This is a genomic window from Embleya hyalina, from assembly GCF_003967355.1.
Classification (GTDB): domain Bacteria; phylum Actinomycetota; class Actinomycetes; order Streptomycetales; family Streptomycetaceae; genus Embleya; species Embleya hyalina.
The window spans coordinates 1-57,254 of sequence record NZ_BIFH01000054.1 but is presented as its reverse complement, the minus strand read 5'-3'; the positions used below and the strand labels follow the sequence as shown (position 1 = coordinate 57,254).

The window sequence follows — 57,254 nt, the reverse complement described above, 5'->3', positions numbered from 1 at the left end:
GGGTGAACGGCCGGCTCTCGGAGCGCTGGAGCGGGGCCGACGGCGAGGCGCGGCTGACCACCGGGCGGGTCGAGACGCTCGACCCCTGTCGGCTGTTGCGCTTCACCTGGGCCGACGACGACTGGGCCGTGTCCACGACGGTGACCATCGAGCTGACCAGGGCCCGCCCCGGCACCCAGCTCCGGGTCCGCGAGACCGGCTGGAGCCGCCTGCCCGACGGGGCGAACCTGGCCGCCGCCCACCGCGACGGCTGGGGTGCGCACGTCGAGGACCTGCGCCGCTTCGCCGAGGCCACCGGCGGCCCCCGCTGACCCCGTCGACTCACCCCACGCGTACGTCCACGCTCCGCCCGTCGGGGTCGGTCAACAGATGGCGCCCCCTCGGGAGCGGCGAGTCGGCGGCCAATACGAGGCCGAGCCGCAGATAGCCGGTCAACCGGTCCGGGCGCGCCGGATACAGCTCCACCACGGTGCCGTCGGCGAGGGTCGCGGCGTAGTGCTCGGGACCGCTGCCGTGCCGCTCGCGGACCAGGGTCAGGCCGAGCGACGCGTAGAACTCGTGGCACGCGTCGAGCCGCGACGTGTAGACAACGATGAGGTCGAGCGACACGCCGGCGAGTCAATCACGATCGTGGCCCGCCCGGTAGCCGCGGCCCGAGCGCCGGACCGGGTCCTCCGTCCGAGGTACACGGTCGCCGGTGGTTGACGCGGGGGCGGGCGGTAGGGTTGTCCCGCCGCTCGGACGACGAACGGCGGAGCGAGCCGTCTCCGGTTCGTGCCCTCGGTACTGCCGAGGGCGCGGTCGGCCGGCTGCACCACCCTTGGGAGTCATCGTGTTGGACGCACTCGGCGCTTTCGCCGAACTCACCCCTTTCCTCGCGGTCGCGGTCGGCTTCACGTTCGTGATCCGGGGCATCCTGCGCGCGGATCGGCGCGAGCGCGAGCACTACGCGAAGAAGGACGCCGAGACCCGCGCGCACTCCTCCTGACCTTCGGCGAGGACCGGCCGTAGGGGCCGCCGTGTCGGCCCCTACGCATCGGGCCCGGGCACGCCCCGCCGGATAATCCGCGCGCCGAACCGCCCTCGCGCGCTACGGTTTCGCCCGACCCCCGGTGCGCAGGTCGCGGATACTCCATGGAGCCCGCAAGGGCGGTGAAATGTACGGGGCCTCGAGTCCCGGTCTCCGCTGCCGCCTCGATCTCGGCGGGTCACCCACTCTTGCGGTATCGGCCCCAGGCCGAAACCCGCCGCGGCCGCCGGGTCACCCGACCCGACGGCCACGCTCGTCCGCTACGACACCCGGTCCCGGGTCAGGCCGCCTCGGCCCCGCCCCGCTCCTTGTCGACGAGTTCCCGGAAGTCCACCGTCGCGCTCGCCGGGGGCGGCGTCACGTCGACCCTGGTTCCCCAGTCCCGGTAGTCCACCGTGCTGCCCACCTCGCCGACCTTGGTCGGCGTGCGCACCGACTGCCGGACCGGGAGGTCGGTCTTGGCGTCGATCCACACCTCGATGGTCGACGACGTGGCTCCGATCGCCTCGTTCGCGGCGCGCAGGCTTTCCAGGGTCTTGGCGCTCAACCCGAGTGCTTCCGCGCCGAGTTGGCCGGCCTTGGCCATGTCGACCGTGCCCTTGTAGTGCACGGTCGGCCGACCGGCCAGGTCCTCCCTGCCGACCTCGGCGATGTCGCCGGACCCCTTGAGCAACGAGAGTTGACTGGTGGGGTCCTGCTGGCCGAGGCCCTTGTTCAGCAGTTCGCCCACCGCCGCGAGGGCACCGGTCTTGTCCATCGAGCCCAGGGCGGTGAAGTCCATCTTGAGCCAGGACTTGCCGCCGGTGTCGGCGGCGAGCGCCTGGCCCATGTTCATGTACATCGCCGTCGGCGTCACCAGCGTCTCGATCTTCGCCGGCATGCCCGGGACGACGCCCTGCGGCATCGACATGGTCATCCGCAGCCCGCCCGCGTCACCGAACTTGATCGCGCCCTGCGCGTTCGAGCCCTGGCCGCCGGGCAACTTCTGCTGCACCGTGATCGCGACCGATTCGGTGCCGTGCACCTTGTCCACCGCGGCGAAGACCGCCGCCGCGGCTCCGGCGTAGGCCTTGCCGCCGCCCCCGCCCCCGCTCGGCGCCTCCTCGCCCAGGCCCCGATCGCCGAAGCCCGACCCGTTCCCGCATGCGGCGGTCACCAGCAGCAGCACCGCGCCGCCGACCGCCGTACCCAGCCCCCGCCGCAAACGTGGTCGCACGCGTCCGGTCATGTCTCATCCCCCTGATGATCGACTACACCGATCAACCTACCAACGTGTTCACCGGACGGTACGGGAGAGGCGTCCGAGGTCACGGGCCGGTGCCGCCGGACCGACGCCCGCATGGCGACCCGCACCCATCGCGGCCGGCCGTCGACCCCCTACCCCGGTATCACTCCCGGGTTGGCGCCGCAGTGTGATGCCCACCGGCGGCCCGCCTCCTAGCGTGGAGTCCACGGCGCCGACCGAGCGCCCACCGGCGACGAACCGGTACGCCCCGGCCCGCCGAACTCCTCGTGCCCGGCTCCCGGTACCCACCCCAAGGACCCGCCATGGCATCCACCGCCAGCCGCCCCGCCTCCGGCACCCCGCCGGCCGCCTCGACCCCGACCCGGGCCCGTCGCCCGCCGCGCCGGTTCGCGCCGGCGTCGGTGTCCGAGGCCGCCCGGCGCTCCGCGTACGCGTTCCTCGCGTTGCCGCTCGGCCTGATCGGCATCGTCCTGACGCTCGGCGGCCGTTCGTCCCGCGCCGGGCGCCTGCAACTCGCCGCGGCCCGCCGATTCCTGGCCCCGCGCACCGGCGGCGACCACCACATCGGCGCCACGAACGATCGGGCCGCCGCCCCGGGCGCCGTCCGGATCCTCCGCCACGCCATCCTCGACACGGCGCTCGGCGTACCGACGCTGGTCCTGGCCGCGTACGCCTACGGCAACACGATCCGCAACCTGACCTACCCGATCTGGTACGGCCACACCGATTATCACGACGCGTGGGGCGGCCCGACCCTGGCCGGCGTCTGGGCCGTGCACACGATCGGCGCCCTCGCCTTCTTCGCCGTCTGCCTGTGCCTGATCCAGGGCCTGACCAACCTCCGGGCAGCCGGTGCACGTCGCACCTTCCGCAGCGAAGACGGAGCCTGACCCCACCGAAACCCGACCCGGACCCACGCCACCCCCCACCCGGCCGCATCCCCGCGCCGACCCCCGGACGCCACCATGCACAAGACCCTCGAAGCCGGCTCGACCCCCGCTCCGTCCCACCGACCACCAGTTCCCGGCATACCATCACCAACCGTGAAGATCGTTCGGCCGGCGACGATCCGGTCCGCGCTGCGCGAGGCGGTGTCGCCCTCCTCGGTGGCCCCGCTCCCGCCCACGCGCCGTACCGTGCGGGTGCTGACCCTGGCCGCCCTCGTGATCACGGTCGTGGGGTGGCTCGACCTCCACCAGCACTACGACCTGGGCGCCGCCGGGACGACGATCGCCGCGATCGCCCGCGCCGTCCCGGTCCTGCTGTGCCTGTATCGCCCGCTGCCGGCCTGGTGGTTGGCCCTGGCCGCGGCGATCGCCACCGCCGTACCCGCCCACCCGGTGTCCTCCGCCGAGCCGTGGCCGTGGCCGGTGACGTCGGTGTTCTCCCTGGTCGTGGTGCTCACCGTGGTCGCCCTGCGGGCCCCGCGCCGGGTGCTCCTCGTACTGTGGCTGGCCCTGCTCGCGTCGGGCGTCCTGCTCGCCGCGACGCGCGGCCCGATCCGCGCCGAGGAACTGCTGCCGATCTCGATCCTGTCCGCCCTGGCCCCGCTCACCGCCGAGGCGATCGGCAGTCGCGGCGACGCGCAGCGCCGACTGGTCCTGGTCGAGGAGATCGGCCGGGCCGAACACGCCCGACGCGCCCTCCTGGAGGAACGCGCCCGCATCGCCCGCGAGTTGCACGACGTGGTCGCCCACCACATGTCGGTGATCACCGTGCAGGCGGACAGCGCGCCCTACCGGATCGCCGACCTGCCACCCGCCGCCGTCGACGAGTTCGGCACGATCGCCGCCGAGGCGCGTCGCTCGCTCACCGAGATGCGCCGACTGCTGCACGTCCTGCGCCAGGACGCGGACACCGGCACGGGAGACGGCGCCGCCGGAGCGGAGCACAGCCCGCAACCCGGCCTGGCCGACCTGCCCGTGCTGATCGAGACCGCGCACCGTGCCGGCCTGGACGCGCACCTGTCCATCACGGACACCGTGCCCGCGCCGGACCGGGTCCCGGTGGGCGTACAACTGTCCGCGTACCGCCTGGTCCAGGAATCGCTGAGCAACGTGGTCCGGCACGCGCCCGGCGCCGCGGTACGGGTGACCCTGTCCGGCGACGCCTCGGCGCTGCGCATCGACGTCCGCAACTCCGCGCCCACACACGGCGGTCGGCCCGTCGAACCCGCCTCCGCCGAGACCGACTCGGGCCGGGGGCCGGGGGTCGGCGGCCAGGGTCTGATCGGCATGCGCGAGCGAGTCGCCATGCTGGCCGGGGAGTTGCGTACCGAGTCGCTACCCGACGGCGGCTTCCGCGTCGCCGCCGTACTTCCCCTGCCGCCGGCCGCCGCCGGCTCGGCCCCGTCAACCCCTGGAGTGGCATGACCACCGTATTGATCGCCGACGACCAGTCGATGATCCGCGCCGGCTTCGCCGCGTTGCTCGCGGCGCAGCCGGACCTGGAGGTGGTCGGCGAGGCGGCCGACGGGCGCGAGGCGATCCGGCTGACCCGCGAGACGCGGCCCGACGTGGTGTTGATGGACGTGCGCATGCCGGTCCTGGACGGTCTGGCCGCGACCCGCGAACTCCTGGGCGCGCCGGGCGGGTCCGACCCGCTGCCGAGGGTGCTCATGCTGACCACGTTCGACATCGACGACTACGTGTACGAGGCGCTGCGCGCGGGCGCCAGCGGTTTTCTGCTCAAGGACGCGTCCCCGGCCGACCTGATCGCGGCGGTGCGCATCGTCGCCGCCGGCGACGCGCTCCTGGCGCCCTCGATCACCCGTCGGCTGATCGAGGACTTCGCCCGCAACCGCCCGATCACCCGGCCGAGTTCGACCCGCCTGGGCAAGCTCACGCCGCGCGAGACCGAGGTGCTGGGACTGGTCGCGCAGGGGCGTTCCAACGGCGAGATCGCGGCCCACCTCTTTCTCGCCGAGCAGACCGTCAAAACGCATGTCAGCCGCATCCTCGACAAACTGGACCTCCGCGATCGGGCCCAGGCGGTCGTCTTCGCCTACGAGAGCGGCCTGATCGCCCCGGGCGGCACGGGCCTGTCCCGCCCACCACGACAGGGATAGACGGCCGGATCCCGCAGCCGGCCCGGACGCCGAACGCGGGACGGCGCCCCGAAGCGCACCGCGTCGACCCCGGGCGCCCCGTTCGCTCACCCGGGATCGACCCACCCCCCGCTCCGGCGACTACTCCGACGGCGACCCCAGGTCCCGAAGCTCCGGACGCTCCAGGCGCCGCGGGTCCGCGAGGATGTTGATCTCGACGATCCTGTCGCCCACGATCGTGAAGTCCATGACCCCCATCGGCCGGCCCTTCGGCGCGGTGAAGAGCCCCGGGGCGCCGTTGACCAGCACCGGCCGCGCGTACTGCGCCATCCGGGCGAAGGAGAGCGCCTGGGCGACCACCGCGCGGGCGCCGCGGACGAGTTGCGACACTCCGAGCGCGCCGTCCCCGGTGTCGGCGCGCAGCAGCACGTCGGGGTCGAGCAGATCGAGCAGGGCCTGGAAGTCGCCGCCGCGCGACGCCGCGAGAAACGCGTCCACCACCCGGCGCTGGCGCGGCAGATCGGGCTTGGGCGCCGCGCCTTGGACCCGACGGCGGGCCCGGCTGGCGAGCTGGCGCGTCGCGGCGGCGGACCTGTCCACGATCGGCGCGATGTCGTCGAACGGCATCGCGAACATGTCGTGCAACACGAACGCGAGCCGCTCGGCGGGCGGCAACGTGTCCAGTACGACCAGCATGGCCAACCCGACCGAGTCGGCGAGCACCGCCGACCGCTCGGGGTCGGCCCCGTCCGCATCGGTCACGATCGGGTCCGGGACGTGCGTGTCCCACTCGTCCTCGCGTCGGGACTTGCGCGAGCGCAGCATGTCGAGACACACCCGGCCGACCACCGTGGTCAGCCAACCCGCCAGGTTCTCCACGCCGGAGACGTCGGAACGATCCAGCCGCAGCCACGTCTCCTGCACGGCGTCCTCGGCCTCGCTGAGCGAACCGAGCATGCGATAGGCCACCGCCCGCAGATGCGCCCGGTTCTCCTCGAACCGTTCGGCCACCAATCCCTGCTCCGTGATCATCCGCTGTCTCCCGTCCGGTCCCACCGCCATCACGATCACCGTTTTCCAGACGATATGACACCAGCCCCCACGTCCCGAACAGCCCTCCCAACCCTCCACGAATGCCTCGTCGACGCCGTCCCCGACCCGGGCGTACCAACCCGCGCCGGCCGAACCCCGCCGCCTCAGCCGATCCACACCAGGTTGATCACGCTCACCATCACCCGGTTCTCCTGCACGATGTACGTCGCGAACCCGTGTGCCGCGAAGGCCGCCTCCAGGGTGTCGCGCAACCCGCCGCTCATCCGCGCGCCCGCGGTCCACGGGTCGTGCCGCAGCCGCCGCTCCAACTCCGCCCAGGCCCGCCGCGCGGCGGCCGGGAGCGTACGCCGGATCGCCTCCGCCTCGACGTGGTACTCCACGCCGTAGCTCACCCCCGCACCCGCGACCACCGGCCGTCGGGGTGGATCGTGCGGCCGGCGGCGCACGGATCGGCGGAAACGCTCATACACCCAAGCGTCGCACCACCCACACGGTCGCCCACCCGAGACCGGGAATCCCATACGGGACGCCTCCGCACCGCCGCGAAAAATGGATGTCGCCCACCCGTACCGCGCCCCTAGGCTTCGAACACGAAGCAACGCACCTCCCGGTGCGCGGACGAGCGGCTACTTCCTTCCCAGAAGTGGGACCTGGTCCCACCGCCGCGCGTCATCTCGATCTCGGGAGGATCAACGTCGGGGTGCCCGGTGCGCAGACCGGGAATTCTTCCTTTTGTTGGGGTGGTCCCGGGTTCGAGTCCCGGTCGCCGGTTCGCCGGCGGTAGCTCAGCGGTAGAGCGCCTTGAAGCCCGATCGCCTCGATCTCGGGCACCTCGACGTTGCCACCTCCCCCACGTTCCACGGGGGATCACCATGTCTCGATTCAACCTGCCCCGAAGCCGTCCGGCCCTCGTCTCGCCGGTGCGCAGCACGGGCCCGAAGACCGTCACCCACCAGGGCGGCACCGGCTACACCCGCGACGCGCGCAGTGAGTTGTTCCTGCTCGCGGTGGCGAACTTCGTCGGCACCGACACGTTCTACGAGAGCGGCGGCACCCGCGACGACCGGTTCACCCAGCTCGTCCACGAACTGGCGGTGTACGACGGCGAATGGCTGCTCGGCCTGCTCACCTGGCTGCGCCGGGACGCCTACATGCGTACCGCCGCCATCGTCGGTGCCGCCGAAATGACGCGCGCCCGCCTGGAGTTCGGGCTGCCGGGGCTGTCCCGCCGGGCGGTGGACGCGGTGTTGCGCCGCGCCGACGAGCCCGGCGAGCTGCTGGGCTACTGGACTTCGCGGTACGGGCGGGCCATTCCCAAGCCGATCAAGCGCGGCATCGAGGACGCCGTGCGCCGGCTGTACACCTCACCCGCGCTGCTCAAGTACGACACCGCGAGCAAGGGCTACCGCTTCGCCGACGTGCTCAACCTGACCCACCCGCGCCCGGCGGCGGACAAGCCGTGGCAGGGCGCGCTGTTCGGCTACGCGCTCGATCGCCGGCACCACCCCGACACGGCGACACCGCCCGCGTCGGACCCGGTGCTCACCGCGCGCGCCGAGCTGATGGCCGTGCCCGCGGCCGAGCGCGCGGCGCTGCTGCGCGCTCCCGACGCGGCCGAGCGGCTGCGGGCCGCCGGCATCACCTGGGAGGCGCTGGCGGGTTGGCTCCAGGGGCCGATGGACGCGGCGGCGTGGTCGGCGGTGATTCCGTCGATGGGCTACATGGCGCTGCTGCGCAACCTGCGCAACTTCGACGAGGCCGGTGTCGACGACGTCCTCGCCGCGCGGGTCGCGGCCAGGCTGGCGGATCCCGAAGAGGTGGCGCGTTCGCGGCAGTTGCCGTTCCGGTTCCTGTCCGCGCACCGTGCCGCGCCGTCGCTGCGCTGGGCGTACCCGCTGGAGCGGGCGCTCGGTCACGCGCTGGCGAACGTGCCGAAGTTGCCCGGGCGGACGCTGATCCTGGTGGACACCAGTTCCAGCATGGAGTCGGGCTTCTCCCGGGACGGCACGCTGATGCGCTGGGACGCGGCGGCACTGTTCGGCATCGCGATCGGTCAGCGATGCGGGTACGCCGACGTGGTGTCCTTCTCGAGCACCCGGCGGTACTGGGAGGACAAGCCCGGCGCACACACGAAGACCTACCCGATGCGTCGCGGCGAGTCGTTGCTGCGCTCGCTGGACCGTTGGAAGCAGGACGGCTACTTCCTGGGCGGCGGTACCGACACCGCTCTGGCGCTGCGTCGGGAGTATCGGGCGCACGACCGGGTGCTGATCGTCACCGACGAGCAGGCCGGGCACGACACCCGGGAGGTGACCGGGTCCGTCCCGGCGAACATTCCGCTGTACACCTGGAACCTGGCCGGCTACCAGGCCGGGCACGCCCCGTCGGGCAGCCGCAACCGGCACACCTTCGGCGGCCTGACCGACGCCGCGTTCACCATGGTCTCGCTCCTGGAGGCGGGCCGGGACGCACGCTGGCCGTGGGAGGCGACGGCCGGCACCGCGGCCTGAACCGTGCCGGGCGTCGCACGACGCGCCGCCCGGCACGGCCCGATCCACCGCACGTCCGCGCGCCCACCCGGGCGCGCGGACGTGCGTTCACGCGCGCGACTTCTCCCGCGCCCGGCGCAGTTGCTCCAGTTCCCGACGCGGGAAAGGCCGTTTCCAGTCCGCGTACCACCCGTCCTCGCCACGATCGGCGTCCACCCGATCGAAGCCGCGCAGCACGCAGCGGGCCACCACCTCGATCGGGTGCCGCGCCTCCCAGAGCACCGCGCCGGGTCGCGAGCGCCGCGAGGTGTCGGGGTATTCGACGATCCGGATCTCGACCGCGTCCCCGTCCGGACTCAGGTGCCACAGAAAGCCGTTCGGCTCGGCCTCGAACATCACCTTGTGGTCACCCGATTCGCCGAGTGCGAGCCGGGTCACCGCGCCGATCAACTCCTCGGGCGCGGGGGTGACGTACGAGACGAGCATCTGCGCCTCCGCGTTCGCGTCCGCGATGACGCAGTCGGCCCAACCGGCACCCGACAGGGTCCACGTGAACGACAGCGATGCCTTCATTCCGGACATGTTGCCGGCCACCGCGGGATCGGCGCACGAATCGCCCGAATCCGACCCGCGCCATCGGTCTCGCCGCGGATCCGTACGTCGAGCACCGCCGCCGCGCCCACGCGCGCGTCCCGCACCGCCTCGGCCCGCACCGCCGCGTAGTACAGCCCGGACGCCGCGTCGGCGGCCCCACCCGGCCCCGCCGCGGCCGGCCCGGCGGCCAACGGGCCCGGGTCGCGCGGGACCCGATACCGAACCGTCCACACCACCTCGGCCCCCGGCCCGATCGGCGCGCCCGGCTCCGGCTCGGTGACCGCGACCCGTTCCGTGTCGAACACCCGGATCCGGAAGCGCTCGGCCCGCCGGCCCCGATTGCGCACCAACAGTCGTGCCTCGACCACCTCCCCGGGCCGAGCCGCCACCCGGGCGCGCTCGAACCCGACCTGCACGGCGACCCCCGGATCGCCCACCCGCTGGCCGGCCAGATCGGCTCCGCACAGCGGCCCTTCGCAGTACCCGTGACGCTCGTCCGGAACCTCGGTCCCGCACAGTCGGCAGTGCCCCGTTGCACTCATCGCTGCCCCCGAAAGTCGATCCCCCCGTCCGCAGAGACGGCCGATCGACCATCTCCGTTCCGCATCCACCCCCGGATAAGGGAAGGCCCTCGTTCCCTCGGCCGTTCCCGCACGGTTCCGGACCCGTTCCCCACCGGTTCCCTTCCCACCCGCCGGGCCCTTCCCGCTCCCCTTTCCCCGCTTCCTCTCCCTTCCACCTGATCGCAACCTGCACTAACGTGCCGCCACGCCCGCCCCGACCGCCCCCACGGCCCCGGCCGGACCGGGTTTCCCGGCCGTACGGCGCTCGGCGAGCGGCCGGCCGCGGGACACGAAACACCAGACACGACAACGGAGTCCCCATGGCAACCCCCCTCAGCGGCGCCAAGATCGTCGTCACCGGCGTCACCGGCCAGGTCGCCGAACCCGTCGCCGGGATCCTCGCGCGCGACAACGAGGTCTACGGCGCCGCCCGCTTCCAGGACGACGAGGCCCGAGCCCGCCTGGAGGCCGCGGGCGTCACCTGCGTGCGGATCGACCTGGCCGCCGGCGACGTCGCCGCCCTGCCCGCCGACGCCGACTACGTGGTCAACTTCGCGGTGGCCAAGAACGGCGACTGGAATCTGGACCTGGACGCGAACGCCGGCGGCGTACTGTCGCTGATGGAGCATCACCGGGCGGCCCGTGCCTTCCTGCACTGCTCGTCCACCGCCGTCTACCAGCCCGCCGGCCACAAGGAGTTGGCCGAGCACGCGGCGCTCGGCGACAACCACCGGGTCTGGTCGTTCCTGGAGACGTACAGCATCTGCAAGATCGCCGCCGAGGGGGCCGCGCGCTGGGGCGCCCGCCGATTCGCGCTGCCGACCACGATCGCGCGCCTGTCCGTGCCGTACGGGGACAACGGCGGCTGGCCCGGTATCCACCTGGAGATGATGCTCGGCGGCGTGCCGGTCGACGTGCACTCGAACACGCCCAGCATCTACCACCCGATCCACGTCGACGACATCGCCGGCACCCTGCCCGCGCTGTTCGCGGCGGCGACTCCCGAGGTGACCACCGTCAACTGGGGTGGCAGCGACCCGGTGAGCATCGAGGAGTGGTGCGGTTATCTGGCCGAACTCACCGGCGTGCAGCCCGAGTTCAATGCCACGAGCGAGACGATCGACTCGGTCACCCTCGACCTGACCGCGATGCACGCCATCACCGGCCGCACCACCGTGCACTGGAAGGACGGCATGCGCCGGATGGTCGAGGCACTGCACCCGGAACTGCTCGCGTAGCGCCCGGCGGCGGGAAGCCGTGACCGTGTCGGAGGGCACGGGGCGACCTCCGCCACCGGGTTCGGCCGGCGGTTCACGGCGGCGGAAGCTCCCACCACCGGGGGTTCACGTGACGATCGCATGCTCGGTGACGGGCCCGAGTACCCGAAAGCCCGATTTCCGGTACACGGGCTCGCCTTCCGCCGAGGCCTGGAGCACCGCGACCGAGTGCCCCTCCGCGATCGCCGTGTCGAGCGCGGCCCGGGTCAGCGCCGCGCCGTAGCCGCGCCGGCGCTCGGCGGCCACGGTCGCGATGTTGTACACGCCCGCGACGCCGGCGTGCAGGAACACCTCGGCGGTGGCCACCGGACGATCGTCCACGTAGCCCACCAGGTAGCGCGCGGCGGAGAGCAGGGCCGCGTCGGCGGTCAGCTCGGCGAAGCGCACCACCTCCGGGACGGCCGGCGTCCACAACGACGCGAGCACCGTCGCATAGTCCAGCAACCCCGCACGCGTGCGCACCGGTTCGATCCGCAGCCCCGCCGGCCGCTGCGCCACGCCGGGCGCGCTCGGGGACAACGTCGCCCACATCGCCACCTCGCGCTCGCCGACCGGGAGCCCGTACGCCGGCAACCGCTCGGCCAGGTCCACCGGCCGCGACCCCTGGGTGACCCACCACGAGAACGGCCGCCCGGTCGCGGCGACCCGGCGGACCGTACGTTCGACGACCGCCCCCAGCGTCTCGGCGCTCGCGCGCGTGCCCGCGACGATGTTGTACGTGTCGTGGCCCAGGCCGCTGTCCGCGACGATCACCTCGTCGTCCTCGAACACGCGCATCCCCGGGGTGACCCGGTGCAGGTGGCACGCGTGCTCGGCGAGATTGCGGTCCATGGCTTCGAGGTGTGCGCGCATGCGGACATTCTCGCCGGTGCCGCGGGCCGGGTGATCCGACGCCCGCTATTCATCTCCGGTCGGTTCACATTGTCCGCTTCACACGGGACCATGGAGAGCAACTGCCTCATGGTGGCTGCCCGATGGCAACCGCCCTACGGGTAGGTAGGGAGGAGCACCATGGACGGACTCGTCGTACTCGCCGTGTCCGCGTGTCTGCTCGGCCTGACCGTGCTCCTGGTGGTGCGCTCGCTCGGCCGACGCGACATCGGCACCGCACCCCCGGATCTGCTGCGCGAGAACGCGCTCGCCGACCTCGAAGAGGCCGAGTGGACACCGAGGGACGAACAACCCCGACGGACCGACACCGCCGGCGCCCCGGACCCGCGCACCTGCCGGTGACCGCGGGCCTCGGCGCCACGACCTACGGCACCTCCGGTACCTCCGGTCCCGGAGGTGTCTCGGGTCGGGGCTTCGCCCGCCCGGTCGGGGCGTGCGGCGGCGGATCCGCGTCGGCGGCCACCACCTGGGCCCGGGCCCGGTCGATCCGCCGGTGCCAGCGCGCCACCCCGGGATCGTGGACCGGGTCGGCGGACCGGGACAGCGCCACCCCGAAGCCCAGTTGCGCGCGCTGGAGCCGACTGCGCGCCCGGGCCGCCTTGCGCCCGTGCTCGCGTCGGGCCGCCTCCACCGCGTCCTTCCGGGTCTTGTTCGAGGCCAGCGCGGCCAACTCGCGCAGCGGCAGCAGCTCCGGCTCGTCGCCCACCGCGCGGGCGAACCGCCGGAACTCCTGCCGGGCCGCGAGCCGGTAGACATAGCTCGCGACGGCCAGCGCGACCAGGCCGTTGAGCACGATCTGCACGATGGTCAGATACCAGTCGGTGCGCCGCAGCACGATCTCCGCGAGCGGCGAATTGTTCACGAAGTGCAGGCCCCAGGCGACCACGTACAGCGCGATCGCGGCGGCGAGTCGCACCGGCAACGGCCGACGCACACCGACCAGCACGTACGCCACGCCCGCGCCGGTCATCGCGGTGAACGCGGCGTGGCTCCACAGCCCGTTGACGACGGCCCGGACGAAGAAGCTGGCCACGACGCCGCCGGTCCAGATCTCGCCGGACTGGATCGCCGCGTTCAGCCCGTACAGGATGTTCTCCACGACCTGGAAGCCCAGGCCGACCAGCGCGCCGATCACGAAGCCGTCGAGCACGCTCTCGAAGACCCGGCGGTTGATCAGGATCAACGTCACCACGCCGAGCAGTTTCAGCGTCTCCTCGACGATCGGCGCGGAGATCGAGGCGCCCCAGTCGGTGGAGAACTCCGGATCCAGCTTGGCCAGATAGCTGAGCAGGTTGTCGTTGGCCACCAGCGCGAACCCGGTCGCCACCAGGCCGCCCCACAACACCGCCGCCACACAGAACGACAGCGGCTCGCGCTCGAACAGGTCGAGGTGGGTGATCACCGCGAGCGCCGGGATCAGCCACAGCGTGTTGATCACCACACTCAGCACCAGCGCACCCGACGGAGCCGCCGAGGACAGCCGGACGAAGTTGGGCACCACGCTCGCCGCGCCGAGCGCGAGCACGATCGGATAGAGCCAGAACGCCGCGCGCGCGGGCTGCACGATGCCGCCCGCGTCCCGGCGACCGCGACGGTCGGTCAGCGGAGCCACACTCACGAGGCGGCCACCTCCACCGAGTCGAGCATGGTCACCACGTCGTCGGCGATCGCGGCGGTCAGCGGCGCGGTGTGCCGGGCGGTGAGCGACACGCCCAGTCCCTGGCCGCCGGCGACCAGGACGGTCAGCGTGCCGGCCACGGTGTGTCCGGTGATCGGCGCGACCAGGCCGGTGAGGCCGCGCGCGGTGGTCACCGCGGCGGGGTCGCCGCCCACCCGCCCGCGCCCGGTGGCCGCGTAGCGGCGCGCCGCGGCCCGGAACGCGCCCGCCGTCGAGGACTGCCGACCCAGCGGGGTCAGCCGATACGTGGTCGCCCCCTTGACCAGCACGCTGACCAGATCGGCCTGGGACGCGCCCCGGTCGACCTGCCAGCCGAGCGCGGGTTGGTACCGGAACGTACCCAGCGTGACCACCTGCCCGGCCCGCACCGGCGCGGCGCCGACCACGGAGCGGTTGAGCAGGTAGGGAACCGCGATCAGGACCACCATCACGACGGCGACGACCAGCGTGGCCCGCAGCCCGTGCGACCCCCGCGTCGGGCGTGGCCACAACCGGCGATCCGGTTTCGAGGAGTTCGAGGAGTTCGACGAGTTCGAGGAGGGGGGTCGCGGGACCGGTGCGGTGACGGACAAGCGCGGCTCCTGTCGGCGGGAAACTGCGAAGGCAGGATCTCCGCCGGTACCCGCGCCACTTCGGAAAGTCACTCCGACGTCCGCCGAAGGGGTGATCCGGTCACGGTGAAATCACGAAAACACTGTTTACGTCCCGCCGATTGATGGACGGCTGTTACAGAGCAGCCCGATCACCGTTTCGCCGCCCGGTTAAGGTCGTTTTTGTCAACAGCACCCCCCTGACGCCTGTCGGAGCTCTTCCCTTGAACCCCCTTTCCGCACGCCGTCCTCGCGCGACGGCGCTGCTCGGCGCCGTACTGCTCGCGGTGACCGCGGTCGCGTGCGGCTCCTCGTCCGGCGACTCCACGGTCGACCACGCCAAGAGCACCGCCGCGCCCCGACAGTCCGGCGGCCAGTCGTCCGGCCCGCCCGCGAAGCCCGCCGCCCCCGGCAAGGTCGTCATGCCGGCCGGGCCCGCGACGAACTTCACCACGGCGACGACCACCCCCGTCGGGCCGATCATGATGACCAGCTACACCGGCCCCAAGTCGGGCGTCACCGGCAAGGTGTGGGTGTGGCTGCCGCCGGAGTACCACGACCCGGCCTTCGCCAAGCACGGCTTCCCCGTCCTCACGCTCTACGCCGGCGGGCAGAGCAACGGCTACAACACCTGGACCGACAACCAACTGCCGATCCAACAGATGGCCGTGGCCGAGGCCAGGTCGGGCAAGACGCACCCCTTCATCATGGTGATGCCGGTGCAGAACCTGGAGAAGGACGAGAAGCGCAGCCTGGAGTGCAGCGACATCCCCGGCCAACCGAAGATGGGCACGTGGATGTCACAGGACATCCCCGACCTGGTCAAGGCCAACTTCCGCACCCTGCGCGACCCGGCGGGCTGGGGCCTGATGGGCGCCTCCACGGGCGCGTTCTGCAGCGTGAAACTCGCCCTCCAGCACCCCGATCGGTTCAAGGTCGCGGTGCCGATCGACGGCTACTTCAACCCGGACAGCCCGCTGTGGAAGGGCTACGAGGCGGAGCGGCTGGCCAACAGCCCCGATCGGATGATCGCGGAAGGCAAGGCGAACATCGACGTGCTCGCGACCGCGGGCGGCGGGGACGCGGCCGAGGTACGCCTGGTCAAGGCCTTCGTCGCCAAGGCGGCGGCACCCGTTCGCATCGAGTACTACGAGCAGCCCGGTGGCAGGCATCTCACTTCGCACTTCAAGAAGATGATCCCCGACCTCCTCGGCTGGCTCGGCCGGCACATGTCCCCACCCATCGCCGACTGACCGTGTCCGGATCGTCGCTGAATCACCCTGGAAGACGACAGTGAGTCTGACCGGTACCCCCTTCTACATAACGACCATCGTGCTGGCGACAGCGGCCGTGGTGCTGGCGTTGTTCGCGTGGAACCACATCCCCGGCCCCAAGCCGGTGAAAATCGTCGCTCGGCTGTTCATGCTGGTCACCTGCCAGTTCACGGCCATCCTGATGGTGTTCGTGATGGTCAACAACGCGAACAGCCTCTACGACACGTGGGACGACTTCCTCGGCACGGGCGGCAGCCACGTGGTCGAGGCGCGCGAGCCCGCCCCGCCGCCGGCGCCCGAGCAGAAGCTGCTCACCAAGTTCGAACCGGCCGGTGACGGCAAGATGGGCGAGGGCGTCCAGGAAACCAACCTCAAGGGCCCGCAGTCGGGGGTCGAGGCCGAGGTCTACGTGTGGCTGCCGCCGCAGTACAAGGACCCGGCGTTCGCGGACAAGAAGTTCCCGGTCGTCGAACTGCTGCCCGGCTACCCGGGTTCGGCCAAGGCCTGGTTCGGCACGCTGGACGTCAACAAGCAGCTCAAGAGCATGATGGCCAAGGGCGAGGTGGCCCCGTTCATCCTGGTCTCGCCGCGCACCAAGCTGCTCGCGGGCCAGGAGGACACCGGCTGCGCGGACGTCCCGGGCAAGGCCAACGCCGACACCTGGATCTCGGGCGACGTGCGGCGCATGGTGATCGACAACTTCCGCGCCGAGTCCGACCCCAAGCACTGGGCGATCGCGGGCTACTCCGCCGGCGCCCACTGCGCCACCCGGATGGCCCTGCTCCACCCGGACCGCTACGGCGCCGCGGTCAGCCTGTCCGGCTACAACGACCCCAAGGGCGAGTCCGACTCGGTCACGGCCAAGGACCCGGCCCTCCGAGTCTCCGCCAACCCCCTGACCATCCTCAAAAACGCCCAACAGCCCCCGAAGGTCGCCCTCTACATGGCCGGCGAAAAGGGCGACGGCTTCGGCGACGCCCAAGCCCTCAAAGCCGCCACCAAACCCCCCACAGCCATAACAGTCGCCGAAATCTCCGGCGGCGGCCACGGCACGGACGTCTGGCGCCGAATGGTCCCCGACGTCTTCCGCTGGCTGACCAAAACCATGGCCTAAACTCAGCCCGGCCGGCGCTTGAGGCCGAACAGCCCGGCCGGCGCTTGAGGCCGAACAGCCCGGCCGGCGCTTGAGGCCGAACAGCCCGGCCGGCGCTTGAGGCCGAACAGCCCGGCCGGCGCTTGAGGCCGAACAGCCCGGCCGGCGCCTGAGGCCGAACAGCCCGGCCGGCGCCTGAGGCCGAACAGCCCGGCCGGCGCCTGAGGCCGAACAGCCCGGCCGGCGCCTGAGGCCGAACAGCCCGGCCGGCGCCTGAGGCCGAACAGCCCGGCCGGCGCCTGAGGCCGAACAGCCCGGCCGGCGCCTGAGGCCAAGCGCTATACGTCGCGTACGTGAATCCCCGCCCCCTCCGCCAGGAGCGAGTGCAGGGCCAGGAACACCTTCCGCGCCCCCACCGCGTTCCAGTCCGCCGGCAACAACTCGGCCGGCAACCCCGGATCGAGATACGGCAACCGCCGCCACTGGGTGAGCATCGGCACATACGCCCGAAACGCCTCCCCCGGCGAAATCACCGCCCGCCCCCCGAGCTCCGCCGCGACCGGCCCATACGCGTCCGTGAACAGCGCGTACTGCTCCTCGATCGCCTCGAAGTCCCACCACTCCCCGACGGCCTCGCCGAGCCGCACCGCACTGGCCGCATCCCCCGTGAACAGGTGTACGTAGTCCGCCAGTTCGACCCGCTCCAGCGTCCGCCGGGCGTCCTCCAACAAGCGCGCCGGCGCGATCCACACCCCTGGCGACACATTGCCGAACCCCAGCCACGTCAACCGCGACCGCAACTGGTGCCGATGGGCCCGCTCCGACTCCGGCACCGAGAAGATCGCCAGCACCCACCCGTCCGAGAGCCGCGCCGGCTCCAGATTGCCGAAGATCCGCCGATCGCCCTCGTCGAAGATCGACTCCATCGCCGGACTCAGCCGATAGCCGGTCCCCTCCCGCCGCTCCTGGATGAGCGTGCCGCGCTTCTTCAGCCGCGAGATCGCCGACCGCACCGCCGGTGCGTCCACGCCGAGTTCGCCCATCAGCACGATCAGGTCGGCGATCGAGATCCACCCGCCGAGCCCGCGCACGAACGCGCCGTACACGGTGTTGATCAGGGAGCTGGGCCGGGCCGAGGTCTCCGCCATGGTCGCCTTCCTCGCGGAGTCTGGTTCGGCGGTGATCCTATCCGGGCGCCGGCCCCGCCCCGGCGACCGGCGTGCCCTCGGCCGCGCGCCGCCGCAACTCCGCACGCCGCAGCTTGCCGGTGTTCGTACGCGGCAACTCGTCCACGAACTCGACCAGACGCGGGTACTTGTACGGCGCCATCGTCCGCTTCACGAACCCCTGCAACGCCCGCGCCGTCGCCTCGTCCGGACTCACCCCGGGGTGCAGCACCACATACGCCTTGACCACCAGCCCCCGCCGCACATCCGGCGCCCCGACCACCCCGCACTCCGCGACGTCCGGATGCGTACCGAGCACCGCCTCGACCTCGGGACCGGCGATGTTGTACCCGGACGACACGATCATGTCGTCACTACGCGCCTGGTACCAGAAGTAGCCGTCTCCATCCCGCACATACGTATCACCGGTGATGTTCCACCCATCGCACACATAGTCGGCCTGCCGAACGTCATCGAGATAGCGACACCCGGTCGGCCCCTTCACCGCCAGCCGCCCCGGCGTCCCGTCCGGCACCGGCGAGCCGTCCGGCCCGAGCACCACGGCCCGAAAACCCGGTACCGGCAGCCCGGTCGCCCCGGGCCGGATCGCATCGTCCGCGGCCGAGACGAACACGTGCAGCAGTTCGGTGGCGCCGATCCCGTCGATGATCCGCGTCCCGATCGCGTCGTGGTACGCCCGCCAGACCCCGACCGGCAACGCCTCCCCCGCCGACACGCACCGCCGCACGCCCGCGAGCAGGTCGACGAGCCCCGCGCCGAGGATGGCCCGATACGCGGTGGGCGCGGTGAACAACACGGTGACCCGCCGCTCGGCCACCACGGCCGCCAGTTCCTCCGGCGTCGCCCGCTCCAGGAGCAGCGTGGCCGCGCCCACCCGCAGGGGGAACACCACCAGCCCACCGAGCCCGAAGGTGAAGCCGAGCGGCGGCGTCCCGGTGAACAGGTCGGTCGGCTCGGGCCGCAGCACGTACGCGGAGAACGTGTCGGCGATCGCCAGTACGTCCCGATGGAAGTGCATCGTCGCCTTGGGCCGCCCGGTCGTCCCGGACGTGAACGCGATCAGCGCCACGTCGTCGCACGCGGTGTCGACCGCCTCGAACACGGTGCTCTTCGCGGCGCAGCGGGCGGCCAACGTGCCCTCGCCCGCCCCGCCGTAGTCGACCACACGCAGTCCGGGGGTGTCGGCGGCCTCCAGTTCGGCGGTGAAGCGGTGGTCGCACAGGGCGACGACGGGTCGGGCGATCCGGTGGATGGTGTCGAGTTCGTGCGCGCGCAGCAGCGGCATGGTGGTCACCACGACCGCGCCGGCCTTCAACGCGCCGAACCAACTCGCGACCAGCCAGGGGTTGTTGGGGCCACGCAGGAGGATCCGGTGACCGGGCAGCACACCCAGGTCCTCGGTCAGGACATGGGCGATCTGGTTCGCGCGGGTGAGCAGGTCGCCGTACGTCCAGCTCTCCGTCACGGTGACCAGGCACCGCCGCTCGGCCCCGTGTCGGGCGATGGTGTCGTCGAGCAGGGCCACGGCGCAGTTGAGCCGGTCGGGATAGCGCACCTCCGGCACGTCGAAGACCAGTTCGGGCCACTGCTCGACGGGCGGCAGCCGGTCCCGGGAGAACGTGTCGACGTGCGCGGAGGGACGGAGCTGCATGAGGGCACCTCATCCTGTTGTCATCGTGACGACAGTCAACGGTACGCGACACCCACACGGGATGGCATCCCCTCGGCACACCCGCCCTCGACGCCCCGAGGCCGACTCGGCACACCACCCGACCGCCCGACCACGCGGCCACCCGCCCCACCCTCAGGCCGACCCGCCGTTCACCACGAGCACCGTGCCGCGACCGATCGCACAAACCGTCTCGGTACCGTCCTCCGCACACATGATCAGCGTGCAATCGCACACCGCCTGCCGCCGCCCGGCGTGCACGACGTGTGCCTCCGCCCGCAGCGACACCCCCTGCGCCGGCCGCAGGTACTGGACCTGGACGCTGCCGGTCAGCACCGCCGCGCCCAGCGTGCTGCCCGCGGCGAACGTGATCGAGTTGTCCGCCGCATACGCCAGCACGCCGCCGTGCAAGTAGCCGTTCTGCTGCCGGAGTTCGTCCCGCACGTCCACCTCGAGGGTGGCCCGCCCGGCGCCGAACACGGTCACCCGGGCGCCGACGAGCCGGCTGAAGGGCTGGGCCGCGAGCACCGTCTCGGCGAAGTCGAGCCCGAGGGGGCCGGTCGAGGGGCCGTCGGGGGTGTCGGTCATGGCGCTACCACCGTTCGTTCGGAGCCGGATGCCCGACCATCGATATCAGAGTCGGCCCGCCCGCCGACGTGCGCCCTGGGGCACAATCGGGACGTGTTCGAACTACTGCCGGGCGTGGGCGTGGTGTTGCCGCGCGGCGCCGGCGTGTTGCGGTTCGGGACGAGCGAGCAGCGGGCCCAGTGGACGTTGTCCACGGTCCTGGACGTACGCGCCTATTGGTCCTGCGCCGGCACCCGCCACCACGACGACGGACACCGGAGCTTCTGGAGCTTCGGCGGCTCCCTGGGCCCCCTGCGCGTGGACGTGACCGGCTCCGAACACGGCTGCCGCACGATCGCCTTCGAGCGGCTGCCGGGCACGACGACGGACCCGGTGGTGTGGCGGGACGCGGACCTGTTCGGGTATCCGGCCGACGAGATCGAGGCCGCGCTGCCCGGGGCGGCGGAGCGCGAGCGGCTCGGGTTGTCGCTGAGCCCGCCCGCCGCCGGGTCGACCGACGACCGGCCGACCCGGGTACGCCTGACCACCGAGGACGTGTCGGCGTACCGACCCGGCTGATCACCCCCACCCGCCGGATGCGCTTCGTCACACGGCACCACGATGGCGAAGTTGGACAGCTTCCCTTACCGTAGGCCCCCGTTTCGGCCCGACCCACGGCCCGTCGGCATGTCGGCCCGTCGGCCCAGAACAAGGAGAGCGACGTCATGACGCGGGAAAAGCTGGGTGTGGCGATCGTCGGGACCGGATTCGGGTGCCTCACCCACCTGCCGGCCTTCCGGGACGCGGGCTTCGAGGTACGCGCCCTCGTCGGCCGGGACCCCGCCCGCACCGCCGAGCGCGCCGAACGCTTCGGCGTCCCGCACGCCCTCACCGACCTCGACGCGGCGCTCGCCCTCGACGGCGTGGACGCGGTGAGCGTGGCCACGCCCCCGCACACCCACGCCGAGATCGTGCTCGCCGCGATCGCGGCCGGCAAGCACGTGGTCTGCGAGAAGCCGTTCGCGAGCGACGCGGCCGAGGCGGCCCGGATGCTGGCCGCCGCCGAACAGGCGGGCGTGGTGCACCTGTTGGGCACCGAGTTCCGCTGGCAGTCCGCCCAGGCGCTGCTCGCCCGGCTGATCGCCGCCGGCGCGATCGGCGAACCCCGGCTCGGCACCTGGCTGTTGCACATTCCGGTACTGACCGGACCGGCGGCCGAGGTGCCCGCGTGGTGGGGCCGGGCCGAGGACGGCGGCGGCTGGCTCGGCGCGCACGCCTCACACTGGATCGACCAGATCCGGCACACGCTGGGCGAGTTCGAGGGAGTCAGCGCCGGCCTGCCGCTGGTCGCGGATCGGCCGGGGCAGAGTGCGGAGGACACCTTCAACGTGCGCTTTCGCACGGTGACCGGGGTGGAGGGCTCGCTGCAGAGTTCGGCCGGGGTCTACGGTCCGCCGCTGATGACCACGCGCGTGGCGGGCACGCACGGCACGGCCTGGGTCGAGTTCGACGACGTGTGGCTCGGCGACGCGGCCGGCGACCGCCGGGTGGACATCCCCGAGGACCTGGCCAACCCGGACCCGATCGCGCCGCCGTCCGACCTGATACACACCGCGTACGACCTGCTGCACTCGATGGGCATCGACCGCGCGCCCTACGCCCGCCTGGCCGCCACCTTCGCCGCGCTGATCGCCGGCGACCCGATCCCCGACCACCCGCGTCCCGCCGACTTCGCCGACGGCGTGGCCGGCCAACGTGTCCTCGACGCGATCCGCGCCTCCGCCGCGCGGGGCGGCGCGTGGGTGGCCTGCGGCTGAGTACGCCCGCGGCTCAATCGCCCCGGGTGTGCGAGTTCAGCGGAGTCGGGTGGGCGTGATGCAGCGCGGCCAGGCCGTACAGGACCCGTACGTCCGGCCAGTCGACCTCGACCCGGTACCGGTTCTCGAAGTCGTCGTCGAAGAAACGGAACACATCCGCTCCGCCGCGCGTCCACCGGGTCTTGATCGGCATCCGGGGAAACTCGCCGCCGAACAGGATGGCCGCCGCCATCACCGCCCACACCGGTGAGAACAACCACCACCAGCACCAGCCGACGACCTCGCCCTTGACCGCGTACAGCGCTCCCCCGTCCGGCAGTTCGACATGCCACGAGGTCCGCCGCGGGGGCAGCACGCTCCCGCGGCGTCGGCCGACCCGCCCCAACGGCTCGCCCGCCGGGCCGAGGATGCGGTAGACGGCCCCGGTGTCGTCGGCCGACTCGGTCTCGACCGTGATCGCGGCCGACTCGCGCCCGGGGTCGGCCCACAACGTCAGGTGCCGCCAGTCCTTGTGCCGCCGGCCCCCGTCCGGCCGGGTGTCGTCGATGTACAGCAGGTCCTCGAAGGTGTCGTGCCGACCGGGATCCCGCCGCGTCCCCAGCGCCGGGCCCCGCCAGGCGTCGTCCGGCGGCTTGCGCAGCGCCACCGAACCGTGCCGTCCCCGTATCCCGAACACGGCTCCTCGCGCGACACCGACCGCAGACCTCATCCACTCCCCCGAAAAGCCCCGGCGACCCGCGCCGACTCCATGGCGACAGACGGATGGTACGGCCTACGGAATCGTTCGCTCCGGCCGGAGCCGGTGGTCGAACCGTTCGAGCAGCAGGGCGAGATACTCCTCCAGCCGGGCACCCGACAGGTCGGATGTCAGGTCCGCCCGACCCGCCTCCCGCCACGGCACCGCCACCTTCTCCGCGTCCGGGGCGAACGCGAGCGCGTCGAGCAGCCGCCAGTACAGGTGGTCCGCCGGATCGTCGGCGAGCCGACCGCCGGCCGCGACGTAGGCGGTGGGGAAGGACATCCCGACGGCGGGCCCGTGCAGCAGGGCCAGCGCGGTCGAGCAGTGCGCCACGTCCAGATCGGCCGGTCCCCATGAGGTCTCGACCCAGTCGACCACGCCGGAGATCCGCACGTCGGCGCCGTGCCCGACGAACAGCACATTGCCCGGATGGAAGTCGCGGTGCAGGAAACATCCCCGGTACGCGGGCGGTTCCCGCCGGATCAGCTCCACCGCCCGACGCCAGACCTCGGCCCGGCCGGTCGGGGCCGGCACGCCCACCCGCTCCGGCGCGGTCCAGGCCTGATAGTCCCGGGGCCGGGTGTCCTCGGTGACCGGCATCGCGTGGATGGCCACCAACTGCCGGGCGAGCAGCCCGATCCGCACCGCCACGCCGTCCTCGCCCAGCCGAATCCCGCCCGGGAGCAGCGACATCAGCAGGGACGGATGGTCGCAGTACGCGCCGCGCGCGTCCACCGCCAACAGGCGTGCCGCCGGGACGTCCACCCCGGTGTCGCCGTCGGCGAGCAGCGCGAGGATCGCCGCCTCCCGAGCCAACAGCTGCTCGGCGTGCGGGAGATAGAACGGTTTCACGAACGACCGCAGTACCAGGGCCCGTTCCCCGTCGTCGCCGACCACCCGCAGCCGCCGCATCACCGACGACCACCCACCGATCAACCGCTCGGCCGCCACGACCCGCTCGCCGGCCGGCAACACCCGCTCGACCCACGCCCGCGTCGCCCGCCACTGCGCCGCGTCGCCGCCGCCATCGCCATCGCCGATCACGCCAAAAGCCTAGCGTCGTGATCCCGAGCCGATCCTCCGACCGGAACGGCCACGCCCCACGGGCCGTGGACTCACTCCTCCAACGCCTCCGGGCGCAGATCCAACCGGCGCAACAACTGGGCGTTGAGGGCGACCACGACCGTGGACAGACTCATCAGGATTGCCCCGACCTCCATCGGCAGCACCACGCCCGCCCGGGCCAGCACGCCGGCGGCGAGCGGGACGGTGACGATGTTGTAGCCGGCCGCCCAGACCAGGTTCTGCCGCATCTTGCGGTAGACGGCGGTGGACAATCGGCGTACGCCGAGCACCGCGCGGGGGTCGTCGGAGGCCAGCACCACGCCCGCCGACCGCACCGCGACGTCGGTGCCCGCACCGATCGCGATGCCGACGTCGGCCCGGGCCAGCGCCGGGGCGTCGTTGACACCGTCGCCGACCATGGCCACCCGCAGGCCCCGGGACTGGAGTTCGGCCACCTTGGCGTCCTTGTCGCCGGGCAGCACCTCGGCGAAGACCTCGTCCACCGCGAGATCCCGGCCCACCCACGCGGCCACCTGGCGCGCGTCCCCGGTGAGCATCCCCACCCGCACCCCGGCCGCATGCAACTCCCGTACCGCGTCCAGGGATTCGGGCCTGATCTCGTCCTCCAGGGCCAACGCCCCGACGACCTCGTCGTCCGCCGACACGTACAACACCGCCGCGCCGCGCCCGACCCACTCGTCGGTGGTCGCCGTCACCTCGTCGGGCACGCGAACGCCCGTCTCCCGCAGCAGTGCCGGCCCGCCGACCCGCACCCGGACCCCGTCCACGTCCGCCTCGACCCCGCGCCCGGTCATCGACCGGAACCCGCTCGCGGCTTTCGGCCGTTCGTATTCCTCGGCGGCCCGTACGATCGCCCGGGCGAGCGGATGTTCGCTGTCCCGTTCGGCGGCGCCGGCGAGCGGCAGCACCTTCGATTCGTGCCATCCGGGCGCCGCGACGACGCCGGTCACCGCCGGCGCGCCACGCGTGAGGGTGCCGGTCTTGTCGAACAGCACCACGTCGACGTCGCGCATTCGCTCCAGCGCGATCCGGTCCTTGATCAGGATGCCCTGCCGCGCCGAGAGTTCGGTGGAGATCGCGATCACCAGCGGGATGGCCAGGCCGAGCGCGTGCGGACAGGCGATCACCAGGACGGTGACCGTGCGCTCGATCGCCGTTCCGCCCTCGCCGAGCAACGACCAGGCGAGCAGGGTCAGTACGGCCGCCCCCGCCGCGTAGTAGAACAGCAGTGCCGCCGCCCGATCGGCCAACGCCTGGGCGCGGGACCGGGATTGTTGCGCCTCGGCGACCATGCGCCGGATCCCGGCCAGTTGGGTGCCCTCACCGATCGCGGTCACGGTGACCCGTACCGCGCTGTCCATCGCCACCGTGCCCGCGACCACGGCGTCCCGCGTCCCGCGCGACACCGGACGGGACTCGCCGGTGATCATCGACTCGTCGAACTCGGCGGCGCCCTCGGCGATCGTCCCGTCCGCCGGTACGCGCCCGCCGGAACGTACGAGCACGGTGTCGCCGATCTCCAGCTCGACCGCCGGGACACGCTCGAACTCCCCATCCGGGCCCAGCCGTTCCGCTTCGTCGGGGAGCAGTGCGGCCAGCGCGTCCAGGGCTCCGGAAGCGGCGCCGAGGGCCCGCATCTCCAGCCAGTGGCCGAGCAGCATGATGTCGACCAGCAGGACCAGTTCCCACCAGAAGTCCAGGTCGTGCGAGGCGATCTCCAAGGTGGAGGCCCAGGACGCACCGAACGCGACGGTGATCGCCATCGCGATCAGGGTCATCATCCCCGGCTGCCGCGCGGCCAGTTCGTCACGGGCACCGGCAAGGAACGGCCATCCGCCGTAACCGAACACGACGGAGCCGAGCAGCGGCGGAATCCAGGAGGATCCGGCGAACGAGGGCTCGTGGTAGCCGAGTACGTCCGCGAGCATCGGGCTCAACACGAGCACCGGAAGGGAAAGCAGCAGACTCAGCAGAAACTTCCGCCGAAACATCTCGGCGTGACCGGAGTGCCCCGCGTGGCCCGCTCGCCCATCGTGCCCTTCGTGCCCTTCGTGCCCGGCGTGCTCGGCGTGCCCGCCATCCACGCCGTGCCCCAACCGGCTTTCCCCGTCGGCGAGTTCCGCGTCGCTCGGATCCCCGTCTCGTCCCGCACGCTCGTCCCGGTCGATCCGCCCGCGCTCCATCTGTTCCCTTTCCTCGGCTCCTCGTCCGCCGCCCATCCGTCACATATACCACCCAGGGGTATATATGGCGCCGACCGACCCGCGCTGATTCCTTGTGATTCCGACAGAACCGTCCGCATCTCGAGCCCACGGCGGTATAACCAGAGACCAGCCCCTCTCCCCCGGGAGGCCAAAATGGTGCGTCAACCCCGGTCCCGCAGCGTCGACTGGTTGTGGTGGGCGACCTCGTCGGGTGAACTGCAGCCCTTCCTGGACCATCCGGACCACGATCAACAGGAGATAGCCCGGGAAAAGTCGGCGGTCGCCGTACAACTCGCCCGCCTCGGCGACCCACTCGTCGACTGTCTGGCGGCAATCGCCCCCGACGTCCTCGCCGACGCCCTGTGGCGGTTGCCGAACCCCACCCGTACCGACACCCTGCGTGCCCTGCGGGTGCCGCCCGCCCGGCGCCCCACCCCCGCGATCGCGGAACACGCTCTCAAGCGGCTGCGCAAGCAGACCGCGAGCGTACGCGGCTACACCGCCCAGGTCGTCACGCTGCCCGTGCTGCGGGTGTTGCTGCCCGCGACGCTCGACACCGACTCGGGCGCCCTGGACGGCGAGATCCTGGAGAGCCTGAAGACCTCGGGGTTCACCCCCGACCTGGTCCGGCTCACCGCGCTCGCCGACTGGGGCTTCAGCTGCCAGGCCGCCGCGCTGCTGCGTCTCGCCCTCACCGAGGCCGATCTCGCGCTGCCCGGTTGGCCCGCCGACGTGATCACCGACATCGTGGCCGCCTGCCGTCGGTTCGAGGACTTCTGCCGCAACCGTTTGTGCGGCGGCGAGGAACCCCCGTCCCCGCTGCGCTCGCTCGACGACGCGCTCGGCCGGGCCCGGGCCGCCGCCGACTCGATCACCGCCGCCGTCGCGGCCGGCCGGGCCCCGGAGGACGCCGACCTGACGATGCTCACACACGTGGGCCCGGCGGTGACCGAGGCCCGCGAGGCGGTCGGCGCACTGGTCGGCGCCGAGCCGGACACCCTGCCCGAGGATCGACCGGGCCTGGCCGCCACGATCACCGCGCACGAGGCCGCCGTACACGCGCGCGAACTCGCCGACGTGGACCGCTTCCGGCACCTGGCCGGCCCACCCGCGCACGAGCCGGCGATCAACGAACTCCGCGAGCTGGCCGCCGACCTGAGCGAGCGTCACGAGAACTGGACACCGGACGACCGACGCCGCGTGTGCGCCCTGGCCGACCTCGGCGCGCTGATCGACGCGATCGCGGCGGACCGGGACGACGGCGTGGACGAACTGGCCGAAACGGTCCGCCCCCACCTGCCCGACCCGACCATCGTCAACGCCGCGTTGCGCGGCCGGTTGTCCTGGCACCGGACATCGGCCCCCGCCCCGAACACCGAGGCCGAGACCACGACCGAGGCCGCGCCGTCGCACGCTCCCGAACCCCTGGCCGAGCCGGCCGCCGACACCGAAGAGCCGCCGGAAGCCCCGGCGGCGGCCGAAATCGCGTCGCCCGAAACGGAAGGCACCCGCGAGGACCGGGTCGAGCCGGTCGAGCGGGACGAGGACGAGAAGGCCACATCGGGCACCGACGCGAACGACACGACGGCACGGACCGAGCGGGCCGAGCGGGACGGACAGACCGAGCGGACCGGCCGACCGGGAGCCGCCGGCCGGAACGACCCCGCGGACCCACCACCCCCGACCGGCCCGGACCCCGAATCCGTCGCCCTGCTCGGCGAGTTGATCGGTCGCGGCGACTACGCCTCGGCGCACGCCCATGCCGTCGACGATCCGGAACGCCTCTCCGCGCTGCGTGCCCTCGCCCTCGCCGACGGCGCGCGTTCGGACACGGGCGCGCTCGCGATGTCGCTACGCGACGAACTCGACGAGATGGCGATGCGCTCGCCCGGCCACGACCGCGCGACCCAGCTGCTGACCGTGGCCGCCGCCGCCCGCGCCGCCGTGTTGTGTGGGCACAGCACGTACGGCCTGCTCCAGGAGGCCGCCGCCGGCCTGAGCGACCTGCCCGCCGTGGCCACCCTGGCCCGACACATCGCCACCGGCTCCGCCCAGGGCCTGCTCGGCGGCTCGCGCAACCTCGGCGCCCTGGCCGCCCTGGCCGAGGCCGAGGAGGGCGCCGCGACCTGCGCCGCCGACGCCGCCGAGGCCCTGCTGCATCCGCGCCACCTGCGCTTCCCGCGCGCGACCTCGATCGCCCAGCTGTGGTGGCGTCCCGAGGACGGCCTGCTCGGTCGCATGTTGCGGCTCGCGGGCGGCAACGACCGGCGCGATCTGGAGGAGGTCGCCGAGACGTTGCGCCGGCTCACCAAGCATCACGAGCTGGAGAACCGGCTGTCCGCGATCGACGAGGAGTTCCGCAACGGCAAGGGCCATCGCCTGGAGGGCCCGGCCCGCCGACGACTGCTGGAATACGCCCGCGAGTCGCTGGGCACGGTCGGCCGCTGGGTGGACGCGATGCGACGGGTGGTGGAGACCGAGGCGGAGGCCGAGTCCTGGATCGCCGGACCGCTCACCGACCTGCGTCACACCCTGATCGCCGACCGCCCCGAGGCCGAACGCGAACTCGCCGACCTCGCCGCGCACACCGGCGACCCGGTCGCCGCCGGCGCCGCCCGAGCCGCCGCCGCCAGCCTGGCCGCGACCCTGGACCTGCTCGACGGGCGTCCGCTCACCGGCCCCGAACCCGCCCCCGCGTCGATCCTGGGCACCCCTCCGGAGCCCACCCCGGCCGCGGACCACCCCACCGAGCCACCACCCGCGTCCGCGGCCCTCGCCCGAACAACCTTCGACCCCGGACTCGACGAAACCCCACCCACGGCCCTGACCGCGGCGCGAATCCCACCCCGCCCCACCGACCCCCCACCACCCGACCCGACCGCCGCGACCCGCCTACTCCCCCCGGACGCCCACTGACCCACGGGGACGCCCGGGCCGACCACCACACCGAGCAGCACCCGAACCCGAGTCCACACCACGCGATCCCGAGCCCGCGCCACACCGAGCACGCGCGTCCGGGCCCACGCCTCCATCAGGCGCATCCACCCTGGGCCCACACCACACCCGCACCATCCGCGCGCCGCTCCACCATCGGCCCCGGGGGTCCCGCCCACCCGCGGCCCATCGACCGGCTTCCCGCGTGCCCGCCGGCGGCCCTACGGGACCTCTTCCTCCGGGATGATGTGCATCGCCGCCTCCTCGGCCCCGGCCGCGCCGCCGTCGATGCCGACATCGTGGGCGATCGCCTCCGATTCGGTGTCCTCGTGCACGCCCTCGTCCGTCGCGACCAGCCGGCCCGCCCTGGGATCGGGGCCGCCCTCCCACTCGTCCGAGACCGCGTCGTCGTCGGCGACGTCCGGCTCCTCCTCGGCCAGCAACTGGTCGAGCGATTCGCCGCGTCGGGACTCCTCCGGCGTATTGCCGTACCGCTCCGCCGCCGACCAGCGGTCGGGCGGCACGATCCCGGTGTCGAGCGGGTCGTACGACAGGTCGTCGGTGGACAGCGTGTCCTCGGGGCCGAGGACGCCGTCGTCGCCGGGAGTGTCCGGGGAATCCTCGACCGGGTCCCACGTGTCGTCGCTCATGGCCTGCCACCTTCCCTGATGTGCTCGTGCCCGCGTGCCCGGGACACAACCCTGTCCCCGGCGATCCGAGAGACGGTGCCCAGTGCCCGCCGGTTCATTCGGGGCGGTCCGGCGACGCCCCCACCTGGCAGCATGTGCCCGTGCCGACGAGCCGGGTACGCATCGCGGCCGCCCTGGGCTGCCTGCTCCTGTCCGCGACCGGCCGCGACACCGGCGGCGGGACCGGATCCGCGCCCGCGTCCGGTCCCGGGGCCACCGGGAATGCCCGCGATCCGGAGCCCACACGAGTCGCCGACGTCCGGCCCGATCCGCCGGTGACCGTCGACCGCGCGGACCGGATCTCCACCCCGACCGCACCACCCGCCGGCCACACCGTGCTCCTGGGCGACGTCGCCCCGGAGACCGGCCGCCGGCGCGATCCGCGTCCCGAACTGCGCCGACGGCACGGACGAGCCGACCTGGTTCGCCTTCGCCAGCGGTTTCCGCGTCGACCGCCCCGGCTGCGTCACCCTGATCGTGCGCTCGCGCGGTCTCCGGACCAGGGCCCATGTCCCGGTCGGCGCCGACTGCCGAGCCCAACCCGCCCGACCGGTTGGAGACGGGCCGCGAATCCATGGCTCGCGACCCACCCGGGCGCTCGTTCCAACGAAGTAGGCGGCTTCACCCGTCTCATGCCTGAGGCTGATTTTTCCTGACGGATTTGGACGATCTTTGACCGCCGGCGCAGGGTGGTCCAGGGGGTCAGGGATGGAAGGCCCGGTCCTGCACGGCCGGGGAGGGAGCGACACGATGCACGAGACGGCGAACGGGATGCACGAGGCGCAGACACGCGAGACGAACCGCGACGATTGGCGGACCCTGCACACCGGGACCCGGGAGTCGGCGGCCCGAGCGCTGCGCGCCGACCTGCTGCACGCGGGCATCACCGAGGCCGACCTGTCCCGACGGGTGACCGAGGCCTGGGCGGGCTCCGTGGTGACCGTCGCGAGCACCGGCCGGCAGTTCCGCGTCACCCGCACCGTCGCCGCCACGCCGACCGTCTCGCTGAGCGATCACGGACCGGCCTGACCGGGCGGGGCCACCCGAACCCGAGACGATCCGAGACGATCCGAGACGGGGCTTCCACCGCACCCCCCTGCCGTGCTGTGCTGTGCGCCATGGTCGATGAACCCACATACCCCACGGTTCCGCACCGGCACCGAGGCGTCCCCGCTCACGAGGCGGAAGCCCGCAGCCGTGCCTTCCACGACGTGATGGCCGAGCGTCGAACCGTCCGCGACTTCTCGTCCCGACCGATCCCGGACAACGTGATCGAATGGGCGATCCGTACCGCCGGCACCGCGCCCAGCGGCGCGAACGTCCAGCCCTGGCGCTTCGTCGTGCTCACCGATCCCGAGCGCAAGCGTCGGCTGCGCGAGGCCGCCGAGCAGGAGGAGCGCGAGTTCTACGCACATCGCGCGTCCGAGGAGTGGTTGGCGGCGCTCGCCCCGATCGGCACCGACTGGCACAAGCCGTTCCTGGAGGACGCGCCGGCGGTGATCGTGGTGTTCGAGGTGCACAAGGGACCCGACTCCCCGCGCCCTTACTACACGAAGGAGTCGGTCGGCATCGCCGTCGGCCTGCTGCTCGCCTCGCTGCACCAGGCCGGGCTGGCCACGCTGACCCATACGCCGAGCCCGATGCGCTTCCTCAACGAGGTGTGCGACCGCCCGCCGGAGGAGCGCGCCGCGGTGGTCGTCCCGGTCGGCTACCCGGCCGAGGACGCCCGAGTCCCCGACATCCACCGCAAGCCGCTGGACCAGGTCCTGGTCCGCCTCTGACCGCCGGCGCGATCGGGTCCCAACCATCCCCGGGAGCCCTCGGCGCGAGCCGAACACCTGCGCCGAGGGCCGCCCCTCTGCGATCCTGAACCGGCACGTTCGGGTCCGGATCAGCCGTACGAACGGGGGGCGTTGATGAGTGTCGTGGCCGGGAAGATCATCGACGAATCGATCGTCGTGGCCGCCGACTCCCAGGTGACCTGGGGTCAGGCCAAGACCGAGGGCACCAAGCTGTACAAGATCGGCGAGAACCTGATCTTCGGCGGCGCCGGGCTGCTGCGCGACATCAATCTGATGCGCCTGTTCCTGGACACGCACACTCCGGCGTCCGCCGAGGAGCGCGACGTCCTGGAGTTCTACGCCGAGTTCGTCGAGTGGGGCAAGCGCAAGCTCTCCAGCTTCGAGCCCAAGTCGGAGTTCCTGTTCGCCTTCGACGGCAAGCTCTTCGAGACCGGCAGCGATTTCGACGTCTTCTACTACGACTACGGCGCAATCGGCTCGGGGTGGGAGTACGCCCGAGCCGCGCTGCATCTGGGCCACACGCCCACGCAGGCGGTCGGCGTCGCGTGCGACCTGACCATCTTCTGCATGCCGCCGGTGACGGAGTTCCGCATACCGCGCCATCCGCAACAATCCACCGGCCGGGAGCACGAGGCCATCTGAGGACGATCTTCCGTGGGGTCCGCCGCAATCCGGAGCTAACCCTGTGTTTACGTGGACTCTCGTAAGCTCTTGCCATGTCCGAACAGCCCATTCCGGCGGACCTGATCGACCTGCAACGCGCCCGTGACGCCGCCTACGAGGCGATCGCCCGATCCGCGGGGCAGGTGTCCGAACACGAGCTCGCCCGTCTGTGGGCCGCGGCCCACGACGCGGTCGCGGCCCTGCACGCCCATCCGGCGATGATCACCAACGCCGACCGCACCCACCTGATGACCCGCCTGCGCCGCGCCGCCCAGGCCGCCTGACCCACCGGGTCGGGCCTCGGCGCGAGCGCACGGCGGTCCTCGTCCGCCGACAGCCCCCGCCCGGGTCGACCGCTCGGCGAACCCGGCAAGCACCGGCCTGCTCAACGCGGGCCGCTCCCGGTGTACGCGGCGGCGCTCGTCGGCGCGTCCCTCCTGTCGCGCCCGCCCACCGCCGCCGACCGCACGAACGCCGCCGGCCGCGACGCCGACCCCCGGAAGGGTCGGTGTCGCGGCCGGCGGCGTGTGCGAAAACCTCGGGCTCAGAGACCCGCGGCGGCCTTGAGCGCGTCCACGCGGTCGGTCCGCTCCCAGGTGAAGTCCGGGAGGTCGCGGCCGAAGTGGCCGTAGGCCGCGGTCTGGGCGTAGATCGGGCGGAGCAGGTCCAGGTCGCGGATGATCGCGGCCGGGCGCAGGTCGAACACCGTGCCGACGGCGGCCTGAATGGTCTCCACCGGCACCGCCTCGGTGCCGAAGGTCTCCACGAACAGGCCGACCGGTGCGGCCTTGCCGATCGCGTACGCGACCTGCACCTCGCAGCGGCGCGCCAGCCCGGCGGCCACCACGTTCTTGGCCACCCAGCGCATCGCGTACGCGGCGGAACGGTCCACCTTCGACGGGTCCTTGCCGGAGAACGCGCCGCCGCCGTGGCGGGCCATGCCGCCGTAGGTGTCGATGATGATCTTGCGGCCGGTCAGGCCCGCGTCACCCATCGGGCCACCGATCTCGAACCGGCCCGTCGGGTTGACCAGGAGCCGGTAGCCCTCGGTCTCGATGCCCAGGCCGGTCAGCTCCGGCTCGACCACGTATTCGCGGATGTCCGGCGCCAGCAGCGAGTCCAGGTCGATGTCGGCCGCGTGCTGCGAGGAGACCACGACCGTGTCCAGGCGGATCGGACGGTCGCCCTCGTACTCGATGGTGACCTGGGTCTTGCCGTCGGGGCGCAGGTAGGGGATGGTCCCGTTCTTCCGCACCTCGGCCAGGCGCTTGGCCAGCCGGTGGGCGAGCGTGATCGGCAGCGGCATCAGCTCGGGCGTGTCGTCGCACGCGTAGCCGAACATCAGGCCCTGGTCGCCCGCACCCTGGCGGTCCAGCTCGTCCTCGTCGCCGTCGACCCGGTTCTCGTAGGCCGTGTCGACGCCTTGGGCGATGTCGGCCGACTGCGCGCCGATGGACACCGAGACACCACAGGAGGCGCCGTCGAAGCCCTTCTTCGAGCTGTCGTAGCCGATCTCCAGAACGCGCTCGCGCACGATCGTGGGGATGTCGGCGTAGCCCTGGGTCGTGACCTCTCCGGCCACATGCACCTGACCGGTGGTGATCAGCGTCTCGACGGCGACCCGACTCTTGGGGTCTTCCTTGAGGAGAGCGTCCAGGATGGAATCGCTGATCTGGTCGGCGATCTTGTCCGGGTGACCTTCGGTCACGGACTCAGAGGTGAACAGGCGGCGGGACACATCGCTCCCTGGGGTTGCAGCGGCTGCTGGCTCTGACAAGTGGGCCCGACCATCCCGACGAGTCCGCACCGGAACGGCACGGACGGGAAGGAACGGACGGGTCCACCGAAATGCTGGGGTCGAGTTTATCCCCCCGACACCCGCGAGCGGGCGGGGTGCCCCCCGAGAAGATGGGCGTGGCGTTGCTCACTTTGTGTCAAATTGCAGCCATCAAGCGTAGGGATCAACCGACGAATCAGCTGAAACGGGACACCACGAGATCCCAGACGACGTCCGCCAAGTCCTCCTTCGGGCCGTGCGGAACGGGTGTCTCCGTACCGTCCGCGGCCAGGACGACCGCCTCGTTGACATCCGTACCGAAGGTCAACTCCTCGCCCACCCGGTTGACCACGAGCAGATCGCAACCCTTGCGCGCGAGCTTGGCGCGCCCGTTGGCGAGTACGTCGTCGGTCTCCGCGGCGAAGCCGACCACCACCTGGCCGGACCGGGCCCGGTCCCGGGAGATCTCGGCGAGGATGTCTGGATTCTTCACCAGCGCGATCGGCTCCGGCTCCGCGTCGGTCTTCTTGATCTTGCCGCCCACACGGTTCGCCGGGCGGAAGTCGGCGACGGCCGCGGCCATCACCACGCAGTCGGCGTCCTCGGCCGCCTTGACCACGGCCTCGCGCAGATCCACGGCGGTGCCCACGTGCACCACGTCGGCGCCCGCCGGGTCCGGCAGGCCGGTGTTGGCCTCGATCAGGGTGACCCGCGCGCCGCGGGCGATCGCGGTGCGGGCCAGCGCGTACCCCTGCTTGCCGGAGGAGCGGTTGCCGAGGAAGCGGACCGGGTCCAGCGGTTCGCGGGTGCCGCCGGCGCTGACCACCACGTGCCGCCCGACCAGGTCGGGCGCGGTGACGCCGCGGGCCAGGGCGCGCCGGACCACCTGGAAGATCTGTTCCGGGTCGGGCAGCCGGCCCTTGCCGGTGTCCCTGCCGGTCAACCGGCCCACCGCGGGCTCGATCACGATCGCCCCGCGCCGGCGCAGCGTCGCGACGTTGTCGACGGTGGCCGGGTGCTCCCACATCTCGGTGTGCATCGCGGGCGCGAACACCACCGGACATCGCGCGGTGAGCAGCGTGTTGGTGAGCAGGTCGTCGGCCAGCCCGTGGGCGGCCTTGGCGAGCAGGTCGGCGGTGGCGGGCGCGACCACGACGACGTCGGCGCTCTGGCCGATCCGTACGTGCGGGACCTCGTGCACCGCGTCCCAGACCCCGGTGGCCACCGGCTGCCCGGACAGCGCCGACCAGGTGGCCGCGCCGACGAAGTGCAGCGCGGACTCGGTCGGCACGACCCGGACCTCGTGGCCCGACTCGGTCAACCGGCGCAGGAGCTCGCACGCCTTGTAGGCGGCGATGCCGCCGGCGACGCCGAGGACGACGCGGGGTCGGGGTCCGCTACTCATCGCTGCTCCTGCTCCTCCGACGCGGCCGGCCCGGGTGCGACCGGCACCGCGAGCCTACGTCACGGCCCGGGACGGCCCGATCTCGCCTCGCGCGGGCCGGTGTTGCGGCCGAAACGCCGGGCGGGATCTGAGTACGAGTGCGGATGTCCCGCCGGGAATCCGCTGTCAGCATCGGTGGCCACGAACCCATCGGGGGAGACGACGTCGATGCTGAACGAACAGGTCCTGGACGACCCGACACGGTGTCCCGGCTGCGCGTCGCACCTGGACGAGCCGCGCACCGAGCGCTGCCGGCAGTGCGCGATCCTGCTCACCGGACCGGCCGCCGACCACCTGTGGCGGATCAGCGTGTCGGCCGCACGACTCCTGCGCCAACGCGAGGGCCTGCTGACCCGGATGCGCGCGGAGGCACGACGGCCGGCGGACACGTCGGCGCCGTCGAGGTCGACACCGGCGGGCGCGCCGACGGCCTTCGCGCCGACCCCGGCGCTCCCGGCCCCGCGCACTCCGACGCCCGCCCCGGCGCCCGCGTCGCCCGCCGCCGCCCCGGCACCCGCGCCCACGCCCTTCGGCCGGGTCCGGGAGAGTGCCGAGGTCGGGCGTCGTCGGGTCGCCCGGATCGTGCTGGGCTCCGGTGTGCTGCTCGTGGTGCTGGCCGCGCTGGTGTTCGTGGCGGTCACCTGGAACCACACCGGGACGGCGGGCCGCGCGCTGGTGATGGCGCTGGCACTGGTCCTGGCCGCCGCCGGCACCGGGCTCGCCGAACAGCGCGAACTGCCCGCCACCGCCGAGGCGATGGCCGCGCTGACGGTGGCGATGGGACTGCTCGACGGGTACGCGGCGTGGACCGCCGACCTCGCGGGTCTGCGCGGCGGGGACGCGCTGCTCGTCTCGGCCGGCACCCTGCTCGCGGTCGGCGGCGCGGCGGCGCTCGGCTCGCTGGTCGCGCCGCTGCGGGCGTTGCGGATCTCCGCCGCGCTGCTGTTGCAGGGGCCGCTGCCGCTGGTGATCGCCTGGTTCGGGGTGGGACGCGGGTCGCTGCTGCCCCTGGCGCTCGGGCTCGGGGCGCAGGCCGCGGTCGATGTCGCGCTGCTGCGCCGGACCTTCTCCGACGCCGCGCGCGGGTTGCGGATCGTGGCGGAGGTCGGGGTGCTGTGCTACTGGCTGGCCGCGGTCGGGCTGACCCTGGCCGAGGGTCCCGGCGGGGCGCCGGCGGGCACCATGCTGGCACTGGCCGCGCTCGCTGGCGGGATCGCGTACGTGCTGCGCGAGGCGCCCGTGGTGCGGCACCTGGCGTCGGGGAGCGCGATGGCGGGCGCATTGGCGGCGGCCGTGCTGCTGCTCGCGTCGCTGCCGGGGCGGGACGAGTCGGGCGGGTCGGACACCCCGGTCGCGTGGGTGGGCGTGGTGCTGCTCGCGGTGGTCCTGGTCGCGATGGCGCCGCTGTTCGCGGTGCCGCGCGAGTTTCGGGCCGGGCCGCTCGCGGTGCTCGTGCCGCTCACCGTGGTGCCGGCGTTCTGGGTGATCGCGGCGCCGCTGGTGGCCCTGTTCGGCCCGCTGTCCTGGCTCGGCCGGCCCTGGACCCTGTACCCGGTCGACGCGCACGCCCGGGACGCGCTCCTGTCCGGCGCGGCCGGCTGGAACTTCGGCGCGGCCCCGCTCGCGCTGCTGCCCCTGGCGGCGTCGACCGCCTTCACCGCGTCGACCCTCCTGCGTGGCCGGCCCGGTCCGACCGCGACCCGCGTGATCGGCGCGATCGCGGTCGGGGCGCTGCTCGCCGTCGTGCCGCCGGCGCTGGACCTGCCGCTGTGGGCGGCACTCGGCTGGCACACGGCGGCCGCGATCGGGTGGGCCTGCTCGGGGCGTGTGCTGCCGTGGTCGCCGCTCCTCGCCCTGGGCCACGGCGTGCTCGCCCTCGTGTGGGCGACCGCGTACTGGCAGACGTCGATCGTGGTCTGGGCCGTGGGCGCCGCCGGCCTCACGCTGGTCGCCGTCCTGTCACCGGGACGCCTCGCGACCGGGCCGAACGCGGCACCGGCGCCGGCGGATTCCACGCCGACGAGCAACGCGAACAACTCGGATGAACCATCCCAAGCAGGGGTCGACTTCGACAAACGACCACAGGCAGATCCATATGTCGCGCCCGCCGGCGCCCGGACCTCCCCCGACCCCGGCCCCGCCCTCGTCCCGCGTGTCCCCCCGCGCCCGCTCGTCCGTCCGCTCGCGGCCGGATCCGCGCTCGCCCTCGCCCTGTCCGACGTGGCGATGGCGACCCAGCACGCGGGCGCCCGGACCACGCTGATCGCGCTCGCCCCCGCACTGCTCGGCGCCCTGGTCACGCTGATCGCGGTGGCGCTGCGGCCCACCGCGCGGACCACCCGGGCGCTGACCCTGGTCGGCGGCGTCGGCTGGGCCGTCGGCGGCCTGGTCGCGGCCCGCGCCCCGGGCCCGTTGGCCGGCACGCTCGCGGCGGGCCTGGCGGCGTGCCTGGTGGGCGCGCTCCGCGACCGGCCGCCGGCGCGGCCCGCGTGGGCCGCGGTCGCCGCGCTGTGCTGGGTCGGCGCGAGCGCGGCCGGCGCGGCCGCCTTCGGCGCGGAGCGAACCGTCGTCGCACTCGCCGCCGTGCTCGCCGCCGCCCTGCTGTTCCCGCTCGCCGCCGTGCTCGCCGGCCCCCTCGCCTGCCCGTCCCCGATCGTCCTCGCCGTCGAGGCCGCGGCGGGCACGACCCTGCTCGTCGCGCTCCCGACGGGCGCGCCGACCTCGCCCGTCGCGTTGGCCGTCGCGACGGCGGCGACCCTGTGCGGCGCGCGGTTCGGCCACCCGGCGCTGCGGCGCGCCTGGCCGCCCGCCGCCGTCGTACTCTTCACCGCGACGGTGCCGGCCACGCTGTACCGGCTCAACGCGTCGAACACCGCGACCGTCCTGGCCGCGGCCGGCACGGCGATGCTCCTGTACCTCGCCGGCGCCCGCCTGCCCCGCCTCGGCCCGGCCGTCCCGATCGCCGCCGCCGCGGCCGGGTGCGCCGCCGGCGCCGCGACCCTGTTCGCGGCCCCCGAGCAGATCTGGCTCGTCCTGGCCGGGGCCGGCCTCACCGCGTCGACCACCCCGGCCGGGCCGCTGCGCCCGCCGGCCCGAATCGCCGCGGTGCCGCTGCTGTTCGTCGCCTACTGGGTCCGGCTCGCCCTGTTCGACGTGCCCCACCCGGAGGCGTACACCGTGCCGCTCGGCCTCGCCCTGCTGGTCGAGGGGTCGCGCCGGCGGCGGGCGAACCCGGACACCGGGTCGTGGGCGGCCTACGGTGCTCCGCTGGTGGTGTTGCTGCTGCCGTCGTTGCCGCTCGCGGTGGGCCGGGGCGAGCCGCTCCGGCCGAGCCTGCTCGGGATCGCCGCGATCGGCACACTCCTGGTCGGCGCCCGATTCCGGCTCCGGGCGCCGCTGTCCCTGGGCGCGGCGGTGCTCGCGATCATCGGCCCGGTGCACCTGGTGCCGCGGCTGGCGCCGGTGTACGACGCGGTGCCGCGCTGGGCGATCCTCGGCACGGCGGGGTTGGTGCTGATCGTGGTCGGCGCGGGCTACGAGCGCCGGGTCCGTGACCTCAAGCGGCTGCGCCGCGCGGTGGGTCGGCTGCGGTAGGACCGGCTCCGGCGCGGCTCAGGTCCGGGCCCGCAGTTCGTCCAGGACCTCCGCCACACACGCCGGGTCCGCCCGGTAGGGCAGATAGAAGCCCAGTCGATCGGCGACCCCGTGGGCGCGCGAGGCCAGTTCGGCCGCGACGTCCTTGGGTTCGCCGATCGCCACCACCCGGCTCAGCAGCGTGTCGTCGATCGCGTGCGGGATGTCCGACCAGCGGCCGGCCCGGATCAGCGCGTGCAGTTCGACCTGGAGCGCCCCGTATCCCTCGACGTCGAGCACCGGCCGATAGGCGGGCGTGGAGGCGTAGAACGCGACCATCGCCCGCGCGCCCTTGATCGCGGCGCGCATCTCCTCCTCGGTGCGCCCGGCGGCGACGATCACGTCGAGCATCACCGAGAACCGCTCGCGGGTGCGCTGCGACAGCACCAGGCCGTCGTGCACCGCGTCCGTGAGCGGGCCGCGCACGAACAGGTCGGTGTTGAGCGGGTGCACGAGCAGCCCGTCGGCGTGCTCGGCGACCGTGGTGACCATGCGCCGACCCACCCCGCCCGCGAGCAGCGGCGGCAGTCCGTACGGGTTCGGCCCGGGGCGCAGCGTCGGCGGCATCAGGGTCAGGTCGAAGAACTCGCCGTGGAAGTCCAACGGCGTCTCCCGCTGCCAGCAGGTGAGCACCGCCCGCACCGCGCGCAGCGTCTCGGCCATCCGGGCCGCCGGGCGAGACCACTTGGCGCCGTAGCGGCGTTCGATGTGCGCCTTGATCTGGGTGCCCAGGCCGAGCCGGAAGCGGCCGTGCGAGGCCAGGTGCAGGTCGTACGCGGTGTGCGCGAGGTGGGTCGGGCTGCGCGGGAAGGCCACCGCGATGTTGGTCATGATGTCCACGCCCGCCGCGGCGGCGGGCACCAGGGGCAGGAAGACGTCGTTGGGGCCCTCGAAGGTGAAGACCCCGTCGAAGCCGGCCTCGCGCAACTCCCGGGCCCGATCGCCGGCGCGGGCCAGAGGTGCGTCCAGGAGGGTGTCCACCGCCAACCGCCGCGGACTCGGTTTCGGCGTCGACGCGCCGCTCTCGATCGGGTCCACCCTCGTCCCCCACCCTCCGAATCGGTCGATACCGCGCCGGCGCACGTCGCCGGCCGCCGGATCGGGCGTCGCGCGTGTCGGGCCCCAACCACCCGCGCATGTGTCCGAACGCACCGAGGGCCCGACGGTTTCCCGTCGAGCCCTCGGCGATGCGTCGCGTGACGCGCTCAGCCCTCGATGGGCTCGGCGGTCAGCATGCCCGAGTTGATCTCGCGAAGCGCGATCGACAGCGGCTTCTCGTGCACGTGCGTGTCGACGAGCGGACCCACGTATTCCAGCAGGCCCTCGCCGAGCTGCGAGTAGTAGGCGTTGATCTGCCGAGCACGCTTCGCCGCGTAGATGACGAGGCTGTACTTGGAGTCGGTCGCCTCCAGAAGCTCGTCGATGGGCGGGTTGATGATGCCCTCGGGTGCGGTGGAAGAAGCTGACAAGGCAGGGGCCCTTCGAAAAGCTGTGAAAGCTGTGGGTGAAAGTCGGGCTGCCTGGTGCCGTCTGGCGACTACTGCCGGGCAGCCCGAACGATCAAGATACGTTCATCAAGGCTAGCAGTTCGCGTACGACGTCTTCGACGGACGTGTTGACCAGTGTCATGTCGAATTCGGATTCCGCGGCCAGCTCGACCTTCGCGGCGGCCAGGCGCCGCTCGATGACCTCGGGGGATTCGGTCCCCCGGCCCACCAGACGGCGGACCAGTTCGTCCCACGAGGGCGGGGCGAGGAACACCAGGCGTGCCTCGGGCATCGCCTGCCGCACCTGCCGGGCGCCCTGCAGGTCGATTTCCAGCAGGGTCGGAACATCGGCGTCAAGCCGTTCGAGCACGGGCTGTCGCGGGGTTCCATAACGGTTCCCGGCGAATTCGGCCCATTCGAGCAATTCATCCGAGGCGACCAGTTTGTCGAACTGATCGCCGTCGGTGAAGTGGTACTCCACACCGTCGGTTTCCCCGGGACGGGGTCTACGTGTGGTCGCGGACACAGACAGCCAAACCTCGGGGTGACGGCGGCGCAGGTCGGCGACCACCGTGCTCTTGCCGACCCCGGAGGGGCCGGAGAGCACGATGAGTCGACGGGTGCCGTGCACGGTACGGGGATCGTTGCCGGCGCCCGCGTCAGGACGCGGAGCCACCGAATTCCCGTTCGAGTGCTGCGATCTGGTTCGTGCCGAGACCGCGGACGCGCCGGGTCTCGGAAATGTTCAGCTTCTCCATGAGCTGCTTGGCGCGCACCTTGCCGACGCCGGGGAGGGATTCCAGGAGGGCGGAGACCTTCATCTTGCCCACGACCGGATTGTCCTTGCCCTCCTTGATGACGTCGCTGAGCGAAGCACCGGAGTTCTTGAGCCGGTTCTTCACCTCGGCGCGCTCCCGCCGAGCCGCAGCGGCTTTGGCGAGCGCATCCGCGCGTTCTTCGGGGGTCAGGGGTGGGAGAGCCACGCCGTGTCACCTCGGACTTCGTTGCGATCCTCAAGGCCGCCCGGCTCGGACGGCCACCAACAAACAGTGGAACCTAGCTGGTCAGAGCGTCCGCGGCAACGCGCGACACTCCACCGGGCCGGCTCACGAGGGAGCCTAGTCGGCGAATCGGTCTGCGTCGCCCGAATCGATGGGAAAAGCCCGGCTACCTGCACCAAAACCCGAACCTGACGGAGCGTCGGACGAATTCGGGGCGGTCGGGGGGCACATCCGCGCCTCCGTACTCCCTCCCAACGCTCTTGCGCGACGGTGCCGTCCGACCGCTCGGCACGGAGGAAGCGAACCGACCCGGCCCGCACGAACGAGGCGGACCGACCCGGCCTGCGCGAACCGAGCGGGCGGCACGGCCGGCACGGAGGGCGCGCACCAACCCGGCCCACGCGGGACCGAACCGGGCGGCACGGCCGGCACGGAAGGAGCCCGTCGACACGATCGACGCGGAGGGAGTCGTCGGCACGGTCGGTGTGGAGGGCGGGAGCCGGTCGGCGCGAACCGGTGGGCGTCGATGTGGGGGTGCTCCGCGTCGACGCCGGCACGATCGGCCGCCACAGCCGCCCGGGACGGCCCTCGGGGCGCCCGGCGACCGCACTCGGCCCCCCGGAGCCCGGAGGGCCGGTCCGGCTCCACACGGCCGCCCCAGTGGCATCCGCGAGCCATCCCACGTTCGCGCCACGTCCACCGGGCGCCGGTAGTGGGCGGCGAGCGCGACAAGCGGGACGAACGGGGTCGGTCTCCGCCGCCCCCGCCACCCGCTATCGTGCGGCCAGCCCCGCCGCGATCGTGCGCGCCGCCTCGGCGACGTCCGCCGCGCCGGTGATCGGCCGCCCGATCACCAGCAGGTCCGCACCGTCCGCCAACGCCCGCTCCGGCGTGGCCACCCGACTCTGGTCGCCGAGCGCCGCCCCGGCCGGCCGTACGCCCGGAGTGATCAGCACGATGCCGGGCCCCACCTCGGCCCGCACCGCCGCCACCTCGCGGGGCGAGCACACGATCGCCCGGGCGCCCGCCGCGACCGCCAGTCCCGCCAGCCGCCGGGCCGCCTCGATCGAGGGACCGGCCAGCCCGACCGCGGCCAGGTCGGCCTCGGCCATCGAGGTCAGCACCGTCACCGCGACGATGTTCACCTCGGGCGCCGCGTCCGCCGCGGCCCGGATCATCGCCGTCCCGCCGCTCGCGTGCACCGTCAGGTAGGTCGGCGCCAACCGGGCCACCGAACGCACCGCGCCCGCCACCGTGTTCGGGATGTCGTGCAGCTTCAGGTCCAGGAACACGTCCCGGCCGCCGCTGGCCTCCCGGGCGCCCGAGACCGCGTCCGCGCCGTCCCGCAGGAAGACCTCCAGGCCGACCTTGACCGTGCTCACGTACGGGCCCGCGGCCTTGGCCCACGCGAGCGCGCGGTCCAGGTCCGGGGCGTCCAGGGCCACCGCCACGGGTGCGAGGTTGCTCATCGGAATCCCACTCTCCTCGACATCGAAAATTCGTCCGCCCACGGGCCCGGACACGGCGATGCCGGCACGAACCCCGTCCGTACCGGCATCGCCCTCACCCACGTCGCGCGCTCAGCGGTGCGCGTACCCGATCGCCGCCTCCAGCGATCCGAAACCGCGGGCGATCAGCGCCGCCCGCAATTCGTCCAGGATCCGCACCGGCGAGGACGGATCGTTGAAGATCACCGTGCCCACCGACACGGCCGCCGCGCCGGCCAGGACGAACTCCAGCGCGTCCAGGCCGGTCCGGATGCCGCCCATGCCGACGATCGGCACCTGCGCCATCTGCCCGTCCAGCATCGCCGCGTGCACCTGGTAGACGCAGCGCACCGCGACCGGCCGCACCGCCGGGCCGGAGAGCCCGCCGGTGATGCCCGCGAGCACCGGCTTCATCGTGTCCGGGTCGATCGCCATGCCCAGGAGCGTGTTGATCATCGACAGACCGTCGGCGCCCGCCTCGACACACGCCCGGGCGATGTCCACGATCGACGTCACGTCCGGCGAGAGCTTGGCGAGCACCGGCACCTGCGGGTCCGCCACGTCGCGGACCGCCCGGATCACGTCGTAGGACGTGGCCGGGTTGCAGGCGAACACCTGGCCGCGGTTGGCCACGTTCGGGCACGAGATGTTGGCCTCGATGCCGACCACGCCGGGCGCGCCCTTGAGCCGCTCGGCCAGCGCCACGAAGTCGTCCACGTGCCCGCCCGCGATGGACACGATCGTGCGCCCGCCGCGCGCCGCCAGCCAGGGCAGGTCGCGCTCGACGAAGGCGTCGATCCCGGGGCCCTGGAGGCCGATCGAGTTGAGCATCCCGGACGGCGTCTCGGCCATCCGCGGGGTGGCCCGACCCGAACGCGGGTACGGCATGATCGTCTTGGTGACCACCGCGCCGATCGCGGCCGGCTCGAAGAACTTGGCCAACTCCTTGCCGTACCCGGCGCAGCCCGAGGCCGTGGTCACCGGGTTCGGCAGCAGCGTGGAGCCGATCCGGGTGGCCAGGTCGATCCCGCCGCCCGGCAGCATGATCGTGGACGGCGGCGCGTCGTCGAAGTCGCCCGCGTCCTCGTTGTCGGCGAAATTGTCGGCGAAACCGCCGTAGCCGTCGGTCATCAGTGCGCTCCCATCGCCGCTGCGCCCTCGATGTCCGCCGGAATCGTGCCGGCGTCGTCCCAGCGCACCTTGGTGCCGTCGAAGCACGGGCCGTCCACACACGAGCGGACGAACCGGCTGACGCCGTCGTCGCCGACCACCGGGAGCACGCACGTCATGCATACCCCGACGCCGCACGCCATCGATTCCTCGACCGCGGTGAACACGCGGGCGTCGTGCGCGCTCGCCACCTCGGTGACCGCGCGCAGCATGCCCATCGGCCCGCACGCGTAGACGACGTCGGCCTCCACGGCGGTCAGCACCTCGGGCAGCGGCCCGGTGACGAAGCCGCGCACACCCTCCGAGCCGTCGTCGGTGGTGACCACCACGTCCTCGGTGATCGCCTGCGCCTGGTCCACGCCGTACAGCCGCTGCGCGGTCGCCGCGCCGAGCACGAAGGCGACCGAGCCGCCGTCGGCGACGATCCGCTCGGCGAGCGCGAACATCGGCGCGCTGCCGTAGCCGCCGGCCACCATCACCGCGCTGACCGGCTCGGCCGGCAGCGGGAACGGCGTGCCCAGCGGCGCGACCACATTCACGCTGTCGCCCACCCGCAGGCGGGCCAATTCGCGGGTGCCGCGCCCGGCCTCGGCGAAGACCACCTCGATGGTCTCGGCGGCCGGGTCGGCGCGGTGGATGGAGAACGCGCGGCGCAGCAACATCGCCGAGTCCACGCCGCCGATCGCCACGGCGACGAAGTGACCGGGTTCGACGCGGGCGGCGATCCCGGGGGCGCGCAGCACCAGGCGGTGGTACGCGCCCGCGGGTTCGCGGCCGACGATCTCCGCCTGCACCTGCAGGGGAAGTGCCATCGGTGTCGTCAGCCCTTTCGGTGGGACGTGATGTGGTCGGCGTGCTCCTGGAGCGAGCGGACCCCGATGTCGCCCGCGATCAGCGACTGGATGCCCTGGACCGCCGCGGCGAAGCCCTGCACCGTGGTGATGCTGGGGATGCCCCGGGTGACCGCGGCGGTGCGGATCTCGTAGCCGTCGAGTCGACCGCCCGTACCGAACGGGGTGTTGACGATCAGCTCGACGTCGCCGTCGTGGATCAGCTGCACGATGGTCCGCTCGCCGGCCGGGCCCGGGCCCTCGCTGTGCTTGCGCACCACGGTGGCGGGCACGCCGTTGCGGCGCAGCACCTCGGCGGTGCCCTCGGTGGCCAGGATCTCGAAGCCCATGTCGTGCATGGCCTTGACCGGGAACACCATCGAGCGCTTGTCGCGGTTCGCGAAGGACACGAACGCGCGGCCCCGCAGCGGCAGCGAACCGTACGCGCCGGCCTGGGACTTGGCGTAGGCGGTGCCGAACACCGCGTCGATGCCCATCACCTCGCCGGTGGAGCGCATCTCGGGGCTGAGCACGGTGTCCACGCCGCGGCCCTTGGTGTCGCGGAAGCGGTTCCAGGGCAGGACCGCCTCCTTGACCGCGATCGGCGCGTCCATCGGCAGCGTACCCCCGTCGCCCTCGGCCGGGAGCAGGCCCTCGGCGCGCAGTTCGGCGATCGTGGCGCCGAGCGAGACGCGCGCGGCGGCCTTGGCCAGCGGCACGGCCGTGGCCTTGGACACGAACGGCACGGTCCGCGAGGCGCGCGGGTTGGCCTCCAGGACGTAGAGGATGTCGCCGGAGAGCGCGAACTGGATGTTGATCAGGCCGCGGACCCCGACACCCCGCGCGATGCCCAGGGTGGCCGCGCGCAGTCGCTTTATGTCGTGTGCGCCCAGCGTGATCGGCGGCAGCGCGCAGGCCGAGTCGCCGGAGTGGATACCGGCCTCCTCGATGTGCTCCATCACGCCGCCGAGGTACAGGTCCTCGCCGTCGTAGAGCGCGTCCACGTCGATCTCGATGGCGTCGTCGAGGAAGCGGTCGACCAGGACCGGGTGCTCGCTGACCAGGCCGGCGTTCTGCTCCAGGTAGGTCGCCAGGGAGGGTTCGTCGTAGACGATCTCCATGCCGCGCCCGCCGAGCACGTACGAGGGGCGCACCAGCACCGGGTAGCCGATCTCGGCGGCGATGGCGCTGGCCTCGCCGAAGGAGAACGCGGTGCCGTGCTTGGGCGCGAGCAGTCCGGCCTCGGCCAGCACCCGGCCGAACGCGCCGCGCTCCTCGGCGAGGTGGATCGCCTCGGGCGAGGTGCCCACGATCGGCACGCCCGCGTCCTTGAGCTTTTGCGCCAGGCCCAGCGGGGTCTGCCCGCCGAGTTGGACGAGCACGCCCGCGACCGGCCCCGCCTGGGTCTCGGCGTACACGATCTCCAGCACGTCCTCCAGGGTGAGCGGCTCGAAGTAGAGCCGGTCGGAGGTGTCGTAGTCGGTGGAGACGGTCTCCGGGTTGCAGTTGACCATCACGGTCTCATAGCCCGCGTCGTGCAGCGCGAAGGCGGCGTGCACGCACGAGTAGTCGAACTCGATGCCCTGCCCGATGCGGTTGGGCCCGGAGCCCAGGATGATCACGGCGGGCTTCGTGCGCGGCGCGACCTCGGTCTCCTCGTCGTAGGACGAGTAGTGGTACGGGGTGCGTGCGGCGAACTCGGCGGCGCAGGTGTCCACGGTCTTGTACACCGGCCGCACGCCGAGCGCCTGGCGCACCTCGCGCACGACCTCCTCGCGCATCCCGCGGATCGCCGCGATCTGCCCGTCGGACAGGCCGTGCCGCTTGGCCAGGCGCAGCACCTCGGGGGTGAGCTCGGCCTCGTCGCGGACCTCGCCGGCGATCTCGTGGATGAGGTACATCTGGTCCAGGAACCACGGGTCGATCCGGGTCGCCTCGAACAGCTCCTCGGGCGTGGCGCCGGCCCGGATGGCGTCCATGACCACGTTGATCCGGCCGTCGGTGGGCTTCTCGGCGGCGATCAGCAGCTCGTCCTTGGCGCCCGGTTCGGACACGAAGTCGAACCGGGAGTCCTTCTTCTCCAGCGAGCGCAGCGCCTTGTTCAGCGCCTCGGTGAAGTTGCGGCCGATGGCCATCGCCTCGCCGACCGACTTCATGGTCGTGGTCAGGCGGTCGTCGGCGGCCGGGAACTTCTCGAAGGCGAAGCGCGGGACCTTGACCACGACGTAGTCGAGCGTGGGCTCGAAGCTGGCCGGGGTCTCCTTGGTGATGTCGTTGGGGATCTCGTCGAGCGTGTAGCCGATGGCGAGGCGGGCGGCGATCTTGGCGATCGGGAAGCCGGTCGCCTTGGAGGCCAGCGCCGAGGAGCGGGAGACGCGCGGGTTCATCTCGATCACGATCACCCGGCCGTCGTCCGGGTTGACCGCGAACTGGATGTTGCAGCCGCCGGTGTCCACGCCGACCTCGCGGATGACCGCGATGCCGATGTCGCGCAGGTTCTGGTACTCGCGGTCGGTCAGCGTCATCGCGGGCGCCACGGTGATCGAGTCGCCGGTGTGCACGCCCATCGGGTCGAAGTTCTCGATGGAGCAGACGACCACGACGTTGTCGTGCTTGTCGCGCATCAGCTCCAGCTCGTACTCCTTCCAGCCGAGGATGGACTCCTCCAGGAGCACCTCGGTGGTGGGCGACAGGGTCAGGCCCTGGCCGGCGATCCGGCGCAGGTCGTCCTCGTCGTGCGCGAAGCCGGAGCCGGCGCCGCCCATGGTGAAGGAGGGGCGCACCACGACGGGGTAGCCGCCGAGGGTGTCGACACCGGCGAGTACGTCCTCCATCGAGTGGCAGATCACCGAGCGGGCCGACTCGCCGTGTCCGATCTTCTCCCGCACCCGCTCGACCACGCCCTTGAACAGGTCGCGGTCCTCGCCCTTTTGGATCGAGTCGAGGTTGGCGCCGATCAGTTCGACGTTGTACTTCTCCAGCACGCCGTTCTCGCTGAGCGAGACCGCGATGTTGAGCGCGGTCTGGCCGCCGAGGGTGGGCAGCAGCGCGTCGGGGCGCTCCTTGGCGATGATCTTCTCGACGAACTCGGGGGTGATCGGCTCGACGTAGGTCGCGTCGGCGATCTCCGGGTCGGTCATGATCGTGGCCGGGTTGGAGTTGACCAGGATCACCCGCAGGCCCTCGGCCTTGAGGATGCGGCACGCCTGGGTGCCGGAGTAGTCGAACTCGGCGGCCTGGCCGATGACGATCGGGCCCGAGCCGACGACCAGGACGGACTTGAGGTCGTTGCGCTTAGGCACTCTTGGTCTCCATCAGCGTGACGAAACGGTCGAACAGGTAGGCGGAGTCGTGCGGTCCGGCCGCCGCCTCCGGGTGGTACTGCACGCTGAACGCGGGCCGGTCGAGCAGCCGCAGACCCTCGACCACGTCGTCGTTGAGGCACACGTGGCTGACCTCGGCGCGCCCGTAGGGGGTGTCCGAGACGGCGTCCAGCGGCGCGTCCACGGCGAAGCCGTGGTTGTGCGCGGTGATCTCGACCTTGCCGGTCGTGCGGTCCTGCACGGGCTGGTTGATGCCGCGGTGGCCGTACTTGAGCTTGTAGGTGCCGAAGCCGAGCGCGCGTCCGAACAGCTGGTTGCCGAAGCAGATCCCGAAGAACGGGGTGCCCTGGTCCAGCACGGCGCGCAGCAGCTCGATCTGGTGGGTCGCGGTGGCCGGGTCGCCGGGGCCGTTGGAGAAGAACACCCCGTCGGGGGCGACGGCGTTGACCTCCTCCAGCGTGGCGGTCGCGGGCAGCACGTGCACCTCGATGCCGCGCTCGGCCATCCGGTGCGGGGTCATGCCCTTGATGCCCAGGTCGAGCGCGGCGACGGTGAAGCGCTTGGCGCCGATCGCGGGGACCACGTAGGCGGCGTCGGTGCTGACCTGTTCGGCGAGGTCGGCGCCGGCCATCTCGGGGCTGGTGCGCACCCGTTCGAGCAGCGCGGCCTCGTCGGCGTGCGCGGCGTCGCCGGAGAAGATGCCGACCCGCATCGCGCCGCGCTCGCGCAGGTGGCGGGTCAGCGCGCGGGTGTCGACACCGCTGATGCCGACCACGCCGTAGCGCACCAGTTCGTCGTCGAGCGAGCGGCGCGAGCGGTGGTTGGAGGGCACCCGGGCGGGGTCGCGGACGACGTAGCCGGAGACCTGGATGCGGGACGACTCGGGGTCCTCGTCGTTGACGCCGGTGTTGCCGACGTGCGGGGCGGTCATCACCACGACCTGGCGGTGGTACGAGGGGTCGGTCAGGGTCTCCTGGTAGCCCGACATGCCGGTGGAGAACACCGCCTCGCCGAACGTCTCCCCCACCGCGCCGTAGGCGCTGCCGCGGAATGTGCGTCCGTCCTCGAGGACGAGCACCGCAGGCGTCGTGGCCCGTCCGGTCATTGCGGTCACGTGACCGATCCTTCCTGGTGGTTCATTACAGCCGCGCCGGCGGTCGCCGGCGGATCCCCGGCGATCAGCCGGGTGATGGTCTCGATCCACACGTCGTGGTCGTCGGGGTGGTCGCCGCGAAAACCCGAGTCGAGCGTGGTGTCGCCGTGCGTCCAGGTGATCACCAGCAGGCCGCCCTCGGGCAGCACCTTCCCGGCGATGCCCTTCTCGTGCCGTACACCGGTGAGCGCGGCGGCGGGGACGAAGAAGTCGGTCGCGGCGGGTCGCTCGACCACCAGGCCGTCGGCGCGCAGGGTCAGCTCGACCGGGCTGCGGGTGCCCAGGCCGTGCGCGACCACCCGGTCCAGCCAGTCGCCGGCCGTGGTGCTGCCGAAGTAGCGGCCGACCAGCGGCGGCAGCAGCGGCGCGGCGCCGGACTCGGGCGCGGTGTGCGGCTCGGGCAGCGCGGCCTGGCGTTGACCGCGCTTCTTCCAGGCGCGCCACATCAGCAGGTAGACGCCGAGTACGAAGACGAGGCAGATGCCGATCCAGAGGATGCGACCGCCCCAGTCCGTCACCTCCGCCGACTTGCGGTCGGCGGCGAGCAGCAGCAGGTCGTGGTGGGCGTTGCCTGAGGTCACGCGAGCTTCCCGTCGATCACCGTGGGTACGCCGCGCAGGAACGTGGCGACCACCCTGCCGGGCAGGACCAGACCGGCGTAGGGGGTGTTACGGCTGCGCGAGGCGAGTTCGGACGGTTCGACCGTACGCCGTGCGCCCGGGTCGACCAGCACCAGGTTGGCGGGCTCGCCGACGGCGATCGGGCGGCCGTGTCCGTCGAGCCGGCCGATGTCGGCGGGGCGGGTGGACATGCGGTCGGCCACGCCCGCCCAGTCGAGCAGGCCGGTGTCGACCATGGTCTCCTGCACGATCGACAGCGCCGTCTCCAGGCCGAGCATGCCCATCGCGGCGACCGCCCACTCGCAGTCCTTGTCCTCGCCGGGGTGCGGGGCGTGGTCGGTGGCGACCGCGTCGATCGTGCCGTCGGCGAGGGCCTCGCGCAGCGCGGCGACGTCGGCGGCGGTGCGCAGCGGCGGGTTGACCTTGTAGACCGGGTCGTAGCTGCGCACGAGTTCGTCGGTGAGCAGCAGGTGGTGGGGGGTGACCTCGGCGGTGACGTTCCAGCCCTTGGACTTGGCCCAGCGCAGGATCTCCACGGAACCGGCGGTGGAGACGTGGCACACGTGCAGGCGCGAGCCGACGTGCGCGGTGAGCAGCACGTCGCGGGCGATGATCGACTCCTCGGCGACGGCGGGCCAGCCGCGCAGGCCCAGTTCGCCGGAGACGGTGCCCTCGTTCATCTGGGCGCCCTCGGTCAGCCGGGGCTCCTGCGCGTGCTGGGCGACCACGCCGTCGAACGCCTTCACGTACTCCAGCGCGCGGCGCATGATGACCGCGTCGTCGACGCACTTGCCGTCGTCGGAGAACACCCGCACGCGGGCGGCGGAGTCGGCCATCGCGCCGAGTTCGGCCAGGCGCTTGCCCGCCAGGCCGACGGTGACCGCGCCGACCGGGTGCACGTCGCAACGACCGCTCTCCTGGCCGAGCCGCCAGACCTGCTCGACGGTGCCGGCGGTGTCCGCGACGGGGTCGGTGTTGGCCATCGCGTGCACCGCGGTGAAGCCGCCGAGGGCCGCGGCGTTCGCGCCGGTGGCCACCGTCTCGGCGTCCTCGCGACCGGGCTCGCGCAGGTGGGTGTGCAGGTCGACCAGGCCCGGCAGGAGGATCTGCCCGGCGGCTTCGACGACGGTGGCGTCCTCGGCGGCGAGGCCGGCGCCGATCCCGGCGATCAGGCCGTCGCGGATGAGCACGTCCTGCGCGTCGCCGCCGAGGATCCTGGCGTCCTTGATCAGGTAGGTGCTCACTGGGCGATCTCCTCGGTGCCGGTGCGGCCGTTCGACGCGGTCGCCGCGCCGGGGGTGCTGGGGGTGTTCGCGGTGACGCCGCCGGGGGTGCTCTGGGCCGGTTCGTTGCCGCCCAGGAGCAGGTACAGGACCGCCATGCGCACGCTGACGCCGTTGGTGACCTGCTCGACGATGGTCGAGCGGGTCGAGTCGGCGACGTCGGCGGCGATCTCCATGCCGCGGTTCATCGGGCCGGGGTGCATCACGATGGCGTGCTCGGGGAGCATCGCCATGCGGCGCAGGTCCAGGCCGTAGCGGCGGGAGTATTCGCGCTCGGTGGGGAAGAACGCGGCGTTCATCCGCTCGCGTTGCACGCGCAGCATCATCACCGCGTCGGACTTGGGCAGCGGCGCGTCCAGGTCGTAGGACACCGTGCAGGGCCAGGTCTCCACGCCGATCGGGAGCAGCGTGGGCGGCGCGACGAGGGTGACCTCGGCGCCGAGGGTGGCGAGCAGGAGCACGTTGGAGCGGGCCACGCGGCTGTGCAGGACGTCGCCCACGAGGGTGATCCGGCGGCCTTCGAGGTCGCCCCGGCCGCCGGCCAGCCTGCGGCGCATGGTGAACGCGTCGAGCAGGGCCTGGGTGGGGTGCTCGTGGGTGCCGTCGCCGGCGTTGACCACCGAGCCGCGCAGCCAGCCGGAGCCGGCCAGGCGGTGCGGCGCGCCGGAGGCGTGGTGGCGGATGACCACCGCGTCGGCGCCCATCGCCTGCAGGGTCAGCGCGGTGTCCTTGAGCGATTCGCCCTTGGAGACCGAGGAGCCCTTGGCGGAGAAGTTGATCACGTCGGCGGACAGCCGTTTGGCGGCGGCCTCGAAGGAGATCCGGGTGCGGGTGGAGTCCTCGAAGAACAGGTTGACCACGGTGCGGCCGCGCAGCGTCGGCAGCTTCTTGATCGGCCGCTCGGCGATGTGCGCGAGTTCTTCGGCCGTGTCGAGGATCAGGATGGCGTCGTCGCGGGTGAGGTCCGCGGCCGAGATCAGGTGGCGCTTCACTGGCTACTTCTCCGCGTCGGTGTGGGCGGCGGGGTCGGCCGCGCGGGTGCCGAGCAGGACCGCGTCGCGGCCGTCGTACTCGGCGAGGTGGACCTTGACGGTCTCGCGCTGCGACGTGGGCAGGTTCTTGCCCACATAGTCGGCGCGGATCGGGAGTTCGCGGTGGCCGCGGTCGACCAGGACGGCCAGTTGCACCGCGCGCGGGCGGCCGATGTCGTTGAGGGCGTCGAGCGCGGCGCGGATGGTGCGGCCGGAGTAGAGCACGTCGTCGACCAGGACCACGAGCTTGCCGTCGATGCCCTCGGCGGGGATCTCGGTGCGCTCCAGCGCGCGGGCCGGGCCCAGGCGCAGGTCGTCGCGGTACATGGTGATGTCGAGTGCGCCGACGGGGACCTTGGCGCCGTCCTCGATGGAGGCGAGTCGTTCGCCGAGCCGGCGGGCCAGGGCCACGCCGCGGGTCGGGATGCCCAGGAGCACCACGTCGTCGGCGCCCTTGGCGCGTTCGACGATCTCGTGGGCGATGCGGGTCAGTGCCCGGTTGATGTCGGAGGGATCCAGGACCGCACGGGCGGTGGCCGGGTCGAGGTCCTTCGGACGGGCGGCCGACGTGCCGCCAGAGGTGTTGCGGGGTGCTGTCATGGAAAACAGACCTCCTTCCCCGTCTCACAGGACGGGCTTTAAAGGACGCCGGGGTACGTCCCTCACAGTATCAGCCACCATCATCAGTCTTTCGGCCGCCCGGACCGGCGGATCGAGCCGGGGCATATGCCGTGGAAGCTCGCGTAAAGGTGCCTCTCACCTGCATGAATCCGGCTTTGTAGGCCGTTCGGCTTGACGGACGCAAATTACTCTGCGTAACCTCACAATGAGTCACCACCGGGCCAAACGCGACAGTCGCGACGTGCCGAACCTCGCAGCTTCGGGGAGAGTTCGAGGTACAGAAAGCCGGCCCGGAGGTAGCCACCCCATCGGTTCGGCCAACCACCGGTGGACCTTCACGGTCAGTCACCTGTTTTGGGAGCGAGATGTCCAGCGACTACGCCAAGCAGCTCGGGGCGAAGCTCCGCGCGATCCGGACCCAGCAGGGCCTGTCCCTGCACGGCGTCGAGGAGAAGTCCCAGGGCCGCTGGAAGGCCGTCGTCGTCGGTTCGTACGAACGCGGCGACCGTGCGGTAACCGTGCAGCGCCTCGCCGAGCTCGCCGACTTCTACGGCGTCCCGGTGCAGGAGCTGCTGCCCGGCGGCACTCCGAACGGCGCCGCCGAGCCGCCGCCGCGCCTGGTGCTCGACCTGGAGCGGCTGCAGACGGTCCCGTCGGACCAGGCCGGCCCGCTGCAGCGCTACGCGGCGACCATCCAGAGCCAGCGCGGCGACTACAACGGCAAGGTGTTGTCGATCCGCCAGGACGACCTGCGCACCCTGGCCGTGATCTACGACCAGTCGCCGAGCGTGCTGACCGAGCAGCTGATCGGGTGGGGCGTGCTCAACCCGGAGGCGCGTCGGGCCGTGGAGCACCAGAGCAACGCGTGACGGCGTGACGGCGGAGCGTGACTTCGCCGAGACGGAAAACCTTGCGGGAACCCGAAGGGTCCCGGAGCCGATCGGCTCCGGGACCCTTCACCTTATGTACGCTCGGCGGCCTCAGCCGGATTCGCGGACCACCACGCGCGGGTGCACGACCATGCGCCCGCCGGGCCGGTAGTCGCGACCCCGGATCAGCGTGGTGATCGCGTCCGAGGCGCCGGAGCCCATCGTCCGGGTGTGCATCGAGACGCTGGTCAGCCGCGGCCAGACCAGGTCGCAGAACGGCAGGTCGTCGGCGCCGACCACGGCCATGTCGTCGGGCACCGACCAGCCGCACTCGCGCAGCGCCGAGATGATCATCAGGGCGAAGTCGTCGTTGCCGGCGAAGACCGCGGTGGGCGGCTCGCTCTCGCGCTGCCATTGGCGCACGATCGCCAGCACGTCCTCGCGCACGTAGCCCACGTCCACCCGGCGCAGCGACACACCCGCGTCCTCGGCGGCGGCCTGGGCGCCCGCCCAGCGCTCCTCGCCGAGGAAGGCCAACGGCCCGGACGGGACCAGGCAGGCCAGCCGGCGGTGGCCGCGGTCGATGAGGTGGCGCACCGCGACGCGGCCGGTGTCGCGGTTGTCGAAGATCGCGGTGGGCACGTCCGGGTGCTCCTCGCGCCCCCACGCGAAGATCGCCCGCACCCCCGCCCGCTTGAGTACGTCGACCGCGCCTCCGGTGAGCCGATTCGATTCCGCCATCACCGCGAGCGGGCGCAGCGCGGCCCACTGGCGGGCCGCGTCCGCGCCGCGCGAGGTGCGGTCGGCGTGGATGAGCAGGCTCAACTCGTGCCGGTTCAGCGCCTCGGTGAGTTCGTCGATGAACGCCTCGAGGAGTTGGCCCATGGGTTGCAGCGGCAGCGGGAAGAGCACCACGTCGCTGTTGCCCGAGCGCAGTGATCGGGCGGGCGCGCTGGGCGCGTAGCCCAGTTCGCGCACGGCGAGCATCACCCGCTCCCGGGTCTGCGCGCTGACCCGGACCCCGGGCGGCGAGTTGAGCACGTAGCTCACGGTGGACCTGGAGACGCCGGCGAGTCGGGCGACGTCCGAACTGGTGGGGGGCTTGGCCCCCGCCTCCGGCACGCTCATCCGCGACCCCCCGGGCGGCAAGTGACCGACTTCGTGCTCGTCATCTCGACGACACCCCCTACCGCACCCGCGCGCGGGGCCGGCCCGCGCGCAACCGATGACCACCGGATCACGGGGACGCGCGATCCGTTACCGCTTGGTTAGCCGGCACAACCTTGGCCGTAATCGCTCGAATGCGCTACTGACACGTGTCGGTCGTTACAAGATCACTCGCAGTGACGATTCGCTGCGCAGCGCACTTCGTTCAAGCCTTGAACGATCAAATCGTTATCCAGTCGGGCTGATTTCACGTTGTGGACCCATTCCCCTGCTTATTCGTGTCACCTAGGCTCCGGTCCCAACACCACGTCAAACGATTCGGGACCTCCGTGCAGGGAGGGTTTCGAATCCCCTCCATCGGACGGTCCACATGAGTTCGACCACCACAGAGGAGCCCGGCTCCTCGTCGCCGGCACCGGTGTCCGTCGCGGACCCCGAGAACACCGGGTACAAGGTCGCTCCGCTCTACGCGACGTTGCCCGTCGCCAACATCGCGCTCTACATGCTGTGGCTGGGCGTGGGGGTGTACCTGCTCCCGATCCAGGTCATCCACATCAAGGGCGTGCCCGACCAGGAAGCGCTGAAGTGGCCGATCTTCTGGGGCGCGCTGTTCGCCACGGTCGGCAATCCGCTGTTCGGCAAACTCTCCGACATCACCCGCTCGCGATTCGGCCGGCGCTCGCCCTTCATCCTGTTCTGCGCGCTCGTCGGCGCCGCCGCGCTGTGCTTCCAGGCCAACGCGAACTCGATCGCGGTGGTGGGGCTGACCTGGGGCCTCATCCAGTTCGTCATGAACGGCTACCAGGCCGCGGTGACCGCGGTCATGCCGGACCGGGTGCCGGCGAGCAAGTACGGCCGGTTCTCCGCGATGATCGGCCTCGGCATCCCCGTGGGCACGATCGTGGCCTCGCTGCTGCTGGCCGGCGTCGACCTGAGCATGATCGGGATCGACGCGCGGATCGGCGGCTTCGACGGCCGGTTCGCCGACCCGTCCGACGGCGGGGCCAAGGGCTTCTACCTGATCGCCGCGATCCTGGTGGCCGCCGCGCTGATCTTCGTGATCGTCAGCCCCGACCGCTCCACCAAGGACCTGGCGCGCGAGCCGTTCGCGTTCGTCGCCTTCGTCAAGGGGTTCTGGGTCTCGCCGCGGGAGCACGCCGACTTCTTCATCGCCCTGCTCTCGCGCCTGGGCGTGATGCTCGGGTACATGGTGGTGCTGCAGTTCAACTTCTTCATCCTGCTGATGTACGTGAAGATCCCGCAGGGCGAGGTCGTCTCCAAGCTGGGCACCCTGACGGTGATCAACGCGGTGGTGACCATCGTCGCGGCGGTGGTGATCGGCCCGATCGTGGACCGCGTCGGCCGCGTCAAGCCGTTCGTGATCGCCTCCGGCGCCGGCGCGGCCCTGTCCCTGGCGATCCCGATGATCTGGGCCACCGAGGACGGCATGATCGCCTTCCAGGTCGCCAACGGCCTGTTCTTCGGCATGTACATGGCCGTCGACATGGCCCTGATCACCCAGGTACTCCCCCGCCCCCAGGACGTCGGCAAGGACATGGGCCTGATCAACATAGCCAACGCCGGCCCCCAGATCGCCGCCCCGTTCCTGGCCCCCTTCCTGGTCGACGACCTGGACTTCGGCTACAAGGGCCTGTTCGCCTTCGCCGCCGCCATCTCGCTCCTGGGGGCCTTGCTGGCCCTGCTGGTCAAACGCGTGCGGTAGCGGCGGTAGCCGGCGGGTACGCGGCGAGCCCGATCGCCCCGGGCAACCCGCACCCGTCGACCCCGAACCCCGCCACGTCGAGAAGACACCCACGCGCAGCGACGGGCATGGCGTGGAGCGGAGGTCGGATTCGCGGGATCAGAGCCGACCCGGGGCGGAACCGCAGCAACACACCCGACCCGAACCGGAACCGCAACAACACACCCGACCCGAACCGGAACCGCAGCAACACACCCGACCCGAACCGGAACCGCAGCAACACACCCGACCCGAACCGGAACCGCAGCAACACACCCGACCGAAATCGTGTCGGCGGCGTTGCTTCTTGTTGGGCGCTCCGCGCCGGCTCGCGAGGCACCACTTTTCTGCTCCCCCGCTTCGCTCCTCCGCAGAAAAGCGGCCCCTCGCTCGGGGCCGGCTGTCCCTCCGCTTCGCTCCGGGCCATCCGACCCAC

The 57,254-nt window shown here is 72.4% G+C and carries 52 protein-coding genes (1 of these 52 running past the window's edge); 20 read left to right on the top strand and 32 right to left on the bottom strand.

Features of this window, described 5'->3' with window-relative positions; all coding sequences use genetic code 11:
• Positions 1–311, top strand: the 3' portion of a protein-coding gene (locus EMA17_RS47640; RefSeq protein WP_126643476.1) for an SRPBCC family protein. 124 nt of this gene lie to the left of the window's left edge; the window shows 311 of its 435 coding nt (coding positions 125–435); its start codon lies beyond the left edge, outside the window; it ends in the stop codon at positions 309–311.
• 10 nt (positions 312–321) lie between these two features.
• Here EMA17_RS47640 and EMA17_RS47635 read toward each other — a convergent pair whose 3' ends face one another.
• Positions 322–609 carry a VOC family protein gene (locus EMA17_RS47635; RefSeq protein ID WP_126643475.1) on the bottom strand — a complete coding sequence of 96 codons (288 nt, stop codon included), beginning with the start codon at positions 607–609 and terminating at the stop codon, positions 322–324.
• Positions 610–832: 223 nt separating this feature from the next.
• Here EMA17_RS47635 and EMA17_RS52355 point away from each other — a divergent pair, with 223 nt between their 5' ends.
• Complete coding sequence (locus tag EMA17_RS52355; protein ID WP_160161830.1) at positions 833–988, top strand: hypothetical protein; 156 nt, start codon at positions 833–835, stop codon at positions 986–988.
• A gap of 322 nt (positions 989–1,310) precedes the next feature.
• Here EMA17_RS52355 and EMA17_RS47630 read toward each other — a convergent pair whose 3' ends face one another.
• The gene (locus tag EMA17_RS47630; RefSeq protein WP_126643474.1) at positions 1,311–2,258 is read right to left on the bottom strand and encodes an SCO4651 family lipoprotein; all 948 of its coding nucleotides are present in this window, start codon (positions 2,256–2,258) and stop codon (positions 1,311–1,313) included.
• 320 nt (positions 2,259–2,578) lie between these two features.
• Here EMA17_RS47630 and EMA17_RS47625 point away from each other — a divergent pair, with 320 nt between their 5' ends.
• From EMA17_RS47625 to EMA17_RS47615, 3 genes are all read left to right on the top strand, one after another.
• Complete coding sequence (locus tag EMA17_RS47625) at positions 2,579–3,166, top strand: hypothetical protein (protein ID WP_126643473.1); 588 nt, start codon at positions 2,579–2,581, stop codon at positions 3,164–3,166.
• 153 nt (positions 3,167–3,319) lie between these two features.
• Positions 3,320–4,648: a sensor histidine kinase gene (locus EMA17_RS47620; protein WP_246127359.1), complete on the top strand. Its 1,329-nt coding sequence runs from the start codon at positions 3,320–3,322 to the stop codon at positions 4,646–4,648.
• Entirely contained in the window at positions 4,645–5,343 is a 699-nt protein-coding gene (locus tag EMA17_RS47615) for a response regulator (RefSeq protein WP_126643472.1), read from the top strand. Before EMA17_RS47620 ends, EMA17_RS47615 begins: the two co-directional genes overlap by 4 nt.
• A gap of 120 nt (positions 5,344–5,463) precedes the next feature.
• Here EMA17_RS47615 and sigJ read toward each other — a convergent pair whose 3' ends face one another.
• On the bottom strand, positions 5,464–6,354 hold the full coding sequence (sigJ, locus tag EMA17_RS47610; protein ID WP_126643471.1) for an RNA polymerase sigma factor SigJ: 891 nt from the start codon (positions 6,352–6,354) through the stop codon (positions 5,464–5,466).
• A 164-nt stretch (positions 6,355–6,518) separates the two neighbouring features.
• The gene (locus EMA17_RS47605; RefSeq protein ID WP_126643470.1) at positions 6,519–6,767 is read right to left on the bottom strand and encodes a type 2 periplasmic-binding domain-containing protein; all 249 of its coding nucleotides are present in this window, start codon (positions 6,765–6,767) and stop codon (positions 6,519–6,521) included.
• Positions 6,768–7,247: 480 nt separating this feature from the next.
• Here EMA17_RS47605 and EMA17_RS47600 point away from each other — a divergent pair, with 480 nt between their 5' ends.
• Positions 7,248–8,885, top strand: a complete 1,638-nt coding sequence (locus EMA17_RS47600; RefSeq protein ID WP_126643469.1) for a TROVE domain-containing protein — start codon at positions 7,248–7,250, stop codon at positions 8,883–8,885.
• 87 nt (positions 8,886–8,972) lie between these two features.
• Here the strand turns inward: EMA17_RS47600 and EMA17_RS47595 are convergent, their stop codons facing one another.
• Positions 8,973–9,437 carry a hypothetical protein gene (locus EMA17_RS47595; protein WP_126643468.1) on the bottom strand — a complete coding sequence of 155 codons (465 nt, stop codon included), beginning with the start codon at positions 9,435–9,437 and terminating at the stop codon, positions 8,973–8,975.
• Positions 9,434–10,000 (bottom strand): hypothetical protein, encoded by a 567-nt coding sequence (locus EMA17_RS47590; RefSeq protein ID WP_126643467.1) that lies wholly within the window; start codon positions 9,998–10,000, stop codon positions 9,434–9,436. The genes EMA17_RS47595 and EMA17_RS47590 overlap by 4 nt, the downstream gene beginning before the upstream one ends.
• Before the next feature lie 341 nt (positions 10,001–10,341).
• Between EMA17_RS47590 and EMA17_RS47585 the strand changes: the two genes are divergently transcribed.
• On the top strand, positions 10,342–11,259 hold the full coding sequence (locus tag EMA17_RS47585) for an NAD-dependent epimerase/dehydratase family protein (protein ID WP_126643466.1): 918 nt from the start codon (positions 10,342–10,344) through the stop codon (positions 11,257–11,259).
• Positions 11,260–11,364: 105 nt separating this feature from the next.
• Here the strand turns inward: EMA17_RS47585 and EMA17_RS47580 are convergent, their stop codons facing one another.
• A complete protein-coding gene (locus tag EMA17_RS47580) occupies positions 11,365–12,150 on the bottom strand; it encodes a GNAT family N-acetyltransferase (protein WP_246127358.1) in 786 nt (261 codons plus the stop codon).
• 159 nt (positions 12,151–12,309) lie between these two features.
• Here EMA17_RS47580 and EMA17_RS47575 point away from each other — a divergent pair, with 159 nt between their 5' ends.
• On the top strand, positions 12,310–12,531 hold the full coding sequence (locus EMA17_RS47575; protein ID WP_078974373.1) for a hypothetical protein: 222 nt from the start codon (positions 12,310–12,312) through the stop codon (positions 12,529–12,531).
• A 22-nt stretch (positions 12,532–12,553) separates the two neighbouring features.
• Here the strand turns inward: EMA17_RS47575 and EMA17_RS47570 are convergent, their stop codons facing one another.
• Both EMA17_RS47570 and EMA17_RS52350 read right to left on the bottom strand, forming a co-directional pair.
• Positions 12,554–13,807 carry a PrsW family intramembrane metalloprotease gene (locus tag EMA17_RS47570; RefSeq protein ID WP_160161829.1) on the bottom strand — a complete coding sequence of 418 codons (1,254 nt, stop codon included), beginning with the start codon at positions 13,805–13,807 and terminating at the stop codon, positions 12,554–12,556.
• The gene (locus EMA17_RS52350) at positions 13,804–14,439 is read right to left on the bottom strand and encodes a hypothetical protein (protein ID WP_160161828.1); all 636 of its coding nucleotides are present in this window, start codon (positions 14,437–14,439) and stop codon (positions 13,804–13,806) included. Before EMA17_RS52350 ends, EMA17_RS47570 begins: the two co-directional genes overlap by 4 nt.
• A 242-nt stretch (positions 14,440–14,681) precedes the next feature.
• On the opposite strand from EMA17_RS52350, the gene EMA17_RS47565 reads away from it, so the two are divergent.
• Both EMA17_RS47565 and EMA17_RS47560 read left to right on the top strand, forming a co-directional pair.
• Positions 14,682–15,710: an alpha/beta hydrolase gene (locus EMA17_RS47565; protein WP_246127357.1), complete on the top strand. Its 1,029-nt coding sequence runs from the start codon at positions 14,682–14,684 to the stop codon at positions 15,708–15,710.
• 40 nt (positions 15,711–15,750) lie between these two features.
• Complete coding sequence (locus EMA17_RS47560; RefSeq protein WP_170222378.1) at positions 15,751–16,845, top strand: alpha/beta hydrolase; 1,095 nt, start codon at positions 15,751–15,753, stop codon at positions 16,843–16,845.
• A gap of 317 nt (positions 16,846–17,162) precedes the next feature.
• On the opposite strand, the gene EMA17_RS47555 is transcribed toward EMA17_RS47560, so the two are convergent.
• The 3 genes from EMA17_RS47555 to EMA17_RS47545 all read right to left on the bottom strand — a co-directional run bounded on the left by EMA17_RS47555 (position 17,163) and on the right by EMA17_RS47545 (position 20,268).
• The gene (locus EMA17_RS47555) at positions 17,163–17,972 is read right to left on the bottom strand and encodes a PaaX family transcriptional regulator (protein ID WP_126643464.1); all 810 of its coding nucleotides are present in this window, start codon (positions 17,970–17,972) and stop codon (positions 17,163–17,165) included.
• A gap of 37 nt (positions 17,973–18,009) precedes the next feature.
• Positions 18,010–19,662 carry an AMP-binding protein gene (locus EMA17_RS47550; protein ID WP_126643463.1) on the bottom strand — a complete coding sequence of 551 codons (1,653 nt, stop codon included), beginning with the start codon at positions 19,660–19,662 and terminating at the stop codon, positions 18,010–18,012.
• 153 nt (positions 19,663–19,815) lie between these two features.
• Positions 19,816–20,268 (bottom strand): PaaI family thioesterase, encoded by a 453-nt coding sequence (locus EMA17_RS47545; RefSeq protein WP_126643462.1) that lies wholly within the window; start codon positions 20,266–20,268, stop codon positions 19,816–19,818.
• 93 nt (positions 20,269–20,361) lie between these two features.
• Here EMA17_RS47545 and EMA17_RS47540 point away from each other — a divergent pair, with 93 nt between their 5' ends.
• Entirely contained in the window at positions 20,362–20,826 is a 465-nt protein-coding gene (locus EMA17_RS47540; protein ID WP_126643461.1) for a hypothetical protein, read from the top strand.
• Between the two features lie 146 nt (positions 20,827–20,972).
• Entirely contained in the window at positions 20,973–22,064 is a 1,092-nt protein-coding gene (locus EMA17_RS47535; protein WP_126643460.1) for a Gfo/Idh/MocA family protein, read from the top strand.
• Positions 22,065–22,077: 13 nt separating this feature from the next.
• On the opposite strand, the gene EMA17_RS47530 is transcribed toward EMA17_RS47535, so the two are convergent.
• The 3 genes from EMA17_RS47530 to EMA17_RS47520 all read right to left on the bottom strand — a co-directional run bounded on the left by EMA17_RS47530 (position 22,078) and on the right by EMA17_RS47520 (position 25,880).
• The gene (locus EMA17_RS47530) at positions 22,078–22,740 is read right to left on the bottom strand and encodes a hypothetical protein (RefSeq protein WP_126643459.1); all 663 of its coding nucleotides are present in this window, start codon (positions 22,738–22,740) and stop codon (positions 22,078–22,080) included.
• A 96-nt stretch (positions 22,741–22,836) separates the two neighbouring features.
• Positions 22,837–23,847: a phosphotransferase family protein gene (locus tag EMA17_RS47525; RefSeq protein WP_126643458.1), complete on the bottom strand. Its 1,011-nt coding sequence runs from the start codon at positions 23,845–23,847 to the stop codon at positions 22,837–22,839.
• Positions 23,848–23,918: 71 nt separating this feature from the next.
• A complete protein-coding gene (locus EMA17_RS47520) occupies positions 23,919–25,880 on the bottom strand; it encodes a copper-translocating P-type ATPase (RefSeq protein WP_218043266.1) in 1,962 nt (653 codons plus the stop codon).
• 366 nt (positions 25,881–26,246) lie between these two features.
• Here EMA17_RS47520 and EMA17_RS47515 point away from each other — a divergent pair, with 366 nt between their 5' ends.
• Positions 26,247–29,009 carry a hypothetical protein gene (locus EMA17_RS47515; RefSeq protein WP_126643456.1) on the top strand — a complete coding sequence of 921 codons (2,763 nt, stop codon included), beginning with the start codon at positions 26,247–26,249 and terminating at the stop codon, positions 29,007–29,009.
• A gap of 239 nt (positions 29,010–29,248) precedes the next feature.
• Here EMA17_RS47515 and EMA17_RS47510 read toward each other — a convergent pair whose 3' ends face one another.
• Positions 29,249–29,677 carry a DUF5709 domain-containing protein gene (locus tag EMA17_RS47510; RefSeq protein WP_126643455.1) on the bottom strand — a complete coding sequence of 143 codons (429 nt, stop codon included), beginning with the start codon at positions 29,675–29,677 and terminating at the stop codon, positions 29,249–29,251.
• Between the two features lie 789 nt (positions 29,678–30,466).
• On the opposite strand from EMA17_RS47510, the gene EMA17_RS47505 reads away from it, so the two are divergent.
• The 4 genes from EMA17_RS47505 (at position 30,467) to EMA17_RS47490 (ending at position 32,465) form a co-directional block, all read left to right on the top strand.
• The gene (locus tag EMA17_RS47505) at positions 30,467–30,745 is read left to right on the top strand and encodes a hypothetical protein (protein WP_126643454.1); all 279 of its coding nucleotides are present in this window, start codon (positions 30,467–30,469) and stop codon (positions 30,743–30,745) included.
• Between the two features lie 89 nt (positions 30,746–30,834).
• Positions 30,835–31,497 carry a nitroreductase family protein gene (locus EMA17_RS47500; protein ID WP_126643453.1) on the top strand — a complete coding sequence of 221 codons (663 nt, stop codon included), beginning with the start codon at positions 30,835–30,837 and terminating at the stop codon, positions 31,495–31,497.
• Between the two features lie 135 nt (positions 31,498–31,632).
• The gene (locus tag EMA17_RS47495; RefSeq protein ID WP_126643452.1) at positions 31,633–32,160 is read left to right on the top strand and encodes an Ntn hydrolase family protein; all 528 of its coding nucleotides are present in this window, start codon (positions 31,633–31,635) and stop codon (positions 32,158–32,160) included.
• A gap of 74 nt (positions 32,161–32,234) precedes the next feature.
• Positions 32,235–32,465, top strand: a complete 231-nt coding sequence (locus tag EMA17_RS47490; RefSeq protein ID WP_126643451.1) for a hypothetical protein — start codon at positions 32,235–32,237, stop codon at positions 32,463–32,465.
• A 260-nt stretch (positions 32,466–32,725) separates the two neighbouring features.
• On the opposite strand, the gene metK is transcribed toward EMA17_RS47490, so the two are convergent.
• Positions 32,726–33,919, bottom strand: a complete 1,194-nt coding sequence (gene metK, locus EMA17_RS47485; protein ID WP_126643450.1) for a methionine adenosyltransferase — start codon at positions 33,917–33,919, stop codon at positions 32,726–32,728.
• 235 nt (positions 33,920–34,154) lie between these two features.
• A complete protein-coding gene (coaBC, locus tag EMA17_RS47480) occupies positions 34,155–35,363 on the bottom strand; it encodes a bifunctional phosphopantothenoylcysteine decarboxylase/phosphopantothenate--cysteine ligase CoaBC (protein ID WP_126643449.1) in 1,209 nt (402 codons plus the stop codon).
• Positions 35,364–35,570: 207 nt separating this feature from the next.
• Here coaBC and EMA17_RS47475 point away from each other — a divergent pair, with 207 nt between their 5' ends.
• Positions 35,571–38,996: an SCO7613 C-terminal domain-containing membrane protein gene (locus EMA17_RS47475; protein ID WP_126643448.1), complete on the top strand. Its 3,426-nt coding sequence runs from the start codon at positions 35,571–35,573 to the stop codon at positions 38,994–38,996.
• 18 nt (positions 38,997–39,014) lie between these two features.
• Here the strand turns inward: EMA17_RS47475 and EMA17_RS47470 are convergent, their stop codons facing one another.
• From EMA17_RS47470 to pyrR, 13 genes are all read right to left on the bottom strand, one after another.
• Entirely contained in the window at positions 39,015–40,073 is a 1,059-nt protein-coding gene (locus tag EMA17_RS47470; protein ID WP_126643447.1) for a TIGR03617 family F420-dependent LLM class oxidoreductase, read from the bottom strand.
• 167 nt (positions 40,074–40,240) lie between these two features.
• Positions 40,241–40,504, bottom strand: a complete 264-nt coding sequence (gene rpoZ / locus EMA17_RS47465; protein WP_020551792.1) for a DNA-directed RNA polymerase subunit omega — start codon at positions 40,502–40,504, stop codon at positions 40,241–40,243.
• A gap of 91 nt (positions 40,505–40,595) precedes the next feature.
• The gene (gene gmk, locus EMA17_RS47460; protein ID WP_078979083.1) at positions 40,596–41,153 is read right to left on the bottom strand and encodes a guanylate kinase; all 558 of its coding nucleotides are present in this window, start codon (positions 41,151–41,153) and stop codon (positions 40,596–40,598) included.
• A 28-nt stretch (positions 41,154–41,181) separates the two neighbouring features.
• Positions 41,182–41,505, bottom strand: coding sequence for an integration host factor, actinobacterial type (gene mihF / locus EMA17_RS47455; protein ID WP_026218483.1), 324 nt, complete (start codon positions 41,503–41,505; stop codon positions 41,182–41,184).
• A gap of 791 nt (positions 41,506–42,296) precedes the next feature.
• The gene (gene pyrF, locus EMA17_RS47450) at positions 42,297–42,992 is read right to left on the bottom strand and encodes an orotidine-5'-phosphate decarboxylase (protein ID WP_126643446.1); all 696 of its coding nucleotides are present in this window, start codon (positions 42,990–42,992) and stop codon (positions 42,297–42,299) included.
• Positions 42,993–43,103: 111 nt separating this feature from the next.
• Positions 43,104–44,141, bottom strand: a complete 1,038-nt coding sequence (locus tag EMA17_RS47445) for a dihydroorotate dehydrogenase (RefSeq protein WP_174861538.1) — start codon at positions 44,139–44,141, stop codon at positions 43,104–43,106.
• Positions 44,141–44,992, bottom strand: coding sequence for a dihydroorotate dehydrogenase electron transfer subunit (locus tag EMA17_RS47440; RefSeq protein WP_126643445.1), 852 nt, complete (start codon positions 44,990–44,992; stop codon positions 44,141–44,143). Before EMA17_RS47440 ends, EMA17_RS47445 begins: the two co-directional genes overlap by 1 nt.
• A gap of 8 nt (positions 44,993–45,000) precedes the next feature.
• On the bottom strand, positions 45,001–48,312 hold the full coding sequence (carB, locus tag EMA17_RS47435) for a carbamoyl-phosphate synthase large subunit (protein WP_126643444.1): 3,312 nt from the start codon (positions 48,310–48,312) through the stop codon (positions 45,001–45,003).
• On the bottom strand, positions 48,305–49,438 hold the full coding sequence (gene carA, locus EMA17_RS47430; RefSeq protein WP_126643506.1) for a glutamine-hydrolyzing carbamoyl-phosphate synthase small subunit: 1,134 nt from the start codon (positions 49,436–49,438) through the stop codon (positions 48,305–48,307). The genes carB and carA overlap by 8 nt, the downstream gene beginning before the upstream one ends.
• A gap of 5 nt (positions 49,439–49,443) precedes the next feature.
• Positions 49,444–50,067 (bottom strand): PH-like domain-containing protein, encoded by a 624-nt coding sequence (locus EMA17_RS47425; RefSeq protein WP_126643443.1) that lies wholly within the window; start codon positions 50,065–50,067, stop codon positions 49,444–49,446.
• Positions 50,064–51,350 carry a dihydroorotase gene (locus EMA17_RS47420; RefSeq protein ID WP_126643442.1) on the bottom strand — a complete coding sequence of 429 codons (1,287 nt, stop codon included), beginning with the start codon at positions 51,348–51,350 and terminating at the stop codon, positions 50,064–50,066. The genes EMA17_RS47425 and EMA17_RS47420 overlap by 4 nt, the downstream gene beginning before the upstream one ends.
• Complete coding sequence (locus tag EMA17_RS47415; protein WP_126643441.1) at positions 51,347–52,381, bottom strand: aspartate carbamoyltransferase catalytic subunit; 1,035 nt, start codon at positions 52,379–52,381, stop codon at positions 51,347–51,349. The genes EMA17_RS47420 and EMA17_RS47415 overlap by 4 nt, the downstream gene beginning before the upstream one ends.
• A 3-nt stretch (positions 52,382–52,384) precedes the next feature.
• Positions 52,385–53,020 carry a bifunctional pyr operon transcriptional regulator/uracil phosphoribosyltransferase PyrR gene (pyrR, locus tag EMA17_RS47410; RefSeq protein ID WP_126643440.1) on the bottom strand — a complete coding sequence of 212 codons (636 nt, stop codon included), beginning with the start codon at positions 53,018–53,020 and terminating at the stop codon, positions 52,385–52,387.
• A gap of 386 nt (positions 53,021–53,406) precedes the next feature.
• Here pyrR and bldD point away from each other — a divergent pair, with 386 nt between their 5' ends.
• Positions 53,407–53,910 carry a transcriptional regulator BldD gene (gene bldD, locus EMA17_RS47405; protein WP_126643439.1) on the top strand — a complete coding sequence of 168 codons (504 nt, stop codon included), beginning with the start codon at positions 53,407–53,409 and terminating at the stop codon, positions 53,908–53,910.
• A gap of 111 nt (positions 53,911–54,021) precedes the next feature.
• Here the strand turns inward: bldD and EMA17_RS47400 are convergent, their stop codons facing one another.
• On the bottom strand, positions 54,022–55,038 hold the full coding sequence (locus EMA17_RS47400) for a LacI family DNA-binding transcriptional regulator (protein ID WP_126643438.1): 1,017 nt from the start codon (positions 55,036–55,038) through the stop codon (positions 54,022–54,024).
• A gap of 409 nt (positions 55,039–55,447) precedes the next feature.
• Between EMA17_RS47400 and EMA17_RS47395 the strand changes: the two genes are divergently transcribed.
• Positions 55,448–56,800 carry an MFS transporter gene (locus tag EMA17_RS47395; RefSeq protein WP_126643437.1) on the top strand — a complete coding sequence of 451 codons (1,353 nt, stop codon included), beginning with the start codon at positions 55,448–55,450 and terminating at the stop codon, positions 56,798–56,800.
• Positions 56,801–57,254: the final 454 nt, after the last annotated feature.

Coding starts and splice junctions, on each gene's coding strand:
- EMA17_RS47630 (WP_126643474.1), bottom strand. CDS start 2,258: ATGACCGGACGCGTGCGACCACGTTTGCGGCGGGGGCTGGGTACGGCG.
- EMA17_RS47625 (WP_126643473.1), top strand. CDS start 2,579: ATGGCATCCACCGCCAGCCGCCCCGCCTCCGGCACCCCGCCGGCCGCC.
- EMA17_RS47615 (WP_126643472.1), top strand. CDS start 4,645: ATGACCACCGTATTGATCGCCGACGACCAGTCGATGATCCGCGCCGGC.
- sigJ (WP_126643471.1), bottom strand. CDS start 6,354: ATGATCACGGAGCAGGGATTGGTGGCCGAACGGTTCGAGGAGAACCGG.
- EMA17_RS47600 (WP_126643469.1), top strand. CDS start 7,248: ATGTCTCGATTCAACCTGCCCCGAAGCCGTCCGGCCCTCGTCTCGCCG.
- EMA17_RS47595 (WP_126643468.1), bottom strand. CDS start 9,437: ATGAAGGCATCGCTGTCGTTCACGTGGACCCTGTCGGGTGCCGGTTGG.
- EMA17_RS47590 (WP_126643467.1), bottom strand. CDS start 10,000: ATGAGTGCAACGGGGCACTGCCGACTGTGCGGGACCGAGGTTCCGGAC.
- EMA17_RS47585 (WP_126643466.1), top strand. CDS start 10,342: ATGGCAACCCCCCTCAGCGGCGCCAAGATCGTCGTCACCGGCGTCACC.
- EMA17_RS47580 (WP_246127358.1), bottom strand. CDS start 12,150: ATGCGCGCACACCTCGAAGCCATGGACCGCAATCTCGCCGAGCACGCG.
- EMA17_RS47575 (WP_078974373.1), top strand. CDS start 12,310: ATGGACGGACTCGTCGTACTCGCCGTGTCCGCGTGTCTGCTCGGCCTG.
- EMA17_RS47555 (WP_126643464.1), bottom strand. CDS start 17,972: ATGGCGGAGACCTCGGCCCGGCCCAGCTCCCTGATCAACACCGTGTAC.
- EMA17_RS47550 (WP_126643463.1), bottom strand. CDS start 19,662: ATGCAGCTCCGTCCCTCCGCGCACGTCGACACGTTCTCCCGGGACCGG.
- EMA17_RS47545 (WP_126643462.1), bottom strand. CDS start 20,268: ATGACCGACACCCCCGACGGCCCCTCGACCGGCCCCCTCGGGCTCGAC.
- EMA17_RS47535 (WP_126643460.1), top strand. CDS start 20,973: ATGACGCGGGAAAAGCTGGGTGTGGCGATCGTCGGGACCGGATTCGGG.
- EMA17_RS47520 (WP_218043266.1), bottom strand. CDS start 25,880: ATGTTTCGGCGGAAGTTTCTGCTGAGTCTGCTGCTTTCCCTTCCGGTG.
- EMA17_RS47515 (WP_126643456.1), top strand. CDS start 26,247: ATGGTGCGTCAACCCCGGTCCCGCAGCGTCGACTGGTTGTGGTGGGCG.
- EMA17_RS47510 (WP_126643455.1), bottom strand. CDS start 29,677: ATGAGCGACGACACGTGGGACCCGGTCGAGGATTCCCCGGACACTCCC.
- EMA17_RS47505 (WP_126643454.1), top strand. CDS start 30,467: ATGCACGAGACGGCGAACGGGATGCACGAGGCGCAGACACGCGAGACG.
- EMA17_RS47500 (WP_126643453.1), top strand. CDS start 30,835: ATGGTCGATGAACCCACATACCCCACGGTTCCGCACCGGCACCGAGGC.
- EMA17_RS47495 (WP_126643452.1), top strand. CDS start 31,633: ATGAGTGTCGTGGCCGGGAAGATCATCGACGAATCGATCGTCGTGGCC.
- EMA17_RS47490 (WP_126643451.1), top strand. CDS start 32,235: ATGTCCGAACAGCCCATTCCGGCGGACCTGATCGACCTGCAACGCGCC.
- coaBC (WP_126643449.1), bottom strand. CDS start 35,363: ATGAGTAGCGGACCCCGACCCCGCGTCGTCCTCGGCGTCGCCGGCGGC.
- EMA17_RS47475 (WP_126643448.1), top strand. CDS start 35,571: ATGCTGAACGAACAGGTCCTGGACGACCCGACACGGTGTCCCGGCTGC.
- pyrF (WP_126643446.1), bottom strand. CDS start 42,992: ATGAGCAACCTCGCACCCGTGGCGGTGGCCCTGGACGCCCCGGACCTG.
- EMA17_RS47445 (WP_174861538.1), bottom strand. CDS start 44,141: ATGACCGACGGCTACGGCGGTTTCGCCGACAATTTCGCCGACAACGAG.
- EMA17_RS47440 (WP_126643445.1), bottom strand. CDS start 44,992: ATGGCACTTCCCCTGCAGGTGCAGGCGGAGATCGTCGGCCGCGAACCC.
- carA (WP_126643506.1), bottom strand. CDS start 49,438: ATGACCGGACGGGCCACGACGCCTGCGGTGCTCGTCCTCGAGGACGGA.
- pyrR (WP_126643440.1), bottom strand. CDS start 53,020: ATGACAGCACCCCGCAACACCTCTGGCGGCACGTCGGCCGCCCGTCCG.
- bldD (WP_126643439.1), top strand. CDS start 53,407: ATGTCCAGCGACTACGCCAAGCAGCTCGGGGCGAAGCTCCGCGCGATC.
- EMA17_RS47400 (WP_126643438.1), bottom strand. CDS start 55,038: ATGAGCGTGCCGGAGGCGGGGGCCAAGCCCCCCACCAGTTCGGACGTC.
- EMA17_RS47395 (WP_126643437.1), top strand. CDS start 55,448: ATGAGTTCGACCACCACAGAGGAGCCCGGCTCCTCGTCGCCGGCACCG.